46 protein-coding genes, 1 tRNA gene and 1 pseudogene (2 of these 48 cut by a window edge) are annotated in these 57,671 nt (G+C 34.8%); 18 read left to right on the top strand and 30 right to left on the bottom strand.

Features of this window, described 5'->3' with window-relative positions; genetic code table 11:
- Nucleotides 1-511, bottom strand: the 5' portion of a protein-coding gene (locus KO527_RS10610; RefSeq protein WP_216040282.1) for a cytochrome b. 50 nt of this gene lie to the left of the window's left edge; the window shows 511 of its 561 coding nt (coding positions 1-511); its start codon is at nt 509-511; its stop codon lies beyond the left edge, outside the window.
- 108 nt (nt 512-619) lie between these two features.
- Here KO527_RS10610 and KO527_RS10605 point away from each other — a divergent pair, with 108 nt between their 5' ends.
- Nucleotides 620-1,498 (top strand): LysR family transcriptional regulator, encoded by an 879-nt coding sequence (locus KO527_RS10605; RefSeq protein WP_216040281.1) that lies wholly within the window; start codon nt 620-622, stop codon nt 1,496-1,498.
- 265 nt (nt 1,499-1,763) lie between these two features.
- Here the strand turns inward: KO527_RS10605 and KO527_RS10600 are convergent, their stop codons facing one another.
- Together KO527_RS10600 and KO527_RS10595 are read right to left on the bottom strand one after the other, a co-directional pair.
- Nucleotides 1,764-2,384 (bottom strand): isochorismatase family protein, encoded by a 621-nt coding sequence (locus KO527_RS10600; protein ID WP_252733622.1) that lies wholly within the window; start codon nt 2,382-2,384, stop codon nt 1,764-1,766.
- A gap of 32 nt (nt 2,385-2,416) precedes the next feature.
- A complete protein-coding gene (locus KO527_RS10595) occupies nt 2,417-3,094 on the bottom strand; it encodes a pirin family protein (RefSeq protein WP_216040280.1) in 678 nt (225 codons plus the stop codon).
- Nucleotides 3,095-3,204: 110 nt separating this feature from the next.
- Between KO527_RS10595 and KO527_RS10590 the strand changes: the two genes are divergently transcribed.
- From KO527_RS10590 to KO527_RS10555, 8 genes are all read left to right on the top strand, one after another.
- A complete protein-coding gene (locus KO527_RS10590) occupies nt 3,205-4,089 on the top strand; it encodes a LysR family transcriptional regulator (protein WP_216040279.1) in 885 nt (294 codons plus the stop codon).
- 848 nt (nt 4,090-4,937) lie between these two features.
- Complete coding sequence (locus KO527_RS10585) at nt 4,938-6,209, top strand: NnrS family protein (RefSeq protein ID WP_252733620.1); 1,272 nt, start codon at nt 4,938-4,940, stop codon at nt 6,207-6,209.
- Nucleotides 6,202-7,410, top strand: coding sequence for an NO-inducible flavohemoprotein (gene hmpA, locus KO527_RS10580; protein ID WP_354668613.1), 1,209 nt, complete (start codon nt 6,202-6,204; stop codon nt 7,408-7,410). Before KO527_RS10585 ends, hmpA begins: the two co-directional genes overlap by 8 nt.
- A gap of 101 nt (nt 7,411-7,511) precedes the next feature.
- Nucleotides 7,512-8,774: an MFS transporter gene (locus KO527_RS10575; protein WP_216040277.1), complete on the top strand. Its 1,263-nt coding sequence runs from the start codon at nt 7,512-7,514 to the stop codon at nt 8,772-8,774.
- Nucleotides 8,775-8,924: 150 nt separating this feature from the next.
- The gene (locus tag KO527_RS10570; RefSeq protein WP_252733619.1) at nt 8,925-10,430 is read left to right on the top strand and encodes a VCBS repeat-containing protein; all 1,506 of its coding nucleotides are present in this window, start codon (nt 8,925-8,927) and stop codon (nt 10,428-10,430) included.
- 288 nt (nt 10,431-10,718) lie between these two features.
- Nucleotides 10,719-12,389, top strand: coding sequence for an asparagine synthase B (gene asnB / locus KO527_RS10565; protein ID WP_216040275.1), 1,671 nt, complete (start codon nt 10,719-10,721; stop codon nt 12,387-12,389).
- 211 nt (nt 12,390-12,600) lie between these two features.
- Entirely contained in the window at nt 12,601-13,947 is a 1,347-nt protein-coding gene (locus KO527_RS10560) for a DEAD/DEAH box helicase (protein ID WP_216040274.1), read from the top strand.
- Nucleotides 13,944-14,774, top strand: coding sequence for a S1-like domain-containing RNA-binding protein (locus KO527_RS10555; RefSeq protein ID WP_216040273.1), 831 nt, complete (start codon nt 13,944-13,946; stop codon nt 14,772-14,774). Before KO527_RS10560 ends, KO527_RS10555 begins: the two co-directional genes overlap by 4 nt.
- 79 nt (nt 14,775-14,853) lie before the next feature.
- Here KO527_RS10555 and KO527_RS10550 read toward each other — a convergent pair whose 3' ends face one another.
- From KO527_RS10550 to gyrA, 10 genes are all read right to left on the bottom strand, one after another.
- The gene (locus KO527_RS10550) at nt 14,854-15,246 is read right to left on the bottom strand and encodes a hypothetical protein (protein WP_216040272.1); all 393 of its coding nucleotides are present in this window, start codon (nt 15,244-15,246) and stop codon (nt 14,854-14,856) included.
- 141 nt (nt 15,247-15,387) lie between these two features.
- Complete coding sequence (gene pyrF / locus KO527_RS10545) at nt 15,388-16,095, bottom strand: orotidine-5'-phosphate decarboxylase (protein ID WP_216040271.1); 708 nt, start codon at nt 16,093-16,095, stop codon at nt 15,388-15,390.
- Between the two features lie 170 nt (nt 16,096-16,265).
- A complete protein-coding gene (locus tag KO527_RS10540; RefSeq protein WP_216040270.1) occupies nt 16,266-17,402 on the bottom strand; it encodes a tetratricopeptide repeat protein in 1,137 nt (378 codons plus the stop codon).
- A 1-nt stretch (nt 17,403) separates the two neighbouring features.
- Entirely contained in the window at nt 17,404-17,667 is a 264-nt protein-coding gene (locus tag KO527_RS10535; protein WP_042150952.1) for a LapA family protein, read from the bottom strand.
- A 31-nt stretch (nt 17,668-17,698) separates the two neighbouring features.
- A complete protein-coding gene (gene ihfB, locus KO527_RS10530) occupies nt 17,699-17,989 on the bottom strand; it encodes an integration host factor subunit beta (protein ID WP_216040269.1) in 291 nt (96 codons plus the stop codon).
- Between the two features lie 71 nt (nt 17,990-18,060).
- A complete protein-coding gene (gene rpsA / locus KO527_RS10525) occupies nt 18,061-19,725 on the bottom strand; it encodes a 30S ribosomal protein S1 (RefSeq protein WP_042150955.1) in 1,665 nt (554 codons plus the stop codon).
- Between the two features lie 189 nt (nt 19,726-19,914).
- The gene (cmk, locus tag KO527_RS10520) at nt 19,915-20,604 is read right to left on the bottom strand and encodes a (d)CMP kinase (RefSeq protein ID WP_216040268.1); all 690 of its coding nucleotides are present in this window, start codon (nt 20,602-20,604) and stop codon (nt 19,915-19,917) included.
- A gap of 107 nt (nt 20,605-20,711) precedes the next feature.
- Nucleotides 20,712-21,986, bottom strand: a complete 1,275-nt coding sequence (gene aroA, locus KO527_RS10515) for a 3-phosphoshikimate 1-carboxyvinyltransferase (protein ID WP_216040267.1) — start codon at nt 21,984-21,986, stop codon at nt 20,712-20,714.
- Nucleotides 21,986-23,068: a 3-phosphoserine/phosphohydroxythreonine transaminase gene (gene serC / locus KO527_RS10510; protein ID WP_216040266.1), complete on the bottom strand. Its 1,083-nt coding sequence runs from the start codon at nt 23,066-23,068 to the stop codon at nt 21,986-21,988. Before serC ends, aroA begins: the two co-directional genes overlap by 1 nt.
- A gap of 254 nt (nt 23,069-23,322) precedes the next feature.
- Entirely contained in the window at nt 23,323-26,061 is a 2,739-nt protein-coding gene (gene gyrA, locus KO527_RS10505; RefSeq protein ID WP_216040265.1) for a DNA topoisomerase (ATP-hydrolyzing) subunit A, read from the bottom strand.
- A 158-nt stretch (nt 26,062-26,219) separates the two neighbouring features.
- Between gyrA and ubiG the strand changes: the two genes are divergently transcribed.
- From ubiG to yfaE, 4 genes are all read left to right on the top strand, one after another.
- Entirely contained in the window at nt 26,220-26,930 is a 711-nt protein-coding gene (ubiG, locus tag KO527_RS10500; RefSeq protein ID WP_216040264.1) for a bifunctional 2-polyprenyl-6-hydroxyphenol methylase/3-demethylubiquinol 3-O-methyltransferase UbiG, read from the top strand.
- A gap of 1,525 nt (nt 26,931-28,455) precedes the next feature.
- Entirely contained in the window at nt 28,456-30,738 is a 2,283-nt protein-coding gene (gene nrdA, locus KO527_RS10495; RefSeq protein WP_216040263.1) for a class 1a ribonucleoside-diphosphate reductase subunit alpha, read from the top strand.
- 74 nt (nt 30,739-30,812) lie between these two features.
- Nucleotides 30,813-31,943, top strand: coding sequence for a class Ia ribonucleoside-diphosphate reductase subunit beta (gene nrdB, locus KO527_RS10490; RefSeq protein WP_216040262.1), 1,131 nt, complete (start codon nt 30,813-30,815; stop codon nt 31,941-31,943).
- A gap of 15 nt (nt 31,944-31,958) precedes the next feature.
- The gene (gene yfaE, locus KO527_RS10485) at nt 31,959-32,222 is read left to right on the top strand and encodes a class I ribonucleotide reductase maintenance protein YfaE (protein ID WP_216040261.1); all 264 of its coding nucleotides are present in this window, start codon (nt 31,959-31,961) and stop codon (nt 32,220-32,222) included.
- Nucleotides 32,223-32,319: 97 nt separating this feature from the next.
- Here yfaE and KO527_RS10480 read toward each other — a convergent pair whose 3' ends face one another.
- A complete protein-coding gene (locus tag KO527_RS10480; RefSeq protein ID WP_216040260.1) occupies nt 32,320-32,853 on the bottom strand; it encodes a YaeQ family protein in 534 nt (177 codons plus the stop codon).
- A 147-nt stretch (nt 32,854-33,000) separates the two neighbouring features.
- Between KO527_RS10480 and KO527_RS10475 the strand changes: the two genes are divergently transcribed.
- Nucleotides 33,001-35,478 carry a TonB-dependent receptor gene (locus tag KO527_RS10475; RefSeq protein WP_216040259.1) on the top strand — a complete coding sequence of 826 codons (2,478 nt, stop codon included), beginning with the start codon at nt 33,001-33,003 and terminating at the stop codon, nt 35,476-35,478.
- 76 nt (nt 35,479-35,554) lie between these two features.
- On the opposite strand, the gene KO527_RS10470 is transcribed toward KO527_RS10475, so the two are convergent.
- Complete coding sequence (locus KO527_RS10470) at nt 35,555-36,172, bottom strand: FKBP-type peptidyl-prolyl cis-trans isomerase (RefSeq protein ID WP_042150973.1); 618 nt, start codon at nt 36,170-36,172, stop codon at nt 35,555-35,557.
- A gap of 78 nt (nt 36,173-36,250) precedes the next feature.
- Nucleotides 36,251-36,634, bottom strand: coding sequence for a hypothetical protein (locus KO527_RS10465; protein WP_216040258.1), 384 nt, complete (start codon nt 36,632-36,634; stop codon nt 36,251-36,253).
- Nucleotides 36,635-36,962: 328 nt separating this feature from the next.
- On the opposite strand from KO527_RS10465, the gene KO527_RS10460 reads away from it, so the two are divergent.
- A complete protein-coding gene (locus KO527_RS10460) occupies nt 36,963-37,154 on the top strand; it encodes a hypothetical protein (protein ID WP_216040257.1) in 192 nt (63 codons plus the stop codon).
- Between the two features lie 73 nt (nt 37,155-37,227).
- Here the strand turns inward: KO527_RS10460 and KO527_RS10455 are convergent.
- The 10 genes and pseudogenes from KO527_RS10455 to KO527_RS10410 all read right to left on the bottom strand — a co-directional run bounded on the left by KO527_RS10455 (nt 37,228) and on the right by KO527_RS10410 (nt 45,416).
- Nucleotides 37,228-37,677, bottom strand: a pseudogene (locus tag KO527_RS10455) (acyl-CoA thioesterase).
- 230 nt (nt 37,678-37,907) lie between these two features.
- Complete coding sequence (locus KO527_RS10450; protein WP_216040256.1) at nt 37,908-38,267, bottom strand: glycogen debranching enzyme N-terminal domain-containing protein; 360 nt, start codon at nt 38,265-38,267, stop codon at nt 37,908-37,910.
- 17 nt (nt 38,268-38,284) lie between these two features.
- Entirely contained in the window at nt 38,285-38,701 is a 417-nt protein-coding gene (locus tag KO527_RS10445) for an NUDIX hydrolase (protein WP_216040255.1), read from the bottom strand.
- 104 nt (nt 38,702-38,805) lie between these two features.
- Nucleotides 38,806-38,949 carry a hypothetical protein gene (locus KO527_RS10440; protein ID WP_157575764.1) on the bottom strand — a complete coding sequence of 48 codons (144 nt, stop codon included), beginning with the start codon at nt 38,947-38,949 and terminating at the stop codon, nt 38,806-38,808.
- Nucleotides 38,950-39,680: 731 nt separating this feature from the next.
- Nucleotides 39,681-39,771 (bottom strand) — tRNA-Ser (locus tag KO527_RS10435).
- 104 nt (nt 39,772-39,875) lie between these two features.
- On the bottom strand, nt 39,876-40,253 hold the full coding sequence (locus KO527_RS10430) for a hypothetical protein (RefSeq protein WP_216040254.1): 378 nt from the start codon (nt 40,251-40,253) through the stop codon (nt 39,876-39,878).
- A gap of 142 nt (nt 40,254-40,395) precedes the next feature.
- Entirely contained in the window at nt 40,396-41,772 is a 1,377-nt protein-coding gene (locus tag KO527_RS10425; protein WP_216040253.1) for an SLC13 family permease, read from the bottom strand.
- Nucleotides 41,773-41,984: 212 nt separating this feature from the next.
- Complete coding sequence (locus KO527_RS10420; protein ID WP_216040252.1) at nt 41,985-42,551, bottom strand: NAD(P)H nitroreductase; 567 nt, start codon at nt 42,549-42,551, stop codon at nt 41,985-41,987.
- A 70-nt stretch (nt 42,552-42,621) separates the two neighbouring features.
- Entirely contained in the window at nt 42,622-43,311 is a 690-nt protein-coding gene (locus KO527_RS10415) for a DoxX family protein (protein ID WP_216040251.1), read from the bottom strand.
- 143 nt (nt 43,312-43,454) lie between these two features.
- A complete protein-coding gene (locus KO527_RS10410) occupies nt 43,455-45,416 on the bottom strand; it encodes an NADPH-dependent 2,4-dienoyl-CoA reductase (RefSeq protein WP_216040250.1) in 1,962 nt (653 codons plus the stop codon).
- Nucleotides 45,417-45,583: 167 nt separating this feature from the next.
- Here KO527_RS10410 and sppA point away from each other — a divergent pair, with 167 nt between their 5' ends.
- Nucleotides 45,584-47,449 carry a signal peptide peptidase SppA gene (gene sppA / locus KO527_RS10405; protein ID WP_216040249.1) on the top strand — a complete coding sequence of 622 codons (1,866 nt, stop codon included), beginning with the start codon at nt 45,584-45,586 and terminating at the stop codon, nt 47,447-47,449.
- 127 nt (nt 47,450-47,576) lie between these two features.
- Nucleotides 47,577-48,587, top strand: coding sequence for an asparaginase (gene ansA, locus KO527_RS10400; RefSeq protein WP_216040248.1), 1,011 nt, complete (start codon nt 47,577-47,579; stop codon nt 48,585-48,587).
- A gap of 107 nt (nt 48,588-48,694) precedes the next feature.
- Here the strand turns inward: ansA and KO527_RS10395 are convergent, their stop codons facing one another.
- On the bottom strand, nt 48,695-50,065 hold the full coding sequence (locus KO527_RS10395; RefSeq protein WP_216040247.1) for a DEAD/DEAH box helicase: 1,371 nt from the start codon (nt 50,063-50,065) through the stop codon (nt 48,695-48,697).
- 188 nt (nt 50,066-50,253) lie between these two features.
- Between KO527_RS10395 and KO527_RS10390 the strand changes: the two genes are divergently transcribed.
- Nucleotides 50,254-50,409 carry a DUF2986 domain-containing protein gene (locus KO527_RS10390; RefSeq protein ID WP_216040246.1) on the top strand — a complete coding sequence of 52 codons (156 nt, stop codon included), beginning with the start codon at nt 50,254-50,256 and terminating at the stop codon, nt 50,407-50,409.
- Between the two features lie 92 nt (nt 50,410-50,501).
- Here the strand turns inward: KO527_RS10390 and KO527_RS10385 are convergent, their stop codons facing one another.
- The 3 genes from KO527_RS10385 to KO527_RS10375 all read right to left on the bottom strand — a co-directional run.
- On the bottom strand, nt 50,502-53,102 hold the full coding sequence (locus KO527_RS10385; protein WP_216040245.1) for a TonB-dependent receptor: 2,601 nt from the start codon (nt 53,100-53,102) through the stop codon (nt 50,502-50,504).
- A gap of 570 nt (nt 53,103-53,672) precedes the next feature.
- On the bottom strand, nt 53,673-56,126 hold the full coding sequence (locus KO527_RS10380; protein WP_216040244.1) for a TonB-dependent receptor: 2,454 nt from the start codon (nt 56,124-56,126) through the stop codon (nt 53,673-53,675).
- Nucleotides 56,127-56,730: 604 nt separating this feature from the next.
- Nucleotides 56,731-57,671, bottom strand: partial view of a TonB-dependent receptor gene (locus KO527_RS10375; protein WP_216040243.1) — the 3' end only. It continues 1,519 nt past the right edge of the window; only the last 941 of its 2,460 coding nucleotides appear in the window; its start codon lies beyond the right edge, outside the window; it ends in the stop codon at nt 56,731-56,733.

Below are 57,671 nucleotides of genomic sequence, written 5' to 3'. Positions count from 1 at the left end.
TGTTTATAAGGTGATGTTTAACTGCTGCTAATCCATGAGCCGAAGCTAGCAAAAATAAACTCCAAGCTAAAATATTGTGTATATTTCCAGCAATATCTTCTTGATTTTGCATAGCGATTGAAGATGCAGGAATAGAAACCAAACCAAATACACTGATATCTCTGCCATCAGCTGTTGATATCAAATAACCACTGAGCATTAAAGCTGTCATTAATATGTACAAAGCGATATGTGCAAAATGTGCTGCTTTAACCTCTAACTTACTGGCATTATTCACTGCTGATTTAGGTTTAATATTAAATACAGTCCAACATACTCGTGCTAATAACAGCGCCACCAGCATCATGCCGATACTTTTATGCAAATCTAATGAACCTTTGTACCAAGCATCGTAATAGCTTAATTCAACCATATATAATCCAAGGCCAAATAATCCAAAGATGATTAATGCCATTAACCAATGCATTATGATTGAAATATAGCCATAAGCTGTTTCTGTATTCTTTAACATTTTCTATTCCTCATTTCGTTAAAAAGAATATTAGATTAATTCCACCTGTTAAAAAATATCAATAAATGCGAAACTATTGTGCAAATATGCACAACTAGAGAGTTAATAATGAAAGGAATATCTTGGGATGACTATAGAGTTGCTTATCAAGTTGCTTTAGATGGCAGTTTAAACCAGGCGGGTAAAACATTAGAAATTAACCATGCGACTGTTTTAAGGCATGTGAATAGGCTAGAGGAAGCCTTAGAAGTTAAGTTATTTATTAGACACCAAAGGGGTTATCAGCTGACTGATGCAGGCAGTGTTTTAATGGATGAACTACCTGATCTAATCGCGCATTTTGCAAGATTAGAAAATAAACTTCATAACGTTGAAGGTCAGATATCTGGTGAGCTTAGGATCACAAGTTTAAGTTCATTCTCTTCTCAGTTAACGCCTGCCTTAAAAACATTTAGAGATAAATATCCTGGGATCAGAATAAAGCTACTCTCTACTGATGATATTGTGCCTTTGGAATCTGGCGCGGCGCATATCTCATTACGAGCAGGACCAAAACCAAACGGACCAGATTTAATCGTTAAAAATTTAACAAAATTAGCAACGCAATATTATGTAGCGCAATCTTATATAGATAGATTTGGCATGCCACAATCATCGAATGAATTAAATGATCATTATTGGGTGCTACCTACATCAGATAAATATAGGATCCCTTTTATTCGTCATATTGTAGATAAAATTAATAAAGATAAAATCATCTTTCAAAGCTCACATTTTCCTGATGTTAACCAAGCAGTAATTGAAGGTATGGGAATTGGTCCTGTTAGTGTATTTCAAGCGAGTCAGATTAAAAACTTAGTAAAAGTACCAATAGACTTGCCCCAATCTCAAGAAGCTATGTGGTTTGTTTATCACAAAGATTTAAAGCACAGTGCTCGTGTTCAATGCTTTTATGAATGTTTAAGTGAACATTTATCTGATTTATAGTTTAACTTTTGATATTAAATTTATTATTTTAATCACCAGGGGGATCAAGATATAAGTTAATAGCGGCACTATAATAGAGACTGAGATCACTGTGACATGTAAATGTTCGCTCGTTAAATTGTAACTAACAAATGGCGGTATGAAATACACCAATGGTAATAATATAATAAATGTGATCATTGCCATGATATGTTTGTTTACCGGTTTCATATTAAACTCCAGCTTAAAAGGTGTAAATACACACTGTAAATACACCAAAATCTATTTACTTCGAAAAATGACTATTCATTACGTAACCATATGGTGCTGTATGATTTGTCAAAACCTGCCCTAATACTTCGCCATGTGGACTGCGCCAATCATTCATTATCTCTGCTAATACAGAAGCCCATGTTGTCAATTTAACGCCAGCTTGCGTTAACCTATGAATTGTGACCTCTTGCACTGTTTTATTCCATGTCCCAGAGGCATCAATTACCGCATATACATCATAACCTTCAGCAACAGCAGATAAAGCGGGAAACAATAGACAAACATCTGTCACGATACCTGCCATGATAATTTTTTTACGTCCTGTTGATTTAATTGCATCAGTAAAAGCATTGCTATCCCATGCATTTATTTGTCCTTCACGCTCTATTACATGGCTTTGTAAAATATCAACTATTTCAGGCATAACTGGACCGTTTGGTCCTTGCGGCAAACTCGCTGTGATCACGCTTGGCATACCAACTTCCTTAACGGTATTACATAAACCAAGAATATTGTTTTTTAAAACGGTTGGATATTCATCACCTACACATGACATAAGTCCTGTTTGATGATCTATCATCGCAAGTACTGCGTTGTCGGGTGTTAAAAATTCTGAGTGTTTATTTATAGTCATGATTTATCTCTTTTTTGTATCATTAAATGCTTTTATTTTAAGTAAATAAATATAATTTGAGATTGCTCTAAGGCTTCAAATAGAATTGGCTCATTACTTTTAACTAGTGTTCTGGCATAGATTTTTTTGCCATTAATAATTCCTGAACCTTTACTGATAAAAGCCATTACTGGGCCTGACTTTAATGTCGATTGACCTTCTTTAAGCTGACCTACATCAATTGCTGTTTTGCTATAAAAAGTATCGCTCTGGTTTTTATCGCCGCCATAAATATGCATAACTTTGCCATCAGCTGGCTGATATGTTTTATAACCTGCAGGCTCTCCTAATTCATCAGGCATGACCCAAAGTTGGATCATATGATTCGGTTGTGAATTTGGGTTTATTTCGTTATGTTTAAAGCCTTGCGCTCCGGCTCTTTGAACTTGCACACTACCAGCAACTAACCCTTTACCGTGCTCTAAAGAACCAGCATGACTAACTTCTCCTTCAACCATCACAGAAATAACATCAACTTCTTTGTGTCCATGCATGCCTGTTTCACCTTTTGGTAAAAAGTTTGCATCAGCTAAATAAACAAAATTACCTATGCCATCAAACACATGTTTATTTTTTTGGTTTTTAAATACACGTCTATCAGTTACAAATTGACGTTCAATTAATCCTGCGAAACCACCTTGTGGTAATTCATCAAAAGTTAAAATATCCATCGCTTTCTCCTAATATTTAATCTGCTTTAACTTGATATGAATATTAATTGAGTTATAAAATGAGATAAACATGTGAAATCACAACTCAATGTTCTATTTAAGGTGACAATATGCATAATTTAAACGATATGATGGTATTTTTAGCTGTAGTAGAGCATCAAAGCTTTACCCTTGCTGCTGATGCTATTTCACTGCCTAAATCGAATATAAGTAGAAAAGTGTCTAGATTAGAGGTTGCACTTGGAGTTCGTCTATTAGAGCGTTCAACACGGTCATTACATTTAACTGAAATAGGTAAAACCTATTATGAACATTGTGTTCGCATTAATGAAGAAATATCCAATTCTCAAAAATGTATTGAAACCATGAGTTCAGTGCCTAGAGGAGTAATAAAAGTCTGCACATCTGTCACTATAGGGCAAAGCTTAATAGCCCCACTACTGATGAAATTTAATGAAGTTTATCCCGATATCCAAGTTGAATTGCAACTCACAAATAGACGCGTTGACATCATTGAAGAAGGTTTTGATTTAGTGCTTAGGGTTGGAGAATCACCAGATTCATCTTTGATTTCAAAAAAACTGATGAGTACATGCTTAAAGTTATACGCCAGTCCAGAATATATTCACAACACAAGTAAAAACCAAACAATTGAAATTTCAAATCTTGAACTGCACAATTGCTTATTTATGAATGCAACTAACCACTCAAACCAATGGGTTTTAAATAAACAAAACGAAACACAAACAGTCAAGTTACAACCGAGTTTTGTATGTGATGATTTTAACGTTATTTATCAAATGACATTAAACGGTGCTGGTATTTCTCTTTTACCTGAGTATTTGTGTACAGATGCAATATCACATAATAAATTACAACAAGTACTTAGCTCATGGCAAAGTACTGACATTTCTTTGTATGCTATTTATGCCAGTAGAAAAGGCGTTACTCCTAAAATACGCGCCATGATCGATTTTTTAGAAAATAAACTTTAAATTAAACTATACTTTTTAGGTCATTATATCATTTGTGTTAGTTAACAGGTCACACATTGAGAATTGGTTTTATCATAAAAAAGTTACCTGTTGATTTAACTTTTCTTAAATTCAGTTTGCATTAAGTTACTGATGATTATACTGATCAGCATAAAATATCTTTTTAGTCATATGGTAAATACATGGTATATTTTTTTATTTGGTTAGTATTAGTGATCATTATTTGTGCTTTTGTAAAAGGAGCCAAATCTGAAAAAGATTAAAGTTATAATAAACTTTACTTCCTATCTCCTATTTCCTATTTCCTATTTCCTATTTCCTATTTCCTATTTCCTATTTCCTATTTCCTATCAGTTAAAACCTAAACAAATAATTCATTCCATTATTTATTATCTACTCAACAAATTAGAGTCATTATGACATGATAGTGTCTTTTTATTGCTTGTGCTTACCGAAGTCTAAATGACTCCATCATTCCATTAAAAACCATAAACCATTGTATTATAATGAATATAAATACTGGCACTGCTATTGCTATATAGAAGTTATATATAAATAAAAATAAGTAGTGATTATGTACTCTCAATTTTTCATCAATAATTGTTATAAGTTTGATCAATCACAGATTAATTTTCAAAAATGCATCATTGGCGGAAACTGGTTAATGCTTGTCTCTCTCACTATTACCCTACTTTGTCTAACAATGACCTTTGGTTTTGATCATTTATTTAATATGTATTTGCAGATCGCAGGTCACATTTTAACAATTGTATTTGCTGGAATTTTCAAGCTTGGTTACGTAATTCGTTGCGTTGGTGTACACGGCTTAGGTTATAAGGTTTTTTAATATGATGGAAATACACGACCCAGAGTTAATGATGTTGAAATATAAACAAGATAATCAACCTCAGTTAAATAGCCCAAACAAATATTCTTTGTCTAAGCTTTTTAAACATGATTTTTTTGACTTAGCGTTTAGACCATTTTTTATTTTAGGCACAGTTGCATCTGTTATAAGTATGCTCATTTGGTCTTTACAGTTAAATTCATTAATTAAACTTAACAATTCAGGACTTAGCCCAACTATATGGCACATTCATGAAATGATATTTGGTTTCGCTGCAACGATAGCTGTGGGATTTATATTAACAGCAGGCAAGACCTGGACAAAACAATCCAGTATTACAGGGAAATACCTTTGTTTATTAACTCTAATTTGGCTAACTGTTAGATTTTCAATTTATATAAATTCAAATTTATCAATTAAAGTTGCACTAATATTTCAAACAATTTGGTGGTTAATTGTTATTTCATGTTTTTTTAAAATGGTATATCAGGCTAAAAATACACGTAATTACTTATTTGTACCTTTACTTAGCATCATGATGCTCATCAATATCAGTATTATTTTAACTGATATGCTCAGTAATACTGGGCTTGCTATGCATTTAGCCCGAGCGAGTATTTTATTATTCACAATATTAATGTCGATAATTGGTGGTCGAGTGATCCCATTTTTCACACAAAACGGTGCTAAAACTGACACAATTAATACCCCATTTTGGATTGAAAAATTAATTTTACCTATTGGTATAACTGGTATAGCGATATTTATTTTAGGTTACTTCATACAGTTACCTTTTACACCCGCAGCTATCATGATTTTGGCTGGGTTTTTACATTTATTAAGGTTCAGCTTTTGGAAAACCATAAAAACCTACAAAGTGCCATTACTTTGGTCATTACATATCTCTTATCTTTTTATGGGGCTAGGTTTAATTCTATTAGGTTTAAGTTATTTTGATTTATCAGTAATCAATATCAGCATTCCCTTTAGTAATGTACTTCATATGATCACTATTGGTGCTATTGGGTTGATGATTTTTGCAATGATGAGCCGCGTTTCTCTTGGTCATACAGGACGTGTACTTGTGTTAAATAAGGCATTGGTTATAGCTTTTATTTTAATAATTTTAACTGTTTTTATACGGGTTCTTTTACCTTTATTCAATTTTACCCAACTCGCTTGGGATCTCAGTGCCCTACTTTGGGTCTGTTCAAGTCTGATTTTTATTTTTGTCTATTCACCGATCTTATTTGCAAAGCGCATTGATCAATAATTATTTATTAGGAAATTTTATGTTAACTGAAAAAGATATCTCTTTAGTAAAAAGCACCATCCCATTATTAGAGCAAGCAGGTTCAGCGATCACTGAATATTTTTATAATCGTATGTTTAGACATAACCCTGAACTTAAAGATATATTCAATATGAGTAATCAAAAAACAGGAAAACAGAAAGTCGCTTTATTTGAAGCTATTGCGGCTTATGCCAAGAATATTGAAAACCTAGCTGCGTTAACTACTGCAGTTGAGCGCATTGCGCAAAAACATACTAGTTTTAATATCCAACCAGCCCATTATCAAATTGTTGGCCATCATTTACTTGCTACTCTACGCGAGTTAGCACCAGATGCATTTACGACTGAAATTGAAGAAGCATGGGCAAATGCTTATCAATTTTTAGCTCAAATATTTATTGCCCGAGAAGAAGAGCTATATACACAAAGAGCGAGCACAAAAGGAGGTTGGCGTGGCAAACGTCGATTCAAAGTTGTTAATAAAGTAAAAGAATCAGCATTAGTAACAAGCTTTACATTTGCACCAGTTGATAATAAACCTGTTATTGATTTCAATGTTGGACAATACCTAGGGGTAGAAGTACAGCCTAACGGTTCAGATAACGTTGAAATTAGACAATATTCATTATCGGATCTACCAAATACTGAAACTTATCGCATTTCAGTTAAGCGAGAGCAAGGTGAGTACCCTGGTTTAGTATCTAATTATTTACATGATCATGTAGAAATAGGTGGTCTAGTAGATTTATATGCCCCTGCAGGTGATTTTTTCTTTATAGATAGACAAGCCCCTGTTGTTTTAATTTCGGCAGGTGTGGGTGTCACGCCTATGCAAGCAATGCTTGAGAAACTATCAAACGATCGATATAAAGATAATGTTCACTATATTCATGCATGTGAAAATAACGAACAACATTCATTTAAAAATCGCGTAATTGACTTATGTCATACCAACTCTTGGAAACATAATACTTGGTATAATGAAAAGCATGACAATGATGACAATATTCACCAAGGTTTTATTAACTTCAGTCAATTAGAACTGCCAAAGGATAATGGCAATTTTTATATGTGTGGTCCAGTCGGATTTATGCAATTTGCTAAATCTGCTTTATTAGATATGGGCGTATGTGAATCACGTATTCATTATGAAGTATTTGGTCCTCACGCTAATTTATAACACACTAAAACTATTATAGCCCTTAATTAAGTAAAGTTTTTTATTTACTTAATTAAGAGCAAATGAGATATTAGCTGTATTCTTAATCGATAACAGTTTTTATGAGCAATCTTTCTAGTAACAAGCTCGACATAATTAACTCGCCTTTAGTTGAAGACGAAAATAAAGCTAAGCAAATTTTATACATTACTTTGCTTGTTACATTAATTAGTGTCGCGGGCATTGCTTTACCTTACCCTGTTTTAGCGCCTTTATTTTCTGAAGGCGAATCAGCATTAACACAATTCATGAATTTACCTTCTGAGATATTATTAGGAGTTGTACTTGGTATATATCCCTTAGGTATTATTTTAGGTAGTAGTGTTATTGGTGCAATTTCAGATAATTATGGTCGAAAAAAATTACTTAGTATTACGCTCTTTGGTAGCGCCATCGGTTATAGTTTAACTGCAATTGCTGCTATCAATGAAAACTATTTATTATTTGCAATATCTAGACTGTTAACTGGTTTATGTGAAGGTAATATTGCAATTGCACGCGCTATTGCAGCCGATTTACACCCTGTAATAGATAAAACACGTAGCTTTTCATTAGTCAGCTCTATGGGGTATGGCGGTTATTTGTTAGGTCCCCTTGCCGGTGGTTATTTGATTTTTTATGGGATTGATTCTGTCTTTTGGGCTGCAGCGATTGCTTGTTTAATATGTGCTTTTTTAAGTCATACACTTTTACCTAACGCACTCAATAAAAAAGATGACAATGCAGAAACTGGTTCAAGCTTAACTTTATTAAAACAGCCTGATTTAAGACGGTTTTTTGTACTTTATTTATTTTTAACTATGGGTGTAAATTTGTATTATGAATATTACCCGTTACATCTAGTACGCCAATATGATTACGTACCCGTTGATATTAGCTGGGCAACGGTATTTTTAACAGCGTGTATGATCTGTACAAGCATATTTATCAATCCTCACATTCAAAAACGACTTTCTCATGCCTCAGCTGGAATTTTAGGAATAATTTTATATGGGCTTTCTTTAGCTGTGCTGCCTTGGCTCACTAACATTTCATACTTAATCACTTTTGCGTTAATGGGAGCCGGTATTGCAATTTATAATGGATTTCTTCCCTCTTATTTATCTCATTGCTATGAAAATAGACCGCAAGGTAAGTTAATGGGTATGCTTGTTACTATTTTTTGTTTAGGTAATTTATTTGCTGCGCTTATAGGTGGTATTTTATCTATGTTTGATGTTTCTTGGGCATTATTGTTAGGTTCAGCAATGAGCTTTTTAGCTGGTTTAATATTCTATCATGGCCATTATGTGAAAAATATTTGGCCACAATCTTCTAACGAATAAAAACCAAGTACTCTCGCTTTGGCTTTCGTATTAATACTTTCTTACAGATTATAAAAGTTTCTGACATTTACTTATGTAAAATATATGTATATTAAATTAATCATATAGATTAGTGAGAAAGTGATGTTCAAAATTAATAAAATAATAATAATGTACTCAGTTGCACTTGCTGCTGTTTTTAATACATCCTATTTATCTGCTGCTAGCAAAAATACAAAACACACTAAAGTTGATTTTAACGAAATGTTAATTGATGCGCCTTATAAGTTGATCCAACCAGTTTTAGTTGCTGACATAATTGAAAATATTGCAAAAGAACTCATTGTATTGGGCATTGATGAAAATAAAGATAAATGGCTGATCACATATCTTTATAACGATAAAGAAAATGAATATGCCATCGCTAAAAAAATACCGCTCCCCAAGAAATTTTATAGTTATGATTTAAGTGATGATAAATCAGGCTTATTACAAAGCTTGTATTTTATGTCTAGTAACGAACTGGTCAAATACGATGCTACAAAAAATCAATTTGATACCATATCAGCTATAAATACGATTTTCTTAAAAGATAAACCAGAACATATTAATAGAGCGCATTTCATTAAAGACTTTAATCAAGATAATATTGATGATGTACTACTGAGTGACTTTTCATCAACGCATATTTTAATTGGGCAAAATAATGGGAAATTTAAGACACAAACACTGCCTATTCCAGCTGAAGTAAACTTACATTCTGATGGGGCCACTTATAAACAAGCAAAGCTATATTTCGAAGATGTCAATTTTGATAGTACGATTGATATTATTCAAGTGGGTGAGGGAGAAATGCACGTTTACCATCAATCTAAAAATGGCATGTTTAATACACAATCAGGTAAGGTTGAAATTAATAAAGCCATCAGTGGCACTGAGTGGTGGAATAAAAGAGATGAAACTGGAGAGAGCTTAGATCAGAGTGAACTGGTCTATAGAAAACTAGAAGAATTACGAGATTTAAACTCTGACGGTATAACAGATATGATAGTACGTTACACACAGGTTTCAGGTGTATTAGACCGCGTTAACGATTATGAAATATACTTAGGGACAAATATCAAAGGACAACTCTCCTACCCTGAAAAGCCCAATAGTACGATACGTGCAGACGGTACATTAACCGGTTTAGAATTTGTAGATATAGATAATGATGATAAATCAGAAGTACTGCTTGCAGGATTTGATATTGGCATGTCTCAGATAATTGGTGCGCTTTTAGCGGGAAGCATAGATCAAGATGTTTACTTGTTTAAAATGAACGATGAAGATAATTATCAAAAAGCACAGGTTACTAAAGAAGTAGAGCTAAACTTTAGCCTCTCGTCAGGTCAATCTGGCAGTGCGGTAGTTAAACTTGCTGATTTAAACGGTGACGGCTTAAAAGATTTAATATTATCGGATGGTGATGATGAGCTTAAAATATATTTAGGTGATACCAGTAAACGTTTATTTAAAAAGCGCGCTCAAGATTATGATACCCAATTACCACAAGATGGAAACTTAGTTTATATAAATGATTTAAACCACGATGGTAAAGATGATCTACTTATTAAATTCAGTAAAAAGGATGAAAACTCTACTGGTAAAAACTTTAAAGTATTAATGTCTTTATAAGCTATGTTGTTTTGCGGCTGATTTGATTTTAAGCCGCTCATATCCTTCCTCAAGCGCTCGCCTTTACTTTTTATTAACAATTAAAAAGTTACAATTTTAAATATAAGATATACAAATCAATTTTTGTATGCGATTTGTACATTTTAAGCAAATTTAACCTTGTTATTTAACCTTTTTGCAGAATATATGCATCTTTTGTTAAATTTAAGTGTGACTTAAATGGTTTTATTTGGTACATATAGAAGTTCATTATTTTTAATAACTTATTATCGAATTGGGGAATGAGGTATGTGTTCTATTTTTGGCGTGCTGGATATAAAAACAGATCCAACGCAGTTGCGCAGCCAAGCAATTGAGATGTCTAAATTACTAAGACATCGTGGTCCAGATTGGTCAGGGGTTTATTCATCAGATAAAGCTATTTTGGTGCATGAACGTTTAGCTATTGTTGGTGTATCGAGTGGTGCTCAGCCATTATATAATCCTGAAAAAACACATTTTTTAGCTGTAAATGGTGAGATTTACAATCATAAACAACTCGCAAAAGAGCTTAATACAAATTTTGAATTTCAAACAGAGTCAGACTGTGAAATTATCCTAGCACTCTATAAAGAAAAAGGTACTGAATTTTTAGATGATTTAAACGGTATTTTTGCTTTTTGTTTATATGATGAAGAAAAAGATTCTTATCTTATTGGACGTGATCACATTGGTATCATCCCGCTTTATACTGGTACGGATGAACATGGTAACTTTTATGTTGCTTCAGAGTTAAAAGCGCTTGCTCCTATTTGTAAAACAATTGAAGAATTTCCGCCAGGTCATTACCTAGATAGTAATGATGGTGAACTAAAACCATATTATAAGCGTGATTGGCAAGATTTTGATGCCGTAAAAGACAACGCTTCAAATGTAATAGATGTTAAAAATGGTCTTGAAGATGCTGTAAAACGTCAACTTATGTGTGATGTACCTTATGGTGTATTATTATCAGGCGGTTTAGACTCCTCTGTTATATCAGCAATAGTACAAAAATTTGCCGCAAAACGAATCGAAGACAATGACGAATCAAATGCTTGGTGGCCACAACTTCATTCATTTTCGGTCGGTCTTGAAGGCTCACCAGATTTAGCCGCTGCGCAAAAAGTTGCGGATATGATTGGCACAGTTCACCACCCTATTCACTTTACAGTTCAACAAGGTATAGATGCGTTACGTGAAGTAATTTATCATTTAGAAACCTATGATGTAACCACTATTCGTGCATCAACCCCTATGTATTTAATGTCTCGTCAAATCAAAGCTATGGGCATAAAAATGGTGTTATCTGGTGAAGGTGCTGATGAACTATTTGGCGGTTATTTATATTTCCATAAAGCACCAAACGCACAAGAATTTCATGAAGAACTAAATCGTAAAGTATCTAAACTACATATGTTTGATTGTTTACGTGCAAATAAGTCTATGGCTGCTTGGGGTGTCGAAGCACGTGTACCATTCCTTGATAAAGAATTTGTTGATATCGCGATGCGTATTAACCCTATTGCCAAAGAGTGTAAAGATGGCAAGATTGAAAAACATATTTTAAGAGAAGCGTTTGAGGGCTATTTACCAGAAGAAGTATTATGGCGTCAAAAAGAGCAATTCTCTGATGGTGTGGGTTATAACTGGATAGATTCATTAAAAGAATTTGTTGATGAGCAAGTATCAGATTCTGTGCTTGAAAATGCGCAGTTTAAATTTCCAATTAATACGCCGGATTCAAAAGAAGCTTATTTTTATCGTAGTATTTTTGAAGAGCACTTCCCTGGTGATGCAGTTGCTAAGTGTGTTCCACATGGAAAATCTGTAGCCTGCTCTACACCAGAGGCACTGGCATGGGATGAAGCTTTTATGAAAAATGCAGATCCATCAGGTCGTGCTGCTGGTAGTCACAATGATGCATATTCACAAAAATAATATACATAACATCTCGCACTAAGTTTAATCTTAGTGCGACTTCCCTACCCTTTGTTATCCTTTTCTAAAATACATCTAAATTTCTGTTATTTTATTAATACTCCTATCTGCACACCGTCAGATATTGTATAATGCTGCGCTTTTTTAGATTATTTTTATTATTTTAATGTGATGAACTAATCCATTACATAATTACCTCCGGAGAATCAATTTGCAATTTGAAACACTAGGTATTGATATACGTTTAGCTAAACAGCTGGCTCATCAAGCAATCACTGAACCAACTGAAATTCAGCAAAAATCAATTCCAGTTGTTATTGCAGGCAAAGATTTATTTGCCCAATCCAAAACCGGTTCAGGTAAAACACTTGCTTTTTTATTACCTGCTTTACAGCGTGTACTTAAACAAAAACCTTTAAGTAAACGTGATCCTCGCGTTTTAATTATTACGCCAACTCGAGAACTTGCTAATCAAGTTTTCACGCAATTGCGTATGCTGATTGCGGGTACGAATCTATTAGCAACAAAAGTACTTGGCGGTGATAACTTTAACGATCAAATTAAAGCGCTTAGAAAAGAGCCTCAATTTATTGTTGCGACTCCAGGTCGCCTTGCAGATCACCTTAAACAAAAATCATTTTATTTAAGTGGACTTGAGATGCTGATCCTCGATGAAGCTGATCGTATGATGGATCTTGGTTTTAAAGATGAAATTAATTTAATCAATGACAGTGCCGATCATAGATTACGTCAAACTTTAATGTTTTCTGCAACGCTTGAACATGCTGAACTTGATACGCTTTCTAGCAATCTACTGACTAAACCAAAAAAAGTTATAGTTGGTTCTGCTATTGAAAAACATGAAGATATTACGCAAAGTTTATTTTTAGCAGATCATTTAGATCATAAAGAAGCGCTTTTAAATCACTTTGTTTCTCAAAAAAGTGTTGGCCAGTGCATTATATTTACTGCAACACGTCATGATGCACAAAGATTAAGTGAAATCCTTATAAATAAAGGTATGAACTCAGCTGCCCTTTCAGGAGATATGAGTCAAAATAAACGACTTAAAATCATGGATGCTTTTAGTAAAGAACAATATCAGATATTGGTTACTACTGATGTTGCTTCTCGTGGTTTAGATTTATTAAGTGTTACCCATGTTATTAATTTTGACTTACCTAAAAACTCTGAAGAATATGTTCACAGAATAGGCAGAACAGGTCGTGCTGGATTTAAAGGACAAGCAATTTCATTTGTTGGCCCTAAAGACTGGGATAATTTCATAGCGCTTAAAAAGTATTTACAGCAAGAGCTAACATTTTTAACTGTAGACGGCTTAAAAGGTAAATTTAAAGGCCTTAAAGATAAATCAGGTAAAAAGCCAAGTATCAAAGGTAAAAAACCAGTTAAAAAATCAGTTAAAAAGCCAGTTAAGTCAGCTAAAAAGCTTGTTAAAAAACCAATTCCGGCACCATTTGATATAGATGGTCAAAGCCCGCTTAAACGTAAACCAAGAGTCAATAAAGAGACTCCAATACAGGATATTGATGAATGATCACTTTAGGACGCTTCCATACACTGACGATCACAGAACGCTCGGGCGAAGGCGCTTACTTAGATGGTAAAAATCTAGGTGAAGTATTTTTACCAATTAATGAGCTTGAAGAGCAAGATGTTGCAAATTCACAGATCAGTGTTTTTGTATATTTAGATTCTGATGGCCTTACAACTGCAACAAAAAAAACACCTAATGCACAACTTGGTGACTTTGCTTTAATGCGTGTAAAAGAAATAAATAACATAGGTGCATTTTTAGATTGGGGTATTGATAAAGATTTATTAGTACCTTACGGTGAACAAAATCCTAAAATGGAACAAGGTATGTCTTACCTTGTAGGTGTTTACTTAGATAACGCTAGTGAAAGACTATGTGCTTCAAACAGATATAACAAGTTTGTAGGTAAAGCTGAAGCAAATTACAACTTTAAAGATAAAGTAGACTTAATTGTTGCTGGTCGTACAGATCTTGGTTATAAAGTGATTGTTGATAAATTACATTGGGGTATTGTCTATTATGATACTGCTTTTAAATCATTGTTTGTTGGCCAAACTATGCCTGGTTATATAAAGAAAGTACGTGAAGATAATAAGTTAGATATCGTATTAGAACCAATCGGCATGGCAAAAGTACATACTTTAGCGGATAAAATTGTTGAAGAGTTAAATAAGAATAATGGATTTTTACCATTAGGTGATAAATCAGATCCTGAACTCATTAAAAAGACGTTTTCTTGTAGTAAAGCTAATTTTAAAAAAGCAATTGGTGGGTTATTCAAAAAAGGCGTAATTTCAATTGAAGCTAAAAGTATAAAACTTAATTAACTATTATTTTAAGTTAAAGAAAAGGCGCTTAACAAGCGCCTTTTTTATATGTGTGACTAACTAAACTAAAAATGTATTTTTACAGATATTGCTTTAATTCAATATGAGAGAAACCTGTTGGCATAATGCACCTATGAAATCTTTTAGAGTAATCTAATAACTCTTCAGTATCACTGAACTCAATTGGTGCAAGTCTAAATATTTTTTCATCACACTGAGATTTGAACGATTCTTGATATTCTAAACATTCAGAAACAGACGAACCTCTCGCTTCTAGCTTTTCTTTAGATTCTTGACAACTCAGTTGTACTAATAACATGATAGCTTTTTTAGCATCAAATAAGCTGACATTACTTTGTGAGACTTCTTTTACAAGATCAGGAAAAGCGGCCCTTTTATTTTCAATATCTAACCAATTTTTATAATAAGCGCCAAGTGCTATAACGGCGATCAAAATTACTGCGTACTTCATTTGTTACTCTTCATTATTTTTATTTTGTTACATTAATTGTGACATAAATATCAGTAATGAAAAGTTAAATATAATAAAAACTGGAAAAATAAATGAAAAGGCATTGTTAATACAATGCCTTGAATTGAAGTAGATTGAAAGCTATACCGCTAGCGACTGATTAATTTCAGCTAAAGTATTCACTGGGTCCGTAGACTGTGTGATTGGTCTGCCTATCACTAAATAATCACTGCCGCTGTCAATTGCTTTTTTAGGCGTCATGATACGTTTTTGATCTCCTGCATCACTTCCCTCAGGGCGAATACCTGGTGTTATTAATTTGAAATCTGCACCAAGCTGTTGCTTTAAACCTTCAGCTTCCTGCGCAGAACAAACAACACCATCTAATCCTGATCCTTTAGCTAATGCTGCTAAATAAGACACCTGCTCTGCAGGTGTTTTGTCTACACCTAAACGTGACAACTCTTCTGCATCCATACTGGTCAATACAGTTACAGCGATTAATAAAGGTGCTTTATCTCCAAACTGCTCTAAAGCTTCTTTTGCTTTAGCCATCATTTGTGGACCACCACTGGCATGAACATTAACCATCCATACGCCCATTTTAGCAGCTGCTGTTACCGCTTTTGCTACTGTATTTGGGATATCATGAAATTTTAAATCTAAGAAAACATCAAAGCCTAAATCAATTAGTTTTTTTACAAATTGCGGACCAAAATAAGTAAACATTTCTTTACCTACTTTTAATCTACACTGGCTCGGAGATAGCTGTTTAACAAAATTAATTGCATCGTCTTCGCAAGCGTAATCTAAAGCAATTAATACCTTAGGATCGTTTAATTGATTCATTATTTTTACTCTATTTAAATCTGATATTTATGGGACAAACCCGAAACACAGAAAACCTAACATGTAAGTTATTAAATTATCTGTTCGTAACGGTAATTACCAAAGTGTGGTATTACTCTATTTTTATGCGTTTATTATATTGAAAATTAACTTTGCTTTAATAATCAATTTTAGAAACCATCTAATCCACGGCTTGGGATGATAGTTTCCCAATGTTTACATGAAGGACAAGACCAATAAATTGTATGGCTATTGAACCCACAGTGAGTACATTGAAACTCTGATTTTGTAGCAATATAAGATTGTACTAATTCATTTACTTGGTGAATTACAGTTTTAATATCGGTATTTTGAGAAGTAATTAACTCAAGTAAATAACTAAAACCTCTAATATTGGGCTCTTTCTTTAAACTTTTAGTTAAAAACTTAACAGCATCATCTAAACGATTGTTTTTTACTAAGATACGACAATATTTAATTTTAATTAAAACACCACCACGAGACACTTCTTGCTCTAATAAAGCTTCATATTGGTCGTTTAAACCTAGCTGGTAATAACAAGATTCTAGATTGTCGATAAATAGTGGCACATAATTTGGTGATTGTATAAGCAAGTCACGCCAATAAGAAATGGCTTTCACATAATCTTCGCGATTAAATGCCGCTTTACCAAGTTCATATAAGGGCCTTATTACACCACTTTCTAAACCGAGCACTTTACGCATCAATTTAGGTTTTTCGATTATTATTGATTGTTCACAATAAAAATTTGCAACTGCAACCTTTAATTTATGTTTAGCAAATAGACTGCCATTTTTTTCATAGAGTGAGATGCCTTTTTGCCATTCTTTCGTTTGCAAGTATAAGTCAAAAAGGAGTTCTATGGCTTTTGGTTCTGAACGAACAACAAGTTCTAATAAATGTTTTTCTGCGCAATCAAGCAAACCCGCCATAATATAATCTTGCGCTAACTCAATCAGTATGGAAGTTGTAATTTGAGGGTTTAAATTTGCTTGTTCAAGTAGTAACTCATGAATTTTGATTGCACGGTCAAACTCACCACGGCGTCTAAACATGATGGCTAATGTGAGGTAATGCTCTACTGAATCGGCTGAAACTTCGAGTAAATTAATTAAATGTTCTAAACCTTGATCTTCTTCACGATCAAGTAAGAACTTTAAACCTTTACTATATTCGGAGGTTATTTGTCGGTTTTGTTCGTGGGCTTTAGATCTGGCACTATTTTTACCCATAATATAACCGTAGCCTGCAGCAACGGGCAAGAGTAAAAATAATAGCTCTATCATATTAAATTTCTTTTTCTGAGATGAGCTTTTTATTGCTAGATTTCAAACGGAAATTTTGCCATTTTAAAGTTGTAAACAACTTAAAGCTGATAAGTGTACCAGCAGCAACACCTGTTATAAAACAAATACTAATTACAACGGCTAAAGGCAATTTAGCACTAGCTAGAATATAATTTATCTTTATTAATTGTGGATTTTGGGAACCCAGTACAAATGCTAAAAACAAAAAGCTTAATAAAGAGAGTATTTTTACTACTCGAAACAATTAACTACTCCAGCTATAATTTACTAATATACTAAGACGCAATGCTTGCATTAACACGGTCTCTTAATTCTTTACCCGGTTTAAAATGCGGTACGTACTTTCCATCTAAATCTACAGTATCACCCGTTTTAGGATTACGTCCTACGCGAGGTGCACGGTAATGAAGAGAAAAACTACCAAAGCCACGGATTTCGATTCTATCAGACTCAGCTAATGAATCAGCCATAAGCTCTAAAATTTCTTTAACTGAATTTTCTACGTCTTTTACAGCTAAATGTGCATGCTGCTCTGACAATTGCTCGATAAGTTCAGACTTAGTCATATTAATTCCTTAGTTAAATTAAGGAAGGGCTTTCACCCTTCCTTGAGATATATTTTAGAAATATATACTAATTAAGATTTAGCATTTTTAAATGCTGCAGCCATAGCGTTTTCGAACTCTGGCTCTTCTTTCTTAAGTTTTTCTAAAACTTCTTTCTCTTCAGCTTGAGTAAGCGCTTTAACTGAAAGGCTGATTGTACGGTTCTTACGATCAACGCCCATTAGTTTAGTTTCTAACTCAGCGCCTACAGAAACAACTGTAGTTGCATCTTCAACACGCTCAACAGCGATATCAGCAACACGTACATAACCTTCTACGCCTTCAACAAGCTCAACAGTAGCGCCTTTAGCATCTACAGCTGTTACTTTACCAGTAAGGATAGCACCTTTCTTGTTTAGATCCAGGAAGTTATTGAACGGGTCAGCATCAATTTGCTTAACGCCTAATGAAATACGCTCACGCTCAGGGTCAACTTGTAGTACTACAGCTGAAATCTCATCGCCTTTCTTGTAATCACGAACTGCTTCTTCACCTGGTACATTCCAAGAAATGTCAGATAAGTGAACAAGACCGTCGATGCCACCGTCAAGACCGATAAAGATACCGAAATCAGTGATAGATTTGATCTTACCAGTAACTTGATCGCCTTTAACTTGTAGACGAGCAAATTCTTGCCAAGGGTTAGCTTTACACTGTTTAAGGCCTAAAGAAATACGACGACGTTCTTCGTCAATTTCAAGAACCATAACTTCAACAACGTCTTCTAAGCTTACAACTTTAGAAGGGTGGATGTTTTTGTTAGTCCAATCCATTTCAGAAACGTGTACTAAACCTTCAACGCCTTCTTGGATTTCAACGAAACAACCGTAATCAGTTAGGTTAGTTACACGACCAGTAAGTTTAGAACCTTCTGGGTAACGACCAGCGATTGCTGACCATGGATCTTCGCCAAGTTGCTTAAGACCTAGAGAAACACGAGTTTTCTCTTTATCAAACTTAAGTACTTTAACTAAGATTTCGTCACCAACGTTAACGATTTCTGATGGATGCTTAACACGTTTCCAAGCCATATCTGTGATATGTAAAAGACCGTCAACACCACCAAGATCTACGAATGCACCGTAATCTGTAAGGTTCTTAACGATACCTTTAACTTCTTGACCTTCAACAAGGTTAGCTAGAAGTTCTTCACGCTCATGAGAATTTTCAGACTCAATAACTGCGCGACGAGATACAACAACGTTATTACGTTTTTGATCAAGTTTGATAACTTTAAATTCTAGTTCTTTATGCTCAAGGTGAGTAGTATCACGTACTGGACGCACATCAACTAATGAACCAGGTAGGAATGCACGAATAGTGTCAACTTCAACAGTGAAACCGCCTTTAACTTTACCGTTGATGATACCAGTAACAGTTTCTTGCTCTTCACATGCTTTTTCTAGACGGATCCAAGCTTCATGACGTTTTGCTTTCTCACGAGAAAGGATTGTCTCACCGAAACCATCTTCAATTGCGTCTAACGCTACATCTACTTCGTCGCCAACAGCAACTTCTAATTCACCAGCATTGTTTTTGAATTGCTCGGCAGGAATTGCGCTTTCAGATTTAAGACCAGCGTCAACAAGTACGATGTTATTTTCAATTGAAATAACTGTACCTTTAACGATAGAACCCTGTTGAGCTTCAAAACCTTGTAAGCTTTCTTCAAATAACTGTGCAAAATTTTCTGACATACTTAATACGTCTCTAATGTTTATATCACCAATTGGCTTGCCTGCCGCATGGGGTTATTAATTTAGCGAATAACATCCATATTTTTCGCTCTTTGGACGAAAATACAAAATTGTATTTCCTATCCGGAATTATTTTAGTCTAAACAACCTGCAAATGCACTAAAAAACAACTAACTTAATGGTTAATTGTTATTGTGCAATAAGTGCTTGAGTATATAAATCATATACATGTTCGAATACTTGTTGTGCATTCATTTTAGTTGTATCAACTACAATCGCATCTTCAGCTGGAACCAAAGGTGCAATACTGCGATTCATATCACGCTCATCGCGTGCTTTGATATCGGCTAAGATACCATCAATTTTAACACTATCATCTGTTTGCTTCAACTCTAGAAAGCGGCGATTTGCACGTTCTTCAGCTGAAGCTGTGATATAAAGTTTAAATTGTGCATCAGGAAACACAACAGTGCCCATATCTCGACCATCAGCGATTAAACCATTTTCAGTTTTAAAAGCGCGTTGACGTCTTAATAATGCTTCTCGTACACGTGGCAATGCAGCTACTTTAGAAGCGACAGCCCCTACTTCTTCATTCCTGATACGCTTAGTAACATCTTCGCCTTCTAGTACAATTTTACTAGAACTCGTTTCACTATCAATTAAAAATTGTACATCTAAATTTGCAGCTAATGGTACTAATGCATCTTCGTTACTTTCTGAAATTTGATGATGAATTGCAGCGAGTGCTAAAACACGATATATCGCACCGCTATCTAATACATCCCAACCAAGTTTTTCCGCTAATAAGCGGCAAACCGTTCCTTTTCCTGCGCCACTTGGACCATCTACTGTGACCACTGGTGAGAATGGTTGCATTTCAACCTCCATCTATGCATACAAAATAATCGGCGCATTATAAGCGAAAAGTTAGAAATTTTCGCTTATTTATATCAATTATTTTATTGTTTCATATCAAGTTTACGTTAACTGATGCTCGATAATGTTTGAAAATAGCTTGGAAAAGTTTTATCAACACACTTAGGATCGTTGATTATTATAGGGTGTCCCCCTACCGCAACCATAGAGAAACACATTGCGATTCTGTGGTCATTATAGGTATCTATGTCGGTTAAATTAATTGTAACCGGAGGTGTAATTTCGATAAAATCTTCCCCTTCGACTACTTCTGCACCCACTTTTCTTAGTTCAGTCGCCATAGCATAAAGACGATCTGTTTCTTTAACACGCCAATTGTAGATGTTTCTAATAGCCGTTTTGCCTTTAGCAAACAAGGCAACAGTGGCTAATGTCATGGCAGCATCAGGAATTTCATTAGCATCTATGTCAACGCCTTTAATGTCACCTTTACTGACCACTATTTTTTCGTCAAACCACTGTACATTTGCACCAACTTGTTCCATCACATTGGCAAAACCAATATCACCTTGAACACTCTTGCTACCAACACCTTTTATTTCAATTGTGCCGCCATTAATTGCAGCTGCAGCCATAAAGTAAGACGCTGAAGAAGCATCACCTTCAACCATAATACGACCAGGTGAGGTATATTGCTGCCCTGCTTTGATAACAAAACTTTCATAGTTATTATTAACAACACTGATACCAAATCGAGACATCACATCTAATGTAATATCAATATAAGGTTTAGAAACAAGCTCACCAATTATTGTAATAGTTGTATCATTTTTAAATAAAGGCGCAGACATTAATAGCGCAGTTAAAAACTGGCTAGAGATACTGCCATCAATACTCACCTCGCCACCATCAAGCTTTTTGCCTGAAATATTAAGCGGTGGGTACCCTGAATTTTTCAAACACGTCACATCTGCGCTTAAATCTGATAGTGCATCAACTAAATGCCCGATAGGACGCTCTTCCATTCGAGGCTCACCGGTTAACTCAAAGTTACCTTCTATTGCTGCAAGCGCTGCTGTTAAAGGCCTAAATGCAGTCCCTGCGTTACCTAAAAATAAAGGCTTAGTAGGTTGAGCAAACTGACCATTAACACCATGAACTATCGCTGTTGTTTTATCATCACTTAGCTCTACTTCTACGCCTAATTCATTTAAAGCACCTAACATGTAACGAATATCATCGCTATCAAGTAGGTTTTCAACTTGAGTCGTGCCTTTAGAGAGTGCAGCTAATAATAAAATTCGATTAGATAGGCTTTTTGAACCTGGTAGTACAACTGTGCCATTGACTTGTGGAATTGGATCTAGTTTTAGCTGCTGCATTACTGATGCTCCTTTGAGAACTTATGCATGAAATCAACTAAGGCTGCAACGCCCGCTTTTGGCATCGCATTGTATATACTCGCTCTCATGCCACCTACACTACGATGTCCTTCTAAAGCTAATAAGCCTGCGCTTTGTGATTGCGCCAAAAATGCTTTATTTAAAGACTCATCTTTTAATAAGAAAGGTACATTCATTAATGAACGACAACTTGTATCTATATTATTTTGATAAAAATCATTATTATCTATGAAATCATATAAGATCGCGGCTTTATCTCTATTATGTACTTCCATTGCCGCTACGCCACCGTTTGCCTCTAACCAAGCAAATACTTCAGCAGCTAAATACCATGCAAAAGTTGGCGGTGTATTAAACATGCTTTGTTGTTTTGATTCTAATTCGTAATCAAAAATACCTGGCTTAGCAAGGCCTGGACGAGACAGCAAATCTTTCTTCACAATCACGATGGCAAGGCCTGATGGCCCTATATTCTTTTGCGCACCGGCATAGATTAAATCAAATTGATTTACGTCGATCTCTCTCGATAATATATTTGATGACATATCTGCAACGATTGGCGCACTTGCATGTTTAGGCACATCAAATAACTCAATGCCATCTACCGTTTCATTTGTACAATAATGTATATATGACGCTTCTTTAGGAAGTTGCCATTGTTCTACAGGGATCACAGATGCGACTGAATTGTGATCATTTCTAATATTAAAAGTCTGTGTTTGTGTAAATTTATTTGCTTCATCTAACGCACTTGAAGACCAAGTGCCTGTTTGGCAATAAACAGCTTGCTTGCCTTCTTGGTGCAAATTTAAAGGCACAGCTGAGAACTGACCACGACCACCGCCATGCATAAATAAAACAGAATACTCATCCGAGATATTCATTAAGCGTCGTAAGCTTTCTTCACTCTTTTGAGCTAGCTCAAGAAATGGCGGACTTCTATGGCTTATTTCCATGACAGAAACGCCCAAGTTTTGCCAATCAATAAATTCTTTTTGTGCTTTTTTCATCACATCTGGTGGCAGCATTGCCGGCCCCGCACAAAAATTGTAAACACTCATTCTCGTTAATCCTCATTCCAATATAAAATTTCCCGACAGAAATTTTATTAATCACAGCTTTGCTGTTAAAAATATTGTTGCTAAAAATAATAGAATCGAAAACTGCTTTTAATAACTCGCACTTCTTCAATTCTATTTATATTAATCTGTCCTATAACATGCCACACAGTGGTTTTAAAAGATTTGCATAGGAGGTTTATTAATTTACCTAATTTTTAAAGTAAAAAAAAGCGGCCTATGGCCGCTTTTTATGATTATTCTTCGTCTTGTCGTGAAGAATTTTCAGGTTCAGCTACATCGGGTGTATTTGCCTCTGTGCTTGCCTCTTCTGAAATATCAGTTTGCTCAGTTGCTTCCCCATCAGCTTCAGGGTATACAATTGCTTCTTCTATTTCGTCTATACGTTGTAAACCAACAACTAGTTCATCTTCTGCTGTACGGATCAAGATAACACCTTGGGTATTACGACCTACAGTAGAAACCTCATGAACACGTGTACGTACTAATGTACTACGGTTAGTGATTAGCATGATTTCATCGTTATCAAGTACTTGAACAGCACCTACAACTTTACCATTTCTTTCACTTACCTTGATTGATACAACACCTTGCGTTGCACGACTCTTAGATGGGTAATCTTCAAGTATAGTACGCTTACCGTAACCGTTTTCAGTTACAGTTAAAATGTCACCATCAGTTTTAGGTACGATAAGTGAAATTACTTTATCATCTTCTTTAAGTTTAATACCACGAACACCCGTAGCAGTACGACCCATAGGTCTTACACCTTTAAACTTAATTTCTTGCTCGCCGTTTTCATCTAAAACAGGGTTGCCATCTTCATCAATTGCTGGAATTTCTTCCGCTTCTTTAAATCGTACAACTTTACCCGCATCCGAGAACAACATGATTTCATTGCTGCCGTCTGTGATATCAACACCAATTAAGCTATCGCCATCATTTAGGTTAATTGCAATAATACCGCTTGCACGTTGTCTGCTATATGCTGTTAAAGGTGTTTTCTTAACGGTACCGTTTGATGTTGCCATGAAGATGTATTTATCTTCTTCATATTCGCGAACAGGTAGAATAGCGGTAATACGCTCATCTTCTTCAAGCGGTAGTAAGTTAACAATTGGCTTACCACGAGCAGCACGACTCGCTAATGGTAATTGGTATACTTTCAACCAATATAAGCGACCTGCAGTAGAGAAACATAAAATTGTATCGTGTGTATTGGCAACTAATAAACGTTCAATGAAATCTTCATCTTTCATTTTAGTTGCTGATTTACCTTTACCACCACGACGCTGTGCTTCATAGTCGCTAAGTGGTTGGTACTTCACATAACCTTCATGAGATAATGTTACAACAACATCTTCTTCATTGATTAAATCTTCAAGGTTAATATCATGCGCTGAAGCACTTATTACGGTACGACGCTCATCACCGTATTGCTCTTTAATTTCAAGTAATTCTTCACGAATAACTTCTAATAAACGCGCAGGGCTTGAAAGAATAAATAATAACTCAGCGATAACTTCTAATAAACCTTGGTATTCAGCAATGATTTTCTCATGCTCAAGGCCTGTTAGTTTATGTAGTCTTAAATCTAAGATTGCTTGTGCTTGTTGTAATGATAAGTAATATTCACCATCACGTATGCCAAGACCTTCTTCTAACCATTCAGGGCGAGCAACATCATCTTCACCAGCTTTTTCAAGCATAGCTTGAACATTACCTAACTGCCATGGACGTGCTAGTAATGCTTCTTTCGCTTCTGCAGGTGTAGGTGAATTACGTATCAATTCAATGATAGGGTCTATATTTGCTAATGCAATTGCTAAACCTTCTAGCATATGTGCACGATCACGCGCTTTGCGTAATTCAAATACTGTACGACGTGTTACAACTTCACGACGGTGAACAATAAAGGCTTCAAGCATTTCTTTAAGTGTTAAACACTTAGGCTGGCCATTATCTAGTGCAACCATATTCATACCGAATACAGTTTGCATTTGTGTTTGTGAGTAAAGGTTATTTAATACAACCTCACCCACTTCACCACGTTTGATTTCAATTACAATACGCATGCCGTCTTTATCCGACTCATCACGTAATGCACTGATCCCTTCAATTTTTTTGTCTTTAACTAACTCAGCAATTTTTTCGATTAAACGTGCTTTATTAACTTGGTACGGTAACTCATCAACAATGATAGTTTCGCGACCTGTTTTTTCGTTAGTTTGTACTTCAGCTTTAGCACGGATATGAACTTTACCACGGCCAGTGCTATAAGCAGACTCAATTCCTTTAATACCGCTGATAATACCTGCAGTTGGGAAATCTGGCCCAGGAATGTATTCCATTAATTGCTCAACAGATAAATCTGAATCAGCCATTAATGCTAAACAACCATTAATTACTTCAGTAAGGTTATGCGGCGGTATATTTGTTGCCATACCTACTGCAATACCTGATGAACCGTTAACTAATAGCGCTGGAATTCTCGTTGGCATAACAGCTGGAATTAATTCCGTACCGTCATAGTTTTCTACAAAATCAACAGTTTCTTTATCAAGATCTGATAATAACTCGTGAGATAGCTTAGTCATACGGATTTCGGTATAACGCATTGCTGCTGCCGAGTCACCATCAACAGAACCAAAGTTACCTTGTCCATCTACTAATAAATAACGCATTGAAAATGGTTGTGCCATACGTACGATAGTATCGTATACAGCTGTATCACCGTGAGGGTGATATTTACCAATTACATCGCCCACAACACGGGCTGATTTTTTATAAGGCTTGTTCCAGTCATTTTTAAGTTCATTCATCGCAAATAAAACACGACGGTGAACAGGCTTAAGACCATCACGTACATCTGGTAATGCACGACCTACGATTACGCTCATTGCATAATCTAGGTATGAGTTCTTAAGTTCATCCTCAATATTAACTGGAACGATTTGATTATTGGTATCAGTCATTCGTTGCCATTTCCTTCAGTCTACTTAACTTAAATAACATATTCTTTTTATTAACCAGACGATACTATCATACATTTTATTCATTTACATGATGTAAACCTGTGTGATTTTATAAAATTACCCTTTATAATGCCCTCAGATTAATCAGGAGGCTTTTTATGACCGAACATCAAAATGTAGATCCATCAGAAATAGCAAAATTTGAATCAATTGCTCAAAGATGGTGGGATCTCGATGGTGAGTTCAAACCTTTACACGAAATAAATCCACTGAGATTAGATTTCATTAATAATAAATGTAGTGGTTTATTTGATAAGACAACATTAGATCTAGGCTGTGGCGGCGGCATTCTAAGTGAAAGCATGGCGAAGTTAGGCGCTAATGTGACTGGCATTGATATGGGTGCTGAACCGCTCAATGTAGCTAAATTACATAGTTTAGAATCTGGTATTAAAGTTGATTATATTCAATCAACAGCTGAAGAGTTTGCACAAAACAACCCTGAATCATTTGATGTTGTTACTTGTATGGAAATGCTTGAGCATGTACCAGACCCTGCTTCAGTGATAGCAGCAGTGTCAAAATTAGTGAAACCTGGCGGTAAAGTATTCTTTTCAACTTTAAATAAAACTGTTAAATCTTATTTATTCGCCATATTAGGTGCTGAACACTTATTAAAATTAGTTCCTAAAGGCACACATGATCATAAAAAGTTTATTAAACCTTCTACCTTAATCAATTGGGCAGAGCAAAATGGCTTAAAAGTAAAATCTAGCGCAGGTTTAAATTACAACCCACTTTCAGGACAATATACCCTGAATCAAGATGTAAGCGTAAATTACATTTTATACTTTGAAAAAATTGATTAATTTCGAGTGATACTTATATAGTTTGTTCAAATACCTTTGGACAAACTATTTTCGTACCCGACAGGTACCAATCTACTTTACCTATATAGGCAGTTTTATAAAGATTTAATACCAAAGTTATAATCGAAACCCACTTATTGCCAGGTTAATCATTCCTTCAAATTAAGATGCTAGTTAAGATCTGTTCAATTTACGTCTACAAAGCAGCCAAACTATATATAGTAACAAGTTTGAACAATTAACACTATATATTGTGTTAATTGCAATTATTAACACTAGCGTGCTCAGTTTGCAGACAAACAGTTAAAAAAAATAAAATAATTTTTTTTATGTAAATCTTAGTTGATTCTAAGATATTTATAATAAATCAAAAGATAAAAGATTAATGAACACTAACCAGTTAAAGCTATACCCGAGTTATCCACATTTACAGCTAATTCTGTCCCTTGCAAATCAGGCTATAGACCTCTATCTTGTAATTCAATTCTTTGATATTTAGATTCTTTTATTTTTTTAATTTTAAATAATCGCTTGATGATAAATTCTAGAATTGAACAGAAGAAGGGATACGAAAGAAATCCGCGACCAAACTTTTTTCTTTCGTAAATTTAAAATAACCTCAACTCGGATAAGAATATCAAAGATAGGTAATTGTAATTTAGCTTCTCTATTGGACTTATTCAAGTTACTTTTTTTACAGAAGGTAATTTAGAAATGTTTAAATCACTTATTAAATTTTACTTTACGCTCTTGCAACATTTAAAATCTAATTATAAAGCTTACATAATAATTCTACAGGTATTATCTTTTTCGAATGTAGAGGATTGTAACATTAGATATGAAATCGAAAACCATTACTCCTTCATAAGCCCGAGTAATTAGTTTATATTTTCATCAATGTTTGTACGATTTGCTATCGTACAAACATTAACCTTTAGAAAATACGTTTAGTTAAATAACTGCATATAAATATAACAGAAATCATTTATAGTCATATGCTTTATTCAAAGAAGATGATAGCGAAATTACAATGCAAAAATATCTTCTTTATAAATTAATCATTCCTTCAAATTAAGATGCTAGTTAAGATCTGTTCAATTTACGTCTACAAAGCAGTCAAACTATATATAGTGACAAGTTTGAATAATGAACACTATATATTGTGTTAATTGCAATTATTAACACTAGCGTGCTCAGTTTGCAGACAAACAGTTTAAAAAAATAAAATAATTTTTTTTATGTAAATCTTAGTTGATTTTTAGATATTTCTAATAAATCAAAAGATAAAAGGTTAATAAACACTAACCAGTTAAAGCTATACCCTAGTTATCCACATTTACAGCTAATTCTGTCCCTTGCAAATCATGCCGTAGACCTCTATCTTGTCCCTTACAATTTATCAGTGAACAGTATTTTTAAGCGCCAACGCTATATATTGCTGATAATTTAAACCTAATAATAAAGCTTTCAATATTTAATTTTTGTTGAGAATTTTTCGGCAACAATCAAGGAACTCAGGCAAACTATGAACCAACAGCTATCTGTGAGCAAACGTGACGGTATAAAGGAATCTCTTGATCTCGATAAGATCCATCGTGTTATAGAATGGGCCGCAGAGGGTCTTGACAATGTTTCAGTATCTCAAGTTGAGTTAAAGTCACATATTCAATTTTATGATGGTATTCGCACATCTGATATTCATGAAACGATTATTAAATCAGCTGCTGATTTAATATCTAAAGAAACTCCTGACTATCAATACCTTGCAGCACGTTTAGCAGTTTTCCATCTTCGTAAAAAAGCATATGGAAAATTTGAACCACCACGCTTATACGATCATATTGTAAAACTTGTTTCTGAAAACCGTTACGATGAACATTTATTAGCTGACTATACAGAAAACGAAATCGATCAATTAGATGAATTTTTAGATCACAGCCGTGATATGAATTTCAGCTATGCTGCAGTAAAACAGCTTGAAGGTAAGTATTTAGTTCAAAACCGTGTAACAGGCGAAATTTATGAAAGTGCACAGTTTTTATATATCTTAGTAGCTGCAAGTTTATTTGCTAAATATCCTGTTGAAACACGCCTTGATTACATTAAACGTTTTTATGATGCAGTTTCTACATTTAAGATTTCTTTACCTACGCCAATTATGGCGGGTGTTCGTACACCAACAAGACAGTTCAGCTCTTGTGTATTAATAGAATGTGGTGATAGCTTAGATTCAATTAATGCAACCTCTTCAGGTATCGTTAAATATGTAAGCCAACGTGCAGGTATTGGTATTAATGCAGGCCGAATTCGTGCTTTAGGTAGTTCAATTAGAAACGGTGAAGCATTTCATACAGGCTGTATTCCTTTTTACAAACATTTCCAAACAGCTGTTAAAAGCTGTTCGCAAGGCGGTGTTCGTGGTGGTGCAGCAACTTTATTCTACCCGCTTTGGCATTTAGAAGTTGAAAACCTACTCGTTCTTAAAAATAACCGTGGTGTTGAAGATAACCGTGTTAGACATTTAGATTATGGTGTTCAATTTAACAAAGTAATGTATAGCCGATTAATCAAAGATGATTACATTACATTATTTAGCCCATCAGATGTACCTGGTCTTTATGATGCTTTCTTTGAAGATCAAGAAAAGTTTGAAAAACTGTATACTCAGTATGAGCAAGATGACTCTATTCGAAAAAAGCGTATTAAAGCAATTGAATTATTCTCTGTATTTGCTCAAGAACGTGCAAGCACAGGTCGTATCTATTTACAAAATGTAGACCATTGTAATACTCATAGCCCATTTATTTCGACTGTAGCACCAATTCGTCAATCTAACTTATGTTTGGAAATTGCATTACCGACTAAGCCATTAGAGCATGTAATGGATGAAGAAGGTGAAATCGCTTTATGTACATTATCAGCACTAAATCTCGGTGCAATTGATTCTTTAGATGAATTAGAAGAACTTGCTGAATTAGCTGTTCGTGCTTTAGATGATTTATTAGATTATCAAGACTACCCTGTTCCTGCTGCTAAAAATGCATCAATGGGTCGTCGTACGTTAGGTATAGGCGTTATTAACTACGCTTATTACTTAGCTAAAAACGGTGTTAAATATTCTGATGGTAGTGCAAATGCCCTTACCCACAAAACGTTTGAAGCATTACAATTCTACTTGATGAAAGCATCAAATGTATTAGCCAAAGAGAAAGGTGCTTGTCCTAAGTTTAATGAAACAACTTATTCTCAAGGTATCATGCCAATTGATACTTACAAAAAAGATCTTGATAAAGTATGTGATGAAGCACTGCATTTAGATTGGGATGGTTTACGTGAAAGCATCAAAACACATGGTATGCGTAACTCAACTGTTTCTGCATTAATGCCGTCTGAAACATCATCACAAATATCAAATGCAACAAATGGTATTGAGCCACCACGTGGACATATCAGCATCAAAGCAAGTAAAGACGGTATATTGAAACAAGTTGTTCCTGAATATAAACGTCTTAAAAATAACTATGAATTATTATGGGATATCCCATCTAACGATGGTTATTTACAACTTGTTGGTATTATGCAGAAGTTTATTGACCAGACTATCTCAGCAAATACAAACTATGATCCTAATAAATTTGACGGTGGTAAAGTACCTCTTAAATTACTATTAAAAGATTTATTAACGGCTTATAAATTAGGTGTTAAAACACTTTATTATCACAATACCCGTGATGGTGCAGCTGATGCACAAGAAGATATAATCGAAGAAGAAGATGATGGTTGTGCAGGCGGAGCTTGTAAAATATAGCCATTACGTTTAAGCCGCATTATTTGCGGCTTTTACCTATCCATTGACCGTTCAATATTAAAAGTACCTTTAAAATGACTTATACAACTTTTAACCAAACCCCAAATAATGCCCTTCTTGAGCCTATGTTTATGGGAAACAGCGTTAATGTTTCTAGATATGACATACAAAAACATGCTTCTTTTGAAAAGCTAATAGAAAAACAATTATCGTTTTTCTGGCGCCCAGAAGAAATTGATGTTTCAAAAGACAGATCTGATTGGCAAGGGCTATCAGATCCAGAAAAGCATATCTTCATCTCTAATTTAAAGTATCAAACATTATTAGATAGTATGGCTGCACGTTCAGTTAATGCTGTACTATTGCCGTTAGTATCTTTACCAGAGATTGAAACTTGGGTTGAAACTTGGGCATTCAGTGAAACGATTCACTCTCGCTCTTATACACATATTTTAAGAAACTTGTTCACTGATCCAGGTGAAGTTTTTGATGATATTGTTGTAAACCCGGCAATTTTAAAACGTGCGAGTAGTATTGCTAGGTATTTTGATGACGTAATTTTAACAACACAGTTATTACAATCTCAAGGTGAAGGTACTTACGAAGTTGAAGGTAAATCAATTGAAGTCAGTAAACGTAAATTAAAAGAGCGTTTATTTTTAGCGATTTGTTCGGTAAACGCGCTTGAAGCGATTAGATTTTATGTAAGCTTTGCATGTAGCTTTGCATTTGCAGAACGTGAATTACTCGAAGGTAATGCAAAAATTATTAAATTAATTGCGCGTGATGAAGCTTTACACCTTACAGGTACACAACATATTTTAAATAACTGGATGAACGGCAACGATGATCCGGAAATGACTGAAATATGTAAAGAGTTACACAGTGAAGGTCGCCAAATTTTCTTAGATGTTGTTGAACAAGAAAAAGAATGGGCTGACTATTTATTTAAAGATGGCTCAATGATTGGCTTGAATGCTCAAATCTTAAAACAATATGTTGAATACATCAGTAATCACCGTATGCAAGCGATTGGCTACGATGCACCTTTCGAAGTTAAAAGTAATCCATTACCTTGGATCAACTCTTATTTATCAAGTGATAATGTTCAGGTTGCGCCACAAGAGTCTGAGATAACGAGTTACCTTGTAGGTCAAGTAGATGCTGCTGTTGACGTATCTGATTTTGATGATTTCGATTTATAAGGAATAAATTTATAAATGACAGATAAAGTATCTGTTAATGGAAAGCTTATTGGTTCGCAATTTGATAAGCTTTCTGACAACACCCTACTAGATTACCTAGAAAAACAAAAAGTTGAAGTACACTATCATTGCCGTGAAGGTTATTGCGGTGCATGCCGTTGTAAGCTTGTAAAAGGTAAAACTGATTATAAAATAGAGCCGATTGCCTTCATACGCCCAGGTGAAATTTTGCTATGTTGCGCAACACCAGATGGTGATGTTGAATTAGAACTCGATTAATTATCTTCATGCTATGTATATTTCATATATTTATGACATAGCATGCTTACAATATTCAAGTTGATTTACAAACTCCCTTTTTTAAAAACCTTAAATATTATATTAATGCCATTTCGTTTAAATTTGTCTCATAAAACCCGTTATTATCTGAAATAGAAATTTTTTTATTGTCTAATACAACCGACCAATCTAACTTCCTTTCAATGTTGTCTTCTATTTCATTGATAAAACAATTATCTAAAGAAATAAGCTTCAAGTTTTCAATCAAACGTAATTTACTTATATTTTCATCCAACCATTCACTGTAAGTCGGTGTTAATATAATTACCTGTTCTGCCTTATGGGACGCTTTATCGATTCGTTTTAATGATGGAAAACCCGCATCTAACCATATTTCAAAATGTTCGTCTAATGATTGGATCCCTACATCTGGATTAAAGGAATGCGCCTTGGGGCTATATATATTTGCTTCATTTAAAGGTAATAAACTATAACCGATTAATTTTAATAAAAAATGTGTCGTATCTTCATTTGGGAGTAATGCCAAAGTAAAGTCTTTATGTTCATATCTATGATGATCAATATCTGAAACATCAATATGTGCTTTAAATAATCTGCTCTTATCAGCCATCACTGTGCTCCAAATATTAGTATATGCTTAATAGTATAGACCAGAGAAGTCTCTTAATAATTTTCAAACTTACATTGATATATTATCACGTAACAATTAAAATACAGCCTGCGTTACAATATAACAAAACATTAAGGTTTAAATTCAATGAAAAAGTCATTATTAGCAAGTGCTGTTTTAACTTCTTTAATAAGTAGTCATGCAATTGCTGCGCCAATATCTGGTGTAATTTTAGACAATAACAACCAACCTATTAGTAATGCACGGATTCATTACCACGGAAAAAAACAAAGCGTATTAAGCAATGATAAAGGTGAATTCATCATTGAGCTAGATGCCAGTGGTCAGCTTCACATCAGCAAGGATAATTATTTAGATAAAAGAATTGATGTAAGCCTTGAACAATCAAATTTAAGTGTTGTTTTAGATGCTTCTGCTATCGAATCAGTTGTTGTTTACGCATCTGGTTTACATAAAAACAATATGGAAATGGTATCACCTGTTTCAGTATTAACTGGAGAGCAACTTAAAAATAAATCACAAGCGACTTTAGGTGAAACACTAAAAGGCATTCCAGGCGTAAACTCTACTTATTTTGGTCCAGTTTCTTCTTCTCCAGTTATTCGTGGTATGGATGGCCCTCGCGTTAAAGTAATGCAAAACGGTTTAGATACAAGTGATGCTTCTCGTATTGGTCCTGATCACGCTACTACCACTGAATCACTGACTGCTGAGCAAATTGAAGTACTTAGAGGCCCAGTTACATTATTGTATGGTTCTGGTGCGATTGGCGGTGTTGTTAACGTGGTAGATGAGCGTATTCCTACAACTCAGCTAGAAGATATTTCTGGTGGGTTTGATATTAGATATGATTCAGGTTCAAATGCACAAACACAAGCTTTTGTATTAAAAGGTGGCCAATCTGGCTTCAACGTGCATTTTGATGCTTCAAATCGTAATAGCGATAATACACAAACACCAGATTTTTCATTCGAACATGAAGATGGTGATCAGGAAGTTTTATCTGAAATCGAAAATACGTTTTTAGAAGCAACTACCTTCAATTTCGGTACTAGCTATATTGGTGACCATTTTACAGCAGGGTTTTCTTACAGTAAATTAGATTCTGATTATGGTATTCCCGGTCACGACCACGATCATGGCCACGAAGATGATCATGATGATGAACATGATCACGAAGACGAGCACGATCATGAAGATGAACACGAAGAAGATGAACATGAAGAGCACAATGTTTTTGCTAGATTAAAACAAGAACGTACTCAAGCATTGTTTATTTGGACACCGCATCACGATATCATCGAAAAAGTAGAAGCAAAATTTGGTTACACTGATTACCAGCATGCTGAAATAGAAAGTGGTGAAGTTGGCACATTATTCAAAAATGACAGCCTAGAATCACGTATTACAGTTGAGCACACTATTAACAAATGGCATGGTGTTTTAGGTTTCCATAGTTTACATTCTGATTATGAAGCAGTTGGCGAAGAAGCGTTTACACCAGCTTCAGAGACTGAGCAATATGCATTATTTCTGCTTGAAGAACGCAAGTTTAACGATGTCACAATTGAATTAGGCGCGCGATTTGAAGATTATACTCTAACAGCAGATGATTTAGAGACAGGTCATCATGATGATGAGCACGACCATGACGAAGATCACGGTGAAGAAGCACATCATGGTGAAGAGAGTTTCTCTGAATCATTTACCAATTTCAGTTTTTCTGCTGGTTCGGTTTATAATTTTGCCGATGGTTACTCTGCATCAGTCAGTTTAACTCACTCTCAAAGAGCGCCCTCTTCTGCTGAGTTATTATCTAACGGTATTCATATCGCTACAGGCACTTTCGATTTAGGTGCTGCATATGAGATTGAAACAGAAGCTGATGGTCATACAGAAATCCATTTTGAGCCTGAAGATTTAAAGCAAGAAACTGCAAATAATATTGATATCACTTTTAGAAAATTTAAAGGTAATTTTGGTTTTACAGCTAATTTATTCTATAACGATATAAATGACTATTACCATCAACAAAATACTGGTTTTGTTCTTGATGAGCATACTCATGAACTAGTTAAAGATGGCCACGAAGATCATGAGGAACATGACGATCATGAAGGCCATGAAGGCCATGAAGATGAGCATGAGGAAGGTTTAAAGGTTTATCAGTTTAATACTGCAGACGCTAAGTTATACGGTTTTGAAATAGATTCTCACTATAAAATAAATCACAGTATGATGGTAAAAGTATTTGCTGATTCAATCACTGCTAAATTAGATGATGGTTCTTATATCCCAAGAACACCTTCTAATAAAATTGGCAGTAGCTTTGAATTTCAACATCAAAACTGGGATTTTGATATGACTGTGACTCATCATTTAACGCAAGATAAACTTGCACAATATGAAACTAAAACTGATGCGTATACTTTAGTTGATTTTAGTTTTAGCTATTATTTAGAAGCTTTAGGAACTGATAGTACTTTATTTATCAGAGCAAATAACCTAACTGATGAATTAGGCTTTGTACATAATTCATTTATTAAGGAGCAAGCACCGCTTCCAGGTCGAAACTTTACTTTAGGTATTAGGGGTTATTTCTAAGGTCTTATAAAGCACAGTAGATACAAAAAACCCCGCATTTAGCGGGGTTTTTATTATCTTTGAAATAAAAAGATAATTAAACGATTTCAAGTAACTCGATATCGAAGATAAGCGTAGAGTAAGGAGCGATTGAAGCGCCTGCACCACGTTCACCGTATGCTAAATCTTGTGGAATGTGTAAACGCCACTTTGAACCAACTGGCATGATTTGTAATGCTTCAGTCCAACCTTTGATAACACCACTTACTGGGAACTCAGCAGGTTCGCCACGTTCAACTGAACTATCAAAAACAGTACCGTTGATTAAAGAACCGTGGTAATGAGTACGTACTGTAGATTCAGCAGTTGGGATTTCACCTTCACCAGCCGTTAAGATTTCGTACTGTAAACCAGACTCAGTAACTGTGATTTCAGAACGTTTAGCATTATCTTCTAAATATGCATTACCTTCAGCTGCTAATTCTTTAGCTTCGCTATCACGACGTTTTTGAATTTCAGCATTGATTTCTTCGAAAGCAGCTTGAATTTCAGGAATTTCTACTTGGAATTCACCACCAGTGAAAGCATCTTTCATGCCTTCAAAAACAAGATTAAGGTTTAAACCTTCGAACGGGTTACCTTTAAGTTGCTCACCCATTTGTAAACCAATACCGTAGCTTGCTTTATCAGCATTTACTTTAAATTTTTCAGACATAACTTTTCAAATAACCTTTAAAAGTATTTATAAAAAAATAATGTAATCACTTTACATTATTTCAGGATTTTATCATTTTTATTTCTTTTGTTCAGAATTAATCGGCATTTTTTTAGCGAAGAAACGAATTAACTCATAACAAATAGGCAATGCGACATATAGAGATAAATAAAAGAATGAATAAACAGTATCTAATGGCTGATTTTGTTTAAGTAATACAATAATACTCATTAAACCTAAGCCTAATACTGATACAAACCAACTACATATTCTTGGATATTGCTTTTCATACTTATTTATTAAATGCGCTATTAGTGCGATATAAATTAAACTATAAAATTGAGCACCTGGATTTTGAGCAATAGAATCATCTATCATTTTAAAAACATTGGTAAAACCCAAATAATAAAAGACGCTAAAAGCAGTCCAAAGCAATAATTTAATACTCATTTTATTTTGCATTTAACTCTGTTGACCCTAGAACATAAAAATAGGGATTTTACGCTAGACTTTACATGCGCTCAAATACTTTATGTAATTATTATTTATCAGTCGATTATGGCAATCATTAACTCTAGTTAATGATTTATCTTAAAATGCGATTTAAAATTAGCAAAAAAAATACAACGATTTCCTTTAAAAATTCCAATTGTCATCAATAATAAATATTCAAATGATATATGTAGCACGTGACTTAATATTTTTATATATTACACTAGATACTGTATAAAAATACAGTATAATGAAAACCTTGTTTATATATTTAAAAAATCACTAAAAGGAATTCGAAATGAATACAAATGATGAGCTAAAAGATCTAATGGCATACGTTCCTTTAACACAATTAACAGTTGCAAATTACACAGAGTCTTCAATTGATGTCGTTAAAGATTGGTGCTCTCCTAAACAAGCTAAAAGGTATAACAATATGCCATTAAATAAACTTAAATTATTAAAGTTTGAAATCATAAATAGGAGGTAGTATTTTAATTTTAAAGAGTGTTGTTTTGCAAAGTAAATATAGATCCTGATTTCTAAGTTTATAAAAACTCATTTTATAAATATCTGAATTCTTCGCCGATTTGTTTTCGCATTTCCATTAATTTTATAGCTGCTTCGTACTGCTGTTTATCAATATGACTTTGCGGCTGCCATTGCGGTACCCTTTCAGATAGTCCATTTTGATCCACTGCAACCATGATTACGATGCAATGAGTTGTTAACCTATGATTTAATGATTTTGGATTGCATGCAATAACTTCTAAGGCAATATGCATAGAAGAATTACCCGTGTAAATAACTTTAGTGACTACTTCGACTGAACTACCAACATGTTTTGGAGCTACAAAACGAATACCACCAGCATATGCGGTAACACAATATCAACTACTCAAACCTGCAGCACAGGTATAAGCTGCTAAATCTATCCACTTCATAACAACACCGCCATGTACTTTGCCACCAAAATTAACATCTTGAGGCTCAGATAAAAATCTCAGGGTGATTTCTCTATTTTATTTATCTATTCTCTCTCTAATCATGTTTGTTTTAATTCTAAAGCTACTCTTAGTAGCAGATAACACTACAAAATAAATATTACCAATTATCAGTGAGTTAATCATTAACGAGAGAGCTTTTATGGCTCAAGTGAGCCATTTTTGTAAAGTACGCACCAAATGAATACACTTTGTCATTGGCTTTAGGGAAAAGAAATCAATAATTAGATTGATTCTGGCTAATCTAAATAAACATTAGCACTAAAAATTTTCCAACCCAAATCAGTTAAGTGGCAAATATATAAACATTTAAACTCTATATTTGATGCTGTCGTGTACACTCGCCAGGAGATATCAACAGCTGTAGCACCTTCTCCCATTGGCATAGTTTTTATGATTTTGTATTTTGCTGATTGGTATCCTAAAGTTTTTAAAGATTCCATGTTAACGGTAAATTTTTCTTTTAAATACTCATAGGATGTATACACTTGTTTGCCATCAGAATCATTTATGGCACAAGGAATGACATAATTATCAGCTATCGCGGTACTATCTAAGTGATTAAATGCACTAGTATAATTATCGAATAAATTTTTCAATATAATCTCTGTTAAAATTAATTATTTTTAATACGTAAATCAGGATGTTCTTTAATAAAGTTTATAAGAGGCATGAATAATGGTTTAGGTAGTTCATTTAATTCAAACCATTGCCATTGTTTGCATTTATTTGGTTCTTTAACTTCAACTTCTCCACTAAAGTCGTTAGCACAAACGAAAAGCGTTACATAATGCTTATTTTCATTTGCAAATATATCATTCGTAAAACCAAGTTTTTTAATAGACTTTAAATTTAAACCCGTTTCTTCTAATCCTTCTCTTTTTGCACATTCCTCTATACTTTCACCTACTTCTAAATGGCCTCCTGGTGTAGCCCAAGTATTAGCACCATGTGCACCTATTCTTTCACCTAAAAGTATTTTATTTTCTTTAAAAATAATGACACCAACACCGATCCGTACAGTTTGTTCCATTTAAAGTTATTTCCTACTAATTTTAATATTATAAGCTTATCTGTCTTCACATATAAAAATAAAGGGCGCTAATAGCGCCCTTATTTAATTGATATTGTTAAATTTTATTCTATTGATTCTAATTCTTCAATTCTTTTATCGTATGTTTGTGCTTCATTGATAAACCTTTCATATTCTTCATTATTTTCCAATGCGACACGGGCTCTTTCATAATACTCGGCACTTTTCTTTTTATAATAGTCGATCATATATCCCTCGTTTTCTTCCTGATAACAAGCCAACAAATTACAGAAAAATTAGATGCTTTACAATAGAAAATATTACAAAAATGAAATAAATATATGAGTAGTATAAAATGAAAATTATGCATTATTTTTAGACATAAAAGTGAAATTAAATAATTAACTTCTTATCTATTAAAGTTGTGTATAAATAGGCTAGTTAGCTATAACTTTTCACAATTCTAAATAACTGTTTATCTGATTTTTATACTATGAAGAAGTTTTATAAAATGATTAAATCATTATCATTGTACATAAATAAGCGCTACATAAATCAGGATATTAGATTTACTCTTTAAGAATACGGTACAAACTTGGCTTTATTTTTTATTATTCAGATGATAAAAATTAAGTGGCGGAAAGATTGAAATATGAACTGTACTATAAACACGTTATAAATATTAAATTTAATGCAATAAAAAAGCCTAATCAATGATTAGGCTTTTTTATATAAATTAAGTGGCGCAAAGATAAGGATTTGAACCCTTGAATTTGAACTGTGCTATAAACCTAATAATCATTAAATTACAGGTATAAGAAAAGCTTAGTATAAACTAAGTTTTTTTTAAGAATTAAGTGACACAGAGAGTGGGATTTAAACCCTTAAATATGAACTGTACTATAAACACGTTATAAGTATTAAATTTCATGCAATAAAAAAGCCTAATCAATGATTAGGCTTTTTTATATAAATTAAGTGGCGGAGAGATAGGGATTTGAACCCTAGATGGGCTATAAACCCATGCCGGTTTTCAAGACCGGTGCATTCGACCACTCTGCCATCTCTCCGCTGTGGGCGCATAATAGTCAGTTAATATATTATTGTAAAGCACTAATTTATCATTTTATTTTAACTGCTGTTTTTTAGATCATTAAGTCTATAAAAACAGCTGTTAATAATATTGTTTTGGGGATTTAGCAATAAATGAACTTACTAAACTCAAAATTATGCCTGCTACTGCAGAAAATAATAAACCAAAAGCTAAATCAACATCACCAAAGATAATTTGTTTTATTGGTTTAGTTAATATTAATGGCATACTGCTAAAGCTAAATACAAAGAAACTAATTTTAAACGCGCGTATAAAACTAAACCTTTTTGTAAAATGCATTCGCCAAGTTAATAAAGTTATTACGCCAAATAAAGAGCCAAAAATATACTCTTCACTTTGTGTTGTTGTAGCAATGTAGTAAGTTACTAAAGCACCTAATACACCCCAAATTAACCATTGCCACCAAGTTTCTTTTTCGCGATAAAATAAATGATTCACTTTCGCGGGCCTCTTTTTTATTCTTATTATTGTTTTAGTTAAAATTATGTCAAAGCTATTTTGCTTTGTACTTAATAACCATACCAAAAATAACAAGAATAAAAAACCATCAAACTGGTGTTTTTTTGTATGTTCCCCTTATTTATTTTCCTAATAAATAGAAACACACTAAGCTAATGATAATAGCTAATAAAACATTTAATATTGCACCTTGTTTTACCATGTCAATCACCTTTATTTCGCCTGTAGCAAAGACGATGGAATTAGGTGCAGTGGCGACAGGTAAACAAAACGCACAAGAACAACTTATTACTACTGGAATCATTAATAACTCTATGGGTAAACCTAAAGCTATTGCTGCTGATGCGATCACTGGCATAAGCAATGTTGCCGTTGCTGTATTAGATGTAATTTCAGTTAAAAAGGAAACAGATATACATAATGCAAACAACATAAGCAATAAAGGTAATGTACCTAGACTTACTAAGAATTGACCGAGCATTTCACTTAAACCACTGCTTACAAATGCTTTAGCAATACAGATACCACCAGCAAACAGTAATAACATTCCCCACGGGATATCTTTTGCTTTTTCCCACTCAAGTAGTTTCTTACCTTTACCATTTGGTGTTAAAGCCATCGCTATCACACCTAAAAGTGCAATGCTCGAATCACCAATGGTAGTATTACCTATAATGCCAGACCATCCACCAAAAGGTTCTTTTCTAAAAATCCAAGCAAGTGCCACTAATCCAAAGATTATTAATACACGTTTTTCAGCTACTTGCCACTTTCCCATTTCTGGTAATTCTATTGCAGCATTAAGTTTGATATTACGACCTAGCCAAAGCGCGGCGAGTGGGATTGAAATAACAACAATAGGCACAGCTATTTTCATCCAACTTATAAAGCCATATTCTTTTTGTGCAAACTGCTCATATACAGATGAAAATATTAAGTTTGGCGGTGTGCCTATAATTGTACCTATGCCGCCTATAGATGCGGAATAAGCAAGTCCTAATAAAAGAGCAATTTTAAACTTGGTATTATCTGTATTGGCACACAATGCAATTACCACAGGTAATAAAGCAACGACAGTTGCTGTATTTGAAATCCACATAGATAACACTGCACTTGTTGTCATAATGGCAAACAGAATCTTTGAGGCACTGCCCCCGCCTATTTTATTTATGATCATAAATGCAATGCGTTTATGCACTTGTGATTGCTCTATCGCAACTGCAAGCATAAATGCCCCCATTAATAATAAAATGACATGGCTACCAATCGAACTAGCGGCTTGTTTATGCGTTAAAACCCCTACCAATGGAAAAGAGGCGATAGGTAATAATGAAGTGAGTGGGATTGGTAATGCTTCTGTTACCCACCAATATCCTGTTAAACTGGTAATTGTGAGTGTTAAAGTAATTTCATGAGTAAGTTCAAAAGCATTGCCAAGCAAATATACTATGGTTGCAAAGATCAGTCCCATCAGAATATGAGATTTAATAATTTTCATTATATACTTCTTCTTTTTATTATTTTTTTGATTTTAATATCAAGAGCCTTGATCATACTAGCGTAAAGACTGCTTTTGATATGAACATGACATTTAAAATTCATCAATTAATATTTAGATGCCTTATAACAACGCAAGGTTACATAATAAATATGGATAAAATATGAAATCAAGTAACCTTAAATTTATGTCCTTATTGATCAACAATTCAGTTATTTTAACTCTGAGAAAAATTCATTTATGTCATGTCTATGAGGCTTAACAAAATCGTTAGTGGCGCTACCTAAATATAAGTAACCTACAATTTCATCGAGCTCATTTAAATCAAGGGCAGCTTTAACATGTTCACAACTTGCATATGAACCTGTTCTCCAAACACCCGCAAGGCCTTGCGCATATGCAGCTTGTTGCATTGCCATTACAGCACAGCCTGCTGACTGAACTTGTTCAATACGAGGGACTTTTGCATGTTCGGTGTATTTAGCGATGGCGATGATGATCATAGGCGCACGTAATGGCATTTCTTTTGACCTTTCAATCGCTTTAGCGTCAACTGGATTTTCAGGGTTTAAATTTTTAATAGCTGATTGGTAGTATATTTCACCCAATTTATGGCGTTTTTCACCTTCAACAATGATAAATTTCCATGGTTTTAAAGCACCATGATCAGGCACTTTTAATGCAGCTTGTTGAATAATGCTTAATTGTTCTTTTGTAGGACCTGGTGCTTGTAGTTTACTATCTGATTGGCGGTTTAAAAGGAGATCTATTGCATTCATAACTTTGTTATTTCACACTAATTTTATTTGAATTAATATGAGAATAACAAAGTTAAACTAAATTATGCAGTTATTTCGCTGCTTTGTTATTACGAGTAAGCCAATAATCAACACTCGTTATGCGGCCACCACCTGTAAAAAATAAACTTAATAACATCACAAAGTAAGTGAAAGAAAATTCTATACCGTTATTTAAAATGACCGGTCTGCCTGTTTCATATAAATATTCAGTGAAACCATTTTCCTCAACAATTTCTTTAATTTTATCTAAACGCTCTTTTGTATCTATACTATTTTGTAAGCTTTTCTCAGCCCCTGGGATCTCAAGCCAAGTTAATACTTTAGCTGCACTTGTATCTGGGTTAGTAGGCGTTACAGCAAACCAACCATTATCCCAATGAACTGTTGTTGCAGCGATGAACATGGTAAACATTAATGGAATTGCCGTAACCCTGGTAAATAAACCGATCAGTAAAAACCAACCTCCTAAAAACTCACTCCATCCAGCTAAAAAGGCTAATAAATCAGGAAAGGGTAACCCCAAACCCCACTCACTATTACCAAACCATGTAACGACATTTGCATCAGCCAAAATCGCATTAATTAATCCGTTCCATTCGCCGCTTATTCCTAATTTATTAAAACCTGCAATGATCATCACTGGTGCTAAAATCAGTCTGAAAAGCAGCGGCGCTAGACCCGATGCAATTTGTGTTTTATCTATACTGGCATTATAAAATTGAAATAGTTTTTGAAGCATATTAGAAACCTTATTTTTTCTCTTACTGATGTAACGACTATTTACCAAGACCAAGGTTATTCATTATTTATTTCAAATTATAAATAAAAGAAGCCCACTAAATATTAGTGGGCTTTGAGTGTAAAATACATTTTTATAAAGAATTAAATACGCCGTGCAAGTTCTAATGCTTCAAAGATAGCGCGTTTTGCATCTATTGCTTGTGCTAATTTAGCACCGCCGATCACATGTACGTTTGAACTTTCTTTTTCTGCATCATAGTTTTGTGTATTTGATACTTGGCCAATACACGCAATCACAGTATCAACATCAAGAAAACGGGTTGTTTCATTTTCTTTTATTTCTAAGCCTTTATTACTAAAGCTTACATATGAACATCCTGATATTTGTTCAACTTTTTGCTGTTTGGCAACACTACGGTGGATCCAACCTGTTGTTTTGCCCAGCTCAGAACCAAAACGACCAGGGCTACGTTTTAACATATACAGTTTATCTTGTGCTTGATGATTTGATTGTTCAACTTCTATGCCCCACTGGGTTTGAAACTCATCAATTGATTTATTTGCAGATTCAGCTAAAAAAGCCACCATATCAAAGCCAATACCACCAGCACCCAGTATCGCAACACGTTTGCCTATTTTTACTTCACCACGAATGACTTCATCGTAAGCTAATACACGTTTATCATCGCTACATGTTATATTTGTAATTCTTGGGCTAACGCCTGTAGAAAAAACGATATCATCATAATTTGATTTCATCTCTGAATCAAAAGCAGTATTGAGTTCAATATTAACGTTTAGCCTAGCAAGTTCACTTTTAAAGTAAGTTAAAGTGTAATTAAAGTCTTCTTTACCAGGTACACGCATTGCCAAGTTAAATTGGCCCCCCATACCTGATGACTTTTCAATTAAAGTTACTTTATGGCCTCGCTGTGCTAAGTAACACGCACATGCCATACCAGCAGGTCCTGCGCCAACAACTAATACGTTTTTAGATTTAGGTGCTTTTTCTATTGCGTACTCTAATTCATATCCAGCTTGTGGATTAACTAAACAAGTGGCTCTTTTACCTTTAAATACATTATCTAAACAGCCCTGATTACAAGCTATGCATATATTAATATTATCGCTTTGTTTTTGTTGGTATTTAATAAAAAAATCTGGATCGGCTAATAATGGCCTTGCCATAGAAATTAAGTCAGCTTGATTATCATTTAATATTTGGTTTGCAATATCAGGGGTATTTATCCGATTGACTGCAATAACAGGAACAGACACCATATTTTTTAGTTGTTCTGATGAGCGCTTAAATGCGCCTTGCGGTACCATACTTGCTATTGTTGGAACGCGTGCTTCATGCCAACCTATACCAGTATTAAATATATCAACGCCCGCTTTTTCAAGTGACTTAGCTTGTTGTTCAACCTCATCTATGCTTGAGCCATCATCCACTAAATCTAACATTGAAAGTCTAAAAACTATCATAAATTTTTGTGAAACTACACTGCGGACTGCTTTTACAACTTCACATGCAAATCGCATCCGATTTTCTGGTGTACCACCCCATTCATCTTTTCTTTTATTTGTACGAGGTGCCATAAATTCATTAATCAAATATCCTTCTGAACCCATTATTTCTACACCATCATATCCCGCTTTTTCGGCTAATAAAGCTGAGCGTGCAAATGATTTAATCGTAGACTTAATCGCGCTATGGGACATTTCTTTTGGTTTAAATGGATTGATTGGCGCCTTTATTGCACTTGGTGCAGTATTTAACGGATGGTATGCATAACGACCTGCATGTAATAACTGCAAACAAATTTTACCATCGTGTTTATGAACAGCTTGTGTAATAGATTTATGTTTTAGTACATCTATCCAAGAATTGAAAGATGATGAAAACGGAGTTAACTTGCCTCTCAAGTTCGGGCTATAACCCCCAGTGATTATAAGTCCAACACCACCTTTTGCACGGGCTTCGTAAAAGGCACGTAATTTACTGTGGTTACGCAAACCTTCTTCTAACCCGGTGTGCATAGACCCCATTACTAAACGATTTTTAAGCTCATTATTTTTTAATTTTAGTTTTTGTTCTAACATTTCGCTTCTTCTAACTGGTCATACCTGATTGCACATTAACGATTTTTATCACTTTTTTCAAGATAAACAATTCGTAACTATTTTAATTTAAGTTTGTCTAAGAAATACGGTACTATATGAAATATAGCTTTACATTTTGTAAATACTCATCATTTAAGGATTTAATTTTGATTAAGAAGTTTTTTATTGGGCTGTGGGATACATTAAATTTTTCCAGAAGACTCATAGTAAATTTTTTATTTTTATTTATCGTAATTGCAGTCATAGTTGCAGCAGGATCAGATGAAGATGAAATTATTGTTGAGCCAGGCTCTGCATTGGTATTAAACATCTCTGGTTTAATAGTTGAACAAAAAACATATGTAGACCCATTTGAGGCTGCTGTTAGTGACTCTATGGGTAAAAGCGATGAGCCACCAGAAATTCTACTAGACGATATCATAGACGTAATAGATAGCGCTGCAACAGATGATCGTATTAAAGTAATGGTGCTTGATTTACGTAACATGCGTAACGCCCATTTAAATAAATTAAAAGAAGTCAGTAATGCTTTAAACAGATTTAAAGCAACTGAAAAGCAAATCATCGCTACAGGCGATTATTACTCTCAAGCTCAGTATTATTTAGCTGCACACGCAAATGAAGTGTCTATGCACCCTTACGGTTGGATGGGTGTTGAAGGTTACGCTATGTATCCAATGTACTTTAAAGATGCAATTGAAAAATTGTCTGTTACTCAACATATTTTCCGTGTAGGTACTTATAAGTCAGCAGTAGAACCTTTTATTAGAAATGATATGTCAGAGCCTGCGAAATCTTCAGCACAAGCTTGGTTGGGTGCGTTATGGTTTGAATATAAAACAGATATTGCGACACTGCGTGGATTTGATGTTGAAAACTTTGATGAGAAGATGGATGACTTTTTAGTTAAATTTAAAACAGCCAAAGGTGACTCAGGTCAATACGCATTAGATAACGGTTGGGTTGATTCTTTAAAAACGAAAGAAGAAGTTCGTCAACAACTTATCGCCTTAGTTGGTAAAGATGTAAAAGGTAAAAGCTTTAAACGCATCTCACTTAAAGATTACTTATCAATAATTAAGCCTCCTATCCCTTTTGTTAACCCATTAACTGAAAAAGTAGCGGTTGTTGTTGCTAAAGGCAACATTGTCGATGGTAAACGTAAAGCTGGTCAAATTGGTGGCGACTCTACTGCTGCGCTACTTCGCAAAGCTCGCCTAGACGAAAAAGTAAAAGCGGTTGTATTACGCATCGACTCTGGTGGCGGTAGTATGTTCGCATCAGAAGTGATTCGTGCTGAAGTTTTAGCATTAAAAGATGCAGGTAAGCCAGTTATCGCGTCAATGAGTTCAGTTGCAGCATCTGGCGGTTATTGGATTGCATCTGCTGCCAATGAAATTTGGGCAGCACCAAGTACCATCACAGGCTCTATTGGTATTTTTGGTACAGTAATGACATTTGATAAATCACTGGCTAAATTAGGTGTTTACTCTGATGGTGTTTCAACAACTGAAATGGCTGGATTTTCTCCTATGAGAGAATTAAACCCACAACTTGGTGAAATGATTCAGATGAGCATCGAACGTGGTTACGAAAGATTTTTAACTATCGTAGCAGAAGCACGCGGTTTAACAATTGAAGAAGTTGATGCAATCGCACAAGGCCGAGTATGGATTGCCAGTAAAGCTAAAGAGCTTGGATTGGTTGATAAGCTAGGTAACAAACAAGATGCAATTGAAGCTGCAGCTAAACTTGCTAGCCTTGAATATTATGATGTAATCACTGTTGAGCAAGATTTATCAACTAAAGATAAATTCATTCAAGAGTTATTAAGCAATGCACATGTTCAAAGCTTTTTAGAAATAGATCAAAATAAAGATGTATTTGAAGCGGGCCTACAAAGCCAAATTAATTCTGTTATTTACAAACTTCAGTCAGAAGTAAGTTCTCTAAAAGATTACAACGATCCTAATGCAGTATATGCACGTTGTTTAGTTTGTAATATTCAGTAATATTTTTGCTCATTTACTTGAGCTAATAGGATATTAAGTATATAAAGAGCCCAGTAATTTACTGGGCTTTTTGTTTCAATAAATAACTTAGACACAATCAAATCCAACATTTATTTTTGAGCAATCTATGAAAAGAAAACGTATTTATATTGCCTACACGGGCGGTACTATCGGTATGAAGAAGTCAGCAAGGGGATATATTCCTGCTGATGGTTATCTCACTGAAACTGTTAAAGCGAGTGCAGAGTTTAATCGTGATGAAATGCCTTTATTTGATATTCATGAATACCAGCCATTGATTGACTCATCAGATATGTCTCCTGCTCATTGGCAAATGATAGCTGACGATATTAAAAGTAAATATCAAGATTATGATGGTTTTGTTGTATTACATGGTACAGATACCATGGCGTATACCGCAGCTGCATTATCATTTATGTTCGAAAATTTAACTAAGCCAGTAATTGTAACAGGTTCACAAATACCACTTTCACAATTACGATCTGATGGTCAAGTTAACCTGCTCAATGCAATGTTTTTAGCAGCTAACTACCCTATTGCCGAAGTCAGTTTGTTTTTTAATAATCAGTTATTTAGGGGTAATCGTGCAACTAAAGTTCATGCTGATGGCTTTAATGCCTTTGGTTCACCCAATTTAGAGCCGCTTGCACTATCTGGTATTAACATCGAATTGGTCAAAGGTACTTTAAGCCCTTATATCGAAAATGAACTTGATGTGTGTTCGATTACACCACAAAATATTGGTGTTTTACATTTATATCCAGGGATCAGTAATGATGTTATTCAAAGTATATTAAATGGCAAGCTAAAAGCATTAGTACTATTAAGTTTTGGTGTAGGTAATGCACCACAAGAACCTGAATTTTTAAAGCTTTTAGAAGACGCGAGCAACCGTGGCGTGGTGATTGTTAACCTAACACAATGTTTAAAAGGCAGTGTCAACATGGGCGGTTATGCAACAGGTAATGCATTATTAAATGTAGGTGTGATCAGTGGTTATGATATGACACTAGAGGCGTGTTTAACTAAACTTCACTATTTATTAAGTCAAAACCTTGAAACTGAAACTATCAGGCACTTAATGCAAGATAATTTGCGTGGTGAGTTAGAAAGGTAGCTTCTAGCTTCTAGCTTCTAGCTTCTAGCTTCTAGCTTCTAAGAAACAATAAAGGCTTGATGTTTTGCATCAAGCCTTTTTAATACTCAAAATTTAATTACGCTATGTTACTTATGCTTTTTAGCACTGTTCTTCCATACATCTTGTGAAGCACTTTTGTTATCTGTACTTTTCTTTGATTGCGCTTTATGTCCAGAAGAACGCTTTTTTGTTGCTTGTGAAGTTTTATCTCCATTGCGACGTTTTGCTTTGTGTTCGCCTTGATTATCACCCGGTTTGTTTTGCTTTGGCTTTTTAGGTTTTTTTGCCTTGATAGGTTTCATATTTAAAGTTGTTTCAGGCACTTTATTAATTGGTTCAAACCCTTCAACAATTTCACGGCGTAATAACTTTTGCGTTAAGCGCTCAATATCAGATAATTCTTTAAGGTCATCAGCAGTAACCAATGAGATGGCTTCACCACTTGCACCAGCACGCCCAGTACGCCCTATTCTATGAACATAATCTTCTGAAACATTAGGTAAATCGTAATTAACAACTTGTGGTAGTTGATCGATATCTAAACCACGCGCAACAATATCTGTCGCCACTAAAATACGGATCTCACCACTTTTAAACCCAGCAAGCGCTTTTGTACGTGCACTTTGGCTCTTATTACCATGAATCGCTGCAGCTTCAATTTTGCTTTTGTCTAACTGTTTAACTAATCGATTCGCACCATGCTTTGTTCTCGTGAAAACTAATACTTGTCGCCAATTATTTTTTTCAATCAAGTGTGTTAGTAATGCTGGCTTTTTAGTTTTATCTACTGGATGAATCCAATGTTCAATTGTTTTAGCTGCTTTATTAGATTCTACTGATACTTCAACAGGATTGTGGATCAAACCTTTTGCTAATTGACGAATATCATCAGAAAAAGTAGCTGAAAACATTAAATTTTGGCGTTTAGCAGGCAGCGTTTTAAGAATGCGTTTAATATCATGAATAAAGCCCATATCTAGCATACGGTCTGCTTCATCTAACACTAATACTTCAAGGTTTTTAAATTTAACAGCACCTTGGCCCATTAAATCAATTAATCGACCCGGTGTTGCTACTAATACATCTACGCCTTTACGAAGTCGCATCATTTGTGGGTTAATTTTAACACCACCAAAAACAACAGTTGAAGTTAAAGGCAAGTTTTTGCTGTACAGCTCAACACTCTCAGCAACCTGAGCAGCAAGCTCTCTTGTTGGTGCTAAGATAAGTGCCCTAGCCTGATTTGGGCCAGCTTTTTGACCTTTTGATAATTTTTCTAATAAGGGTAAAGTGAATCCTGCAGTTTTACCTGTACCTGTTTGTGCTGCGGCCATGATGTCTCGGCCTTCAATTATCGCAGGTATTGCTTTTTCCTGAATGGGTGTTGGGGTGTCATAACCTTGTTCACTGACCGCTGTTAAAATAGGGGCAGATAAACCCAATTTGGTAAAGCTCATAAATTCACTCTTATCATAATAAAATACGCCAAAGCGTTAAGGAGGTGCACCTTACAATATAAGCACTAATCAAGCAAGAATACAGGCTATATAGGAGGTACATTTCAATTAAAATGGGGCTTTACTTTGTTATTTTAAGCTTTGCATTTACAATACGCATATAGAAATTTGTAAGAATGAGATAAACAATGAACAGACAGAAAAAAATAAACGGTATTTTTAAGAAAAAACTGAAGAAATTCAAATCTAAACTACACACAAGCAACAAACCTGCTTATGTATCTAAAGCAGAACGTGAAAAGATTGCAGCTCAAGAAACTGAAGAAAACAAAGTAGAAGATTAATTTTAATTTATAACTACCATTTAAAATGGCTGTTATTAAATAACAAAAAAAAGGCGACTCAATGAGTCGCCTTTTTGATCTAATTGGTTGAATTAGAATTTAACATTTACACTTGCATGTAAGTAACGGCCTAATACGTCATAAGTATAAGGGCTAGTGTTTGAATCTTGGTTACCCGTGAAGTACGGCGGCTCTTTATCAAACAAGTTATTGATACCTGCTGCAACAGTCACTGTTTCACTCATCATATATGAACCACTCATATCATGGTAAACCATAGATGGTACTGTTGGTGCGTAACAATCACTTGGGTTTTCTAAACAAGTGAAACTGTCCATACCAGCAATGTAGCGTATTTTGTAGCTAGCATCCCAATCTTTTCCACGAACAGAAACAGTTAGGTTAGATTTAACATCAGCGAAACCGCCAGAGTTTGCAGTGATAGTACCTGAATAATCAGTTTCGTTACCTTCAACATCAACAATTGAAGACTCTGTTAGGAAGCTTGTATCTAATGCAGTTGACCAATCAAGACCTGCAGCTTCAAATTTGTAAGTTAGGTTTAAATCAATACCTTTAGTTGTTTCAGAACCAACATTTTGTAGTTGGTTATTGAACGCAATACGACCTGTCGATTGGTTGAATTCAATATCCGCTGATTTACAAATTTCAGTATTTTCATTGATCTTATTACCAGTATTTGCATCTAAACAGTTATCAACGATGTACTGATTGTCAATTGTGCCAATTGAGTTTGTGATAGCAATATCGTAGTAATCAACTGTCATTGAAAGACCGTCAAACCAGCTTGGCTCATATACTAAACCAGCAGTTAAAGTATCAGCTTCTTCTGGTGTAAGTTGATCATTACCACCAACAGTTACTTCAGCCTGATCTTGAGCACCAGGGAAAGTAATTTGGTTATAAGATGGTGAGTCACCTGAGTAAAGCTCGTTTACTGTTGGTGCACGGAAAGCTGTAGATGCAACACCGCGGAACATGATTTCATCATTCATTTTCCAAGTTAAACCAAGTTTCCAAGTTGTATCACTACCAAATGTACTGTAATCAAATGCACGGATAGCTGCACTTAAATCTACTTGCTCAGCAAGGAATTTATCAGCTAATAATGGTACTGCGATTTCAACAAATGCTTCGTTTACGTCAAAAGAACCGCCAGTTGCTTCAACTTTAGGATCATTTGCAAGACCTTGAGAAGTCAATGAATCTGGAACAAACCATGCTTTTTCTGAACGTGATTCAACACCTGCTGCAAAACCTACGTAGCCAGCTGGTACTTCCATTAGCTCACCTGCAACTGATGCAGAGATCATGAACAATTGGCTGCCACCTGTGTTTTGTTCAGTGTAGATGTAATCTTTCATGTTCTCTAATGCCCAAGAATCTTGGTCTAGAGGGTTGAAGCTGCCATTTTCGATATCATCTTGAATTGAACCCATGTTATGTAGGTTTGATAAACGGTCAACTGAATCGTTACGGCCAAAGTTTACAGCTGCATCCCAAGACCAATCGTTATCAAGTACACCTTCAGCACCGATCACTGTACGTACAGTATCAACTACTTGTGAGAAGTCACGAGTACCCGTATCTGTCATACGACGACCGTAAGAAACTTCATCACCGTACTCAATTCCGTGCTCAACTAGTGAATCACCCATTGACTCATCATAAGTAAAGTCAAACCATACTGGTTGTGGTGCCATTTGCTGACCAGACCAACGCTTTGAGTATGTGAACTCAGAGAAAAGATTTGTATCATCTGAGTATTCAAAGTTTGCTAAACCAGTTAGGTTTAAACGCTTCATTGGCGTGAAAAGGTAGCTATCTGCTGAATAGTTATATTTATCTTCGTCTGTAAAATCTTTGAAAGAGTCATCTGGATTACCTTGTAAAGATTCACCATCTGGGCCCCATACATGACCGCCAGCTGAGTAGCTTGAACCACCACAATATAGCTCGATTGAACCATCTTCAGCTTTACGCTCAGAAACTGGACAGCTTGAGAAGTCACGATCTGCTTGGCTAGCTTCACCACGGTCAGTGTACTGAACGCCTAAAACGATGTTACCACGGTCAAAAGAAGTACCTACTGTGAAATCGATAGATGATTCTTCTGCATCGCCTTGACCAGAAATACCAGACTGAAGATTCATGTCTAGGCCTTCAAAGTCTTTCTTAAGAATGATGTTAACAACACCTGCTACAGCATCTGTACCGTATACAGCTGAAGCACCATCTTTAAGCACTTCGATTTGCTTGATCATAGATACAGGTATTGTATTTAAATCTACTGTTGAAGCAGCACCCGTACCTGAGTTGATCATACGACGACCATTTAACAGTACTAAAGTACGTTGTGAACCTAAACCACGTAAGTTGATGCTAGCATTACCGCCAGAACCATTGTTTACGCCTGGGTTAGTCATCGCACCACCAGTCGCAGTCATTTTTTGTAAAACACCATCGATGCTTGTTGCACCAGATGCTTTAATATCGTCAGCACCAATAATAGTTACTGGGCTAGCTGTTTCCATGTCAGCACGCTTAATACGAGAACCAGTGATTTCGATTTTTTCGATTTCATTAGCTGAAGTGTCAGCAGCAACGGCTTGCATACTTGAGAATAATGGAACGGCAGCAATGATTGCTAAACCTAGTTGTGTTTTTTTCATTTTATAACCCTACTTGTTGTAATTATTTACCGATTTTAACGGAGGGAAACAGTTATTAGCTGTCTTGCTGCTCCCCGGCTGAGATGCAACTTAGAGCTTTGAAACTGAACGGCAACTGAACATCTGAACAAGTAATATTCAAATGATAATTCCAAGCAGAAGGTGAGTTTGAGTTGTGAAGAATTGTTATAGTAGTTAAGGGTTATTACAGTTTAAAAACAGCAAGTTAAACACGCTCACCAACAAAAAAAACACAGGTGCAATTGTTTGTGCGCAAAATGTTATCATATGTAACCGAACACAGATAAACAAGTGTTTATCTCACATTTACAAATAACTAACAGAGTTAACCTTATTAACCAAGATGCTAGCTAGGTTATTTACTAAGCAGTAAAAATTTAATATGTTTTAAGTGGCTAATTTGGTTTTATGTAATATAAATTTCACTTTAACTTGCTAGTGACTTGAGATGCCAGCCTAATGTTGTAAGTAATTATTACACACCATGTTTATAGGTATAAAAAAGGCAGCGAACGCTGCCTTGGATTAGTCTGTTAAATTTTTTTAACTTTAGAATTTATATGAAGTACTCATAAAGTATGTACGACCAATTACGTCGTAAATAGAAGCATCAGTATTCATATCAGAACCATTTGACATGTATTCAGGATCTGTATCCATTAAGTTCTTAATACCAGCGTTAAAGCTTAATTTGTCATTCACATTGTAATTTGCTGAAACATTATGATAAATAACATCATCAGTTGAATAATCACCATCTGCGTATATATCATGACCATCCATACCTTGAATGTATTGCGCATTATAAAGTGCAGTTAAATTCTCATTGATATTGACATCAACTGATAAATTCATTTTTAGTTGAGAGTAATTACCATAGTTCGGATCTATGTTACCCTCATAGTTAACACCATCTTCTTCAAAATTAAGTAAATAAGTTGCATCAAGTGCGACCTTAAACATATCCTGTCTGTAGCTTAAATTGAAATCTACACCTGATGTTTTTTGCGAACCAACATTAATTAATGCTGATGTCATATTATCTAAATCACCATCCATAGTAATATTAATTGAATCACATGCTACTTGGTCACCGGCATAACACGCATTCATTTGCTCTTGTACATTTATACGACTTATCGCATCTGTAATATCAAAGCTCCAATAATCAATTGTTGATGATAAACCATCAGCAATTTCCCAAACAGCTCCGAAAGTAAATGATTCACTTTGCTCTGCATCTAAATCTTCGCCACCGGTACGGTTTACAAGGATTTGTGCATCTTGCTCATTACCCCAAGGGTCTGTTAGGTAATCAAAAGAACCTGAGTTACCAGAGTATAGTTCTGCGACACTTGGCGCTCTAAAACCGGTAGCAACTACTGAGCGGAGCATAAACTCATCACTAAAGCTATAAGTTGCACCTAATTTCCATGTTACTGCACTACCAAATGTAGAGTAGTTATCAAAACGAGTCGCAGCTTCTAAAGCTAACTGCTCTGTTACAGGTAAAGAAAGTTCAACATAAACTGATTGTACTGAATAGTTACCTGATGTTGGATCTTGCTGTGCTGCGGTACTTTCACCAGCTTGAGTTACTAAATCAGGTGTATAAAAACCACTTTCAAAACGATTTTCGATACCTACAGCATAACCTAAGTCAGATTCAGTAACGCCGGTTAAACCTGCAGACATGATAAACTGCTCATTACCACCTTTGTTAGTTTCAGTATACATGATCCCAGCATCTTGAAGATGAGACTGATCAATTGCTTCACCACTGAACCATAAATCTTGATTGGCGTAGATATCGTCTTCCATATTACCTGCATGGATAGAGTTTTGAACTTTATCTACAGAATCATTACGACCATATGTAACATCTACATTCCAACTTGCATCATTATCTAACATACCTTCTAGACCTAGTGAGAAACGGTATGTATCTGTTGTTTGTTCGTATATTCTAGGGCCGGCATCTACCATACGGCGACGGTAATTTAATGTATCAGGCTTATTCCCTTCATCATCAATAAACTGATCGGTATATTTGCTGTCTAATTTAGAAGCATCGAGATCAATGTTTGCCGGTTGCGGTGCCATTTGTTGATTTGAGTCACGACGTGTATACATTAAATCAAGATTGAATTCAGTATCAGCATCAATTTCAGTATTAAAACTACTAAATAAGCTTACAAGTTCATTTGGCGTTTGTGCATAGCTTGATGTAGTAAAATCATAACACTCATCTCTGGGGTCAAAACCACCATTGCCATCCGGAGTCTTACCATCTAAAGAGCCACCAGGTAAGAATGATGAACAACCTGGATCTACATGGTCACGATCACTTTGAATCACTTCACCACGTTTTGAGTATTGTGCACCTAATACTAAATTACCATTTGCGAAATCCATACCGTGAAGAATGCTAAAACCTGAGCTAGTACCATCACCTTCAGCGGCTTGGCTAGCTTCAGCTGTGATAGCTGTACCTTCATAGTCTTTCTTAGTAATGATGTTAACTACACCAGATATTGCATCAGAACCATAAACAGCAGATGCACCATCTTTTAAAATCTCGATAGATTTTATCATTGCGACAGGAATTGTATTTAAATCTACTGAAGAATCAGCACCTGTACCAGAAGAAACCATACGGCGACCATTTAATAGTACTAATGTACGATTAGTACCCATACCACGTAAGTTAACTGTTGCAGATCCACCTGATCCATTATTTGAATTAGAACCTAAACTTCCGCCAGCTGTTGCAGTTTGTGTCGATAAGATTTCTTCTACAGATGTATAACCACTTTGTGCAATAAAATCTGAAGAGATAATCGTAACTGGGCTTGCTGATTCCATATCAGTTCTGTTTATACGTGAACCTGTTACTTGAATTTTTTCAATTTCTTGAGCTGAAGTATCAGCAGCAATTGCTTGCATGCTTGAGAATAATGGAACGGCTGCAATGATTGCTAAACCTAGTTGTGTTTTTTTCATTTTATAACCCTACTTGTTGTAATTATTTACCGATATTATCGGAGGGCAGCAGTTGTTTTTATAGTCCTGCTTCCCGGCTGCCTATTAACATAAAGTCGTGAAAATGAACGAAAACTGAACGGAAGATCAAATAACAAACAAGGAAGTTAAAGGAAGGTGAATACCCATAACAATGTAATTTAATGTAACTAAAATAACAAGTTAAAACACCCAAATAACAACAAGATAAAATACAAAGATCTAATTTAAATCAGGTTTGAAATCATTTAAATGCAAGTTGTAATCAAGTGTAATTTTCGGGAAAGATACAAATTTATGAATAAAAACACACAGCAAACAACTTGGTGTTTTCAAAAAAATAACAAAGTTAACCTTATTTGCATTACTTGATAGCTTGGCTTTGACTAAGAAACATAAGAAAGGATAGTCATCATGACTTGAGGTTAATCTTTATGTAATAGATATTTAACTTTTTAGATAAGATGTAAAGAATATATAAGTAGAGTAAATAATCTTGCAGAGTTAGATGCTAAATGTATAAATTATTAAAGCCTTGAATATAAAAGACAGTAAGTGCTGTCTTTTATATTTACAATTCTAATTTTTAGAATTTGTAAGAAGTGCTCAAAAATAAAGTACGACCAACAACATCATATAAACCTGGCACTGTATTCATATCATTGCCATCTGGTACATATTCAGGATCTGTATCAAGCAAGTTTTTAACACCACCATTAACGCTCCATTGATCATTCATATGATATGCAGCTGATACATTATGATAAATCACGTTATCGGTTGAATTAGTATCGCCATAATCCTCACCATCCATACCTTGAATAAATTGTGCGTTGTAAAGCATGCTTAGATTGTCAGTCACATTTACATCAACTGAAAGATTTGCTTTAAGTTTTGAATAACCACCCATGTTGCCATCAATAGTACCTTCGTAATTTACGCCATCTTCTTCAAAGTTCAGTAAATACGTTGTATCTAAAGTTACTTTATATGCATCTTGTCTATAACTTAAATTCCAATCAATACCTGACGTTTTTTGTGAACCTATGTTTGTTAATGTTGATGTCATATCTGATAAATCACCATCTGGAGTGATATTAATTGAATCACATGCTTGTATATCACCGGCATAACATAGGTTCATTTGATTTTGAACATTAGCACGGCTTATTGCATCGGTAATATTAAAGCTCCAGTAATCAACTGTTGTTGATAAACCATCTGCAATTTCCCAAACCGCACCTAATGTAAATGATTCACTTTCTTCTGGAGATAAATTTTCATCGCCGGTGTAGTTAACCAATATTTGTGCATCTTGTGCATTGCCCCATGGATCATCTAAATAATCAAATGAACCTGAGTTACCAGAATAAAGCTCAGATACATTAGGCGCTCTAAAACCAGTAGCCGCTACTGAACGGATCATAAAGCTATCGCTGAAACTATATGTTGCACCTAGCTTCCAGGTGATCGCACTACCAAAAGTTGAGTAATTATCAAAACGTGTTGCCGCTTCAATTGCTAATG

Origin of the sequence: Pseudoalteromonas sp. C2R02 (assembly GCF_018860845.1) — a bacterium.
In the GTDB taxonomy this organism is placed as follows: Bacteria; Pseudomonadota; Gammaproteobacteria; order Enterobacterales; family Alteromonadaceae; genus Pseudoalteromonas.
The sequence above is the reverse complement of the archived record's forward strand: the minus strand, read 5'-3'. Positions and strand labels throughout refer to the sequence as shown.

Excerpts from the sequence above, each read along its gene's own strand:
- KO527_RS10595 (WP_216040280.1), bottom strand. The coding sequence starts at position 3,094 with ATGGATATTTTAACTTTTGATGAATTACCACAAGGTGGTTTCGCAGGA.
- KO527_RS10540 (WP_216040270.1), bottom strand. The coding sequence starts at position 17,402 with ATGATAGAGCTATTATTTTTACTCTTGCCCGTTGCTGCAGGCTACGGT.
- KO527_RS10480 (WP_216040260.1), bottom strand. The coding sequence starts at position 32,853 with ATGGCTGATAAGAGCAGATTATTTAAAGCACATATTGATGTTTCAGAT.
- KO527_RS10410 (WP_216040250.1), bottom strand. The coding sequence starts at position 45,416 with ATGTTAGAACAAAAACTAAAATTAAAAAATAATGAGCTTAAAAATCGT.
- KO527_RS10390 (WP_216040246.1), top strand. The coding sequence starts at position 50,254 with ATGAACAGACAGAAAAAAATAAACGGTATTTTTAAGAAAAAACTGAAG.
- KO527_RS10590 (WP_216040279.1), top strand. The coding sequence starts at position 3,205 with ATGCATAATTTAAACGATATGATGGTATTTTTAGCTGTAGTAGAGCAT.
- KO527_RS10570 (WP_252733619.1), top strand. The coding sequence starts at position 8,925 with ATGTACTCAGTTGCACTTGCTGCTGTTTTTAATACATCCTATTTATCT.
- KO527_RS10445 (WP_216040255.1), bottom strand. The coding sequence starts at position 38,701 with ATGGAACAAACTGTACGGATCGGTGTTGGTGTCATTATTTTTAAAGAA.
- nrdA (WP_216040263.1), top strand. The coding sequence starts at position 28,456 with ATGAACCAACAGCTATCTGTGAGCAAACGTGACGGTATAAAGGAATCT.
- KO527_RS10585 (WP_252733620.1), top strand. The coding sequence starts at position 4,938 with ATGATGGAAATACACGACCCAGAGTTAATGATGTTGAAATATAAACAA.
- KO527_RS10555 (WP_216040273.1), top strand. The coding sequence starts at position 13,944 with ATGATCACTTTAGGACGCTTCCATACACTGACGATCACAGAACGCTCG.
- KO527_RS10600 (WP_252733622.1), bottom strand. The coding sequence starts at position 2,384 with ATGACTATAAATAAACACTCAGAATTTTTAACACCCGACAACGCAGTA.
- KO527_RS10395 (WP_216040247.1), bottom strand. The coding sequence starts at position 50,065 with ATGAGCTTTACCAAATTGGGTTTATCTGCCCCTATTTTAACAGCGGTC.
- KO527_RS10420 (WP_216040252.1), bottom strand. The coding sequence starts at position 42,551 with ATGAATGCAATAGATCTCCTTTTAAACCGCCAATCAGATAGTAAACTA.
- ihfB (WP_216040269.1), bottom strand. The coding sequence starts at position 17,989 with ATGACTAAGTCTGAACTTATCGAGCAATTGTCAGAGCAGCATGCACAT.
- KO527_RS10425 (WP_216040253.1), bottom strand. The coding sequence starts at position 41,772 with ATGAAAATTATTAAATCTCATATTCTGATGGGACTGATCTTTGCAACC.
- KO527_RS10475 (WP_216040259.1), top strand. The coding sequence starts at position 33,001 with ATGAAAAAGTCATTATTAGCAAGTGCTGTTTTAACTTCTTTAATAAGT.
- nrdB (WP_216040262.1), top strand. The coding sequence starts at position 30,813 with ATGACTTATACAACTTTTAACCAAACCCCAAATAATGCCCTTCTTGAG.
- ansA (WP_216040248.1), top strand. The coding sequence starts at position 47,577 with ATGAAAAGAAAACGTATTTATATTGCCTACACGGGCGGTACTATCGGT.
- KO527_RS10385 (WP_216040245.1), bottom strand. The coding sequence starts at position 53,102 with ATGAAAAAAACACAACTAGGTTTAGCAATCATTGCTGCCGTTCCATTA.
- KO527_RS10440 (WP_157575764.1), bottom strand. The coding sequence starts at position 38,949 with ATGATCGACTATTATAAAAAGAAAAGTGCCGAGTATTATGAAAGAGCC.
- KO527_RS10470 (WP_042150973.1), bottom strand. The coding sequence starts at position 36,172 with ATGTCTGAAAAATTTAAAGTAAATGCTGATAAAGCAAGCTACGGTATT.
- aroA (WP_216040267.1), bottom strand. The coding sequence starts at position 21,986 with ATGCAGCAGCTAAAACTAGATCCAATTCCACAAGTCAATGGCACAGTT.
- asnB (WP_216040275.1), top strand. The coding sequence starts at position 10,719 with ATGTGTTCTATTTTTGGCGTGCTGGATATAAAAACAGATCCAACGCAG.
- ubiG (WP_216040264.1), top strand. The coding sequence starts at position 26,220 with ATGACCGAACATCAAAATGTAGATCCATCAGAAATAGCAAAATTTGAA.
- KO527_RS10550 (WP_216040272.1), bottom strand. The coding sequence starts at position 15,246 with ATGAAGTACGCAGTAATTTTGATCGCCGTTATAGCACTTGGCGCTTAT.
- cmk (WP_216040268.1), bottom strand. The coding sequence starts at position 20,604 with ATGCAACCATTCTCACCAGTGGTCACAGTAGATGGTCCAAGTGGCGCA.
- gyrA (WP_216040265.1), bottom strand. The coding sequence starts at position 26,061 with ATGACTGATACCAATAATCAAATCGTTCCAGTTAATATTGAGGATGAA.
- KO527_RS10415 (WP_216040251.1), bottom strand. The coding sequence starts at position 43,311 with ATGCTTCAAAAACTATTTCAATTTTATAATGCCAGTATAGATAAAACA.
- KO527_RS10380 (WP_216040244.1), bottom strand. The coding sequence starts at position 56,126 with ATGAAAAAAACACAACTAGGTTTAGCAATCATTGCAGCCGTTCCATTA.
- KO527_RS10575 (WP_216040277.1), top strand. The coding sequence starts at position 7,512 with ATGAGCAATCTTTCTAGTAACAAGCTCGACATAATTAACTCGCCTTTA.
- yfaE (WP_216040261.1), top strand. The coding sequence starts at position 31,959 with ATGACAGATAAAGTATCTGTTAATGGAAAGCTTATTGGTTCGCAATTT.
- rpsA (WP_042150955.1), bottom strand. The coding sequence starts at position 19,725 with ATGTCAGAAAATTTTGCACAGTTATTTGAAGAAAGCTTACAAGGTTTT.
- KO527_RS10460 (WP_216040257.1), top strand. The coding sequence starts at position 36,963 with ATGAATACAAATGATGAGCTAAAAGATCTAATGGCATACGTTCCTTTA.
- serC (WP_216040266.1), bottom strand. The coding sequence starts at position 23,068 with ATGAGTGTTTACAATTTTTGTGCGGGGCCGGCAATGCTGCCACCAGAT.
- KO527_RS10605 (WP_216040281.1), top strand. The coding sequence starts at position 620 with ATGAAAGGAATATCTTGGGATGACTATAGAGTTGCTTATCAAGTTGCT.
- pyrF (WP_216040271.1), bottom strand. The coding sequence starts at position 16,095 with ATGAATCAATTAAACGATCCTAAGGTATTAATTGCTTTAGATTACGCT.
- KO527_RS10465 (WP_216040258.1), bottom strand. The coding sequence starts at position 36,634 with ATGCAAAATAAAATGAGTATTAAATTATTGCTTTGGACTGCTTTTAGC.